Consider the following 55,173-nt stretch of genomic DNA (forward strand, 5'->3'; position numbering starts at 1 on the left):
GCACGCTGTTGAGTTCTCAAGGATCGGACGCTCCCCCAACTGACCTCACAGCCAGCCCAGAGGGCAACTTCACAACCATACCCCACCGACGAACCGTTCAGAACCAGAATCGGAGACCGACTCGGTTCTGTGGTGTGGTGGGGACCCTGTGGCAGGTCTTGGACCTGCGACGCTCGGAAGCGTCTGTTTCGGGTTGTTCTCCGCTTGAGGGAGGCGGGACCTTCCGGCCCTCTCGCTCTTCCCTGTGGGGCGAACAAGTAATAAGTTACGCGGCTCCCGGCATCCTGGCAAAGCGGCGCGACATCCCGGGCGTGTCGCGGCCACCGTTCCCCGTCAAACCGCGGGAAGCCGGGGCACGGCGGCCACGAGCTGCGCGGTGTACTCGTCGCGGGGCGACGTGAGCAGCCGGGCTGTCGGCCCCTCCTCGACGACGCGACCGGCACGGAGCACCGTCATCCGCTCGCACAGTGCCGACACGATCGTCAGGTCGTGCGAGACCAGCAGCATCCCGATCCCCTGCTCCGATGCGAGCCGCTGGAACAGCTCGATGACGTGCATGCGCACCGATGTGTCGAGAGCACTCACCGGCTCGTCCGCCAGAAGCAGTCGGGGACGCGGGGCGAGGGCGCGGGCGATCGCGATGCGCTGGCGCTGCCCGCCCGAGAACGCGTCCGGGTAGCGCGACGCGGCATCCACGTCGAGGTCGACGGCCGTGAGCAGCTCGGCGACCCGCGCGTCGATCCGGCGCCGGTCGCGGGTGACACCGAGGGACCGCAGCGGTTCGGCGATCGACTGCCCCACCGTCATCCGCGGGTCGAGCGACGAGAACGGATCCTGGTAGACCGGCTGCACCGCCCGGCGCAGCGAGCGCATCTGCGCACGGTCGCCTGCGCGCAGCGGCGCGCCCTCGAAGAGCGCGCGACCGGATGTCGGTGTCGCCAGGCCCAGCAGCAGGCGCAGAACCGACGTCTTCCCCGCGCCCGACTCCCCCACGAGCCCGACCGTCTCGCCGGGCGCGAGCGAGAGCGAGACATCGTGGAGCACGGCCGCTCCGCGACCGTAGGCGAAATCGACGTGCTCGAGCGCGAGCGTCGCGTGAGCGTCGGCCGTCATCGGGTTCCCTTCGCCGGCAGGAAGTCATCGAGCGCACGCGAGGCGGCGACCAGCTGCGCCGTGTACTCGTGCCGGGGCGACCGCAGCAGCTGCGCCGTGTCGCCGAGCTCGACCTGACGCCCGTCACGCATGACGAGGACGCGGTCGGCGATCTGCGAGACGACCGGCAGGTCGTGGCTGATGAACAGCAGGGTCATCCCCCGCTCGGTCACCTCGCGCTGAAGCAGATCGAGGATGCCGGCCTGCACGGTGACGTCGAGCGCGGTCGTCGGCTCATCGGCGATGAGGATGCTCGGTCCGGCCGCCAGCGCGAGGGCGATCGCGACGCGCTGCCGCTGGCCCCCGGAGATCTCGTGGATGAACGACCGCGCGATGCGCTCCGGGTCGGGCAACTGCACGTCTGCGAGCGCGTCGAGCACGCCGCGCCGGAGCGCGTCTCCGGCCAGCCCGCGGTGCTTCGCGAGCGGCCAGGCCAGCTGCCTGCCCACGCGCATGAGCGGATCGAGCGAGGCCAGCGGCTCTTGGAAGACCGCCGAGATCGTCCGTCCGCGCACCCGATCGAGTCGGCGCGACGGGGTTCCGACGACCTCGACCTCACCCTCGGCGGTCGCGATCGTCGCCGATCCGAACGGCGTCAGCGGGTACGCCAGCAGACCGAGCATCGCGAGGGCGGTCAGCGACTTGCCCGAGCCCGACTCTCCGATGATGCCCAGGCGTTCGCCGGGTTCGAGCGTCACGTCGACGCCGTGCACGAGCGTGCGGTCGTCACCGATCCGCACGCCGAGAGCGGCTGCGGTCAGCGCGGCGGTCATCCGATGCTCCTCGTGGTCGGATCGGCGATGTCACGCAGGCCGTCGGCCAGCAGGTTCGCACCGATGATGAAGGCGACCAGCAGGACGCCGGGGAGAATGGCCGCGGTCGGTGCGACGAGCACCGTGCTCTGCGCCTCCTCCAGCATCCGGCCCCACGAGGCGTTCGGCGGCGGCGAGCCGAGCCCGAGGTACGACAGCGACGCCTCCGCGCCGACCGCTCCGCCGAACTGCAGCGCGAGCGGCACGATGAGGGTCGGCCAGACGTTCCGCAGCACGTGTCGGAACACGATCCCGAGCCTGCCCGTGCCGGACGTCCGCGCAGCGGTGACGTAATCCATCGCGAGGACGCGCGTCGCGGCGATGCGGGTGAGTCGGGCGATCACCGCCGAGCCGGCGAGGCCGATCGCGAGGATCGCCGAGTCGACCGATGCCCCGCGCCAGGCGACGATCAGCATCGCCAGCAGCAGGGTCGGGAAGGCGATGGCGATGTCGAGCAAGCTCGTGAGGGCGTCATCAACCCATCGGCGGGCCACCGCCGCGAGGAGACCGAGCCCGATGCCGACGATCGCCGCGATCAGCACCGACCCGAACCCGACGGTGAGGGCCAGTCGCGCTCCGATCATGAGCTGCGTGAACAGGTCACGGCCGAGGCGGTCGGTTCCGGCCCAGTGCTCCGCGGACGGCGGTTGCAGCCGGCCGCCGCTGGTGTCGTCGAAGGTGAACGGGGTCCACACCAGCGAGATCAGGCCGATCACCGCGATGGCGCCGAACAGGATGCCGCCGACGGCGAGGTTCACCGAGCGTCGGCGGCGCGGCCGCGTGGGCCTCGTCATCGAGACGGTGCCGGTGTCGGGAAGGGTCGTCGCTGTCATGCCGCCGCCCTCGCTCTGCGGTTGCCCGAGATCGTGTCGCGCAGTCGCGGGTCGATGATGCGCTGCACGATGTCGGCCGCGAAACCGAGCAGCAGCACGAGGGCGGTCGAGAAGAGCAGCACCCCCTGGACGCTCGGGAAGTCCTGCTCCTTGATGCCGACCAGCAGCATGTCGCCGAGACCGGGGAGCGCGAAGACCCGCTCGATGATGACGGCGCCGACGAAGGTCGTCGACAGCTGGATCGCGAGGATCGAGATCAACGGCACGACGGCGTTGCGCACGCCGTGACGCCGGATCGCCGTGGCGAAGCTCTGCCCCGTGGCCCGAGCCGCGCGCAGATACTGCTGGCCGAGCACGTCGAGCGTCGCGCTGCGGACGTACCGCGCGAGATCGCTGCCCGCCACGAGCGCGATCGTGAGCACCGGGAGCGTGAGCGAGACGAGCGCGGCGCCGGGGTCCTCCCAGTCGCGGCGCGGGAAGCCGCCCGCCGGCAGCAATCGCCAGTTCAGCGCGAACACCGCGACGAGCAGGATGCCGACCCAGAAGACGGGGATCGCGCCGCCGAGCTGCGACACGGCCGAGAAGGCGGTCCCGTACCAGGTGCGCGCCTTCCAGGCCGCGATGAACCCCACCGGCACCGCGATCAGCACCGACAGCGTGAACGCGATGAGGGTCAGGGGCAGCGTGACGTTCAGCCGCCGCAGGATCTCGTCGCCGACGGGAAGGTTGTTCGTGAACGATCGCCCCAGGTCGAAGCTCGCGAGCTGGCCGAGATAGGCCACGAACTGCTCCGGGATCGGCCGGTCGACGCCGAGCCTCGCGGCAGCGGCCGCGATCTCGGCATCCGTCGCGCCCACCGAGATGAGAGCGAAAACCGGGTTGCCGAGAACGCGCAGCACGACGAACAGGATCACCACCGCCAGCGCGAACGCCAGCAGCAGCAATCCTGTCCGTCGAATCAGATACCGGGTGATGGAGATCAGGCCTTCGTGATGTCGGAGACGTAGAACAGCGAGTTCAGTCCATTCTTGGGCACGCCCGACACGCCCTCGGCCGCGATGCGCAGCTGCGGGTTGAGGTAGAGCCAGACGCTGGCTGCGTCGTCCGAGATCTGCTGGTTCGCCTTCTTGATCAGTTCGGTCTGCTCATCGACGGATGCCGCGGCCTCCGACTCGGCGAGCCACGTCTGCACGTCGGCGTTGTCATAGCCCCAGTAGAAGTCGGGGTTGCCGTAGAAGTTGATGTCGCGGTCGTTGACGTGGCCCTGCAGCGTCGCCTCGAAGTTCTTCTCGGTGTAGACCTTCTGGTACCACTCGTCGTCGGTGATGATGTTGATGTTCAGCGTGATGCCGACCTTCGCCAGCTCCGACTTGAGGAACTCCGCGACCGTCGAGTGGACGCCCGAGTCGGGGGTGTCGACCGTGAAGCTGAAGCCTCCGGACTGACCGGCCTCGGCGAGCAGCTTCTCCGACAGGGCCGGGTCGTAGGGGTTGTTGTCGGCGAGGTCGATGTACCAGGGCTCGGAGGGCGGCACCATCGATCCGATGAGCTCGCCGCGGCCGTCCCAGATCGCATCGAGCAGCTTCTCGCGGTCGATCGCGGAGTAGATCGCCTTGCGCACGCGCGCGTCGTTGAAGGGAGCGATCCGGTCGTTGAACGCCAGCAGCTCCTTCGTCGTCGAGGTGCCCTCGATGACCTGGAAGCCGGCGGCCTCGAACTCCGCGATGCTGTCGGGGTTCGACTGGCTCGTGACGAGGTCGACCGCACCGGTCGTCAGGGCGTTGTTCAAGGCCGTCGGGTCGGCGTAGTACTGGTAGACGACGCCGCCGTTCTTCGGCGCGTCACCCCAGTAGGCGTCGTTCACGTCGAGGGTGATGGAGTCGCCCTTGCGGTAGTCGCCGAGCTCGTAGGGTCCGGTGCCGTCGGCGGTGGCCGTCAGGTCGCCGGCATCCTCGTTGACGATCCAGACGTAGCCGAGGTTGTAGGTGAAGCTGATCGAGGGCTGCGAGAGGGTCACCTCGACGGTCTTGTCGTCGACCGCCGTGACGGTGTCGATGACGCTCAGCTGGCGCTTGCGCGCCGCGATCGACTCGTCGCCGACGAACCGCTCGAGGCTGTACTTCACGTCGTCGGCCGTCAGCTCCTTGCCGGAGTGGAAGGTGGCGTCCTCGAGGGTGAACGTGTAGACGAGCCCGTCTGCCGACACACTCGTCTCCGCGGCCAGCAACGGCTCGACCTGGGCGTCGTCGGTGATACGGAACAGGCCCTCGTAGACGTTGCCGGTGAAGACCTCGGTGACGCCCGACGAGCCGCCGAAGATCTGGTCGAGGTTGGTCGGCTCGTTCTGCGATCCGACGACGATCTCGGCGTCCGGGTCGCTCGCGCCGGCCGAACCGGCCGGGTCGGCGGAACCGGAGCATCCGGCCAGGACGAGAAGACCGGCCGTCGTTGCCGCAGTGGCGGCGACGATCCGGGAGAAGCCGCGTGAAGTCACGGGTGTTCCTTTGCTGTGTGGAGGGGGCGGCGGAGCGAGGTGCGGGCGCTCCGCCGTTTCGGGTGTTGCAGGAAGGAGATCAGAGCGAGAAGTCGCCGGCGAACCGGACCTTCTTCTCACCGGCGCGAACCGGGAAGGGCAGACGGTTCTGCAGCGGCGGCAGGGGGCAGTTCATCTGGTTCGAGAAGCCGCACGGCGGGACGACGGCCCGGTTGAAGTCGACCGTGACCGGCGTGCTGTCACCGGGGGCCAGGTCGCCGGTCGCGCCCGGGTGGTCGAGGAAGAGGAACCGGCCGGCACCGTAGGACTCGGCGCCGTTGGTCTGGTCGCCGAAGACGAGGTGCAGCTTCGGACCGCCGTAGTTGGTGTCGAAAGCGGCGAGTCGGTACTCGGTGCCGTCGATCTCGAAGACCAGGTCGCCCGAGACCGGGAGGCCGCGCGTCGCGCCGCCGTCCTTGATGTGCTCGAAGGGGACCACCCGGTCTCCATCGACGAGCTCGAAGCGGCCCTCGATCACCCAGGCCGGGTCGTACTCCCAGCGCTCGATGTCTTCGAACGCCTCGTTGGCGGGCGAGTCCTGCCGCCAGATGCGGTAGCCCTCCTGGGGAAGACCGGTCTCGATGTCGGTTCGCTGCAGACGGGTGAGCAGAGCGTCGACCGGATGCCCGGCGCGCGCGGTCTCGTCATCGACGGCGGGCTCGCCCGGAGCCGACCAGTGCGTGAGCACGAGGGCGAGGGATCCCTGCGGAGCCGCGACCGACTCCCGGCGGAAAGCCGCCCAGGCTCGGTAGTCGGACTCGGCCGAGGAGACGGATGCTGCTGCGGATGCGGATGTGCTCACCATGACAGGCAACCAAACGCGGGGCCGCCACGAGAAATTCCGTGTCCGCGTATTGCGTCGTCAGCGCGACGACGCCGACGAGTCTCGCGCGGGCCCGCCCGCCCACAACGCCCACGCGACGAGCACGGGCTGAAGGAAGAGGCGGCCGAAGCGCCGCGCATCGGTGTCGAGTCCGGGAGCCGGCGCACCGGTGCGCCACTGGTGGATATTGCCCGGGAGCACCGCGACGAAGAAGGCGGCGATCGCGGTGGCGATGCGACGGCGCTCGCGCGGCAGCGCGACGAGCCCGGCGCCGAGCATGACCTCGACCGCGCCGCTGGCGACGACGATCATGTCCTTGTCGGTGCGGAGCATCCGCGTCGCCCAGTCCGGGACCGCGATGCGATAGCCGCGCCGGAGGACGGTCAGATGTGCCGCTCCCGCCGCGATCAGCAGAGCGGCGAGGGCGAGGCGGGCAACGGTGCGCGGCATCCGATCACGTTACGCCCGTCCGGGCGGTCCGATCACCAGCAGGACGACGTACGCGGCGATGATGCCGACCGCGAGGATCACGGCGAGCACCGCGGGACGGCGGACGAACCACCGCAGGAAACGGTCGAGCGCCCGCCGATCGCGCGGGTCGTCGGTCGCCTCGGTGCGCCACTCCCCCTCGAGAAGGCCGCGCCGGCGCAGCACGATCTCGGTCGGCACGGTCGCGTAGGGGACCACGGCGGCGGCGACGGCGCAGACCGTCGGGACGAGCGACCACCGGTTGTTCCAGGCCACGAGCACCGCGGTCGCGCCGTAGCAGAGGAACACGAAGCCGTGGATGCCGCCGCCGATCGTCACGGCGACCGGCAGGTCCAGCGCTGCGCGCAGGATGAGGCCGAAGATCAGCAGCGTCCACGAGATGGCCTCGGCGATCGCGAGCGAACGGAATGCGGTCAACGGGGTTCGGAACACCCCCGAACCCTATCCAGCCGACTTAGACGATTCCTGCGCGGATGCCGTCCATCGAGGCCGCCAGGCCCGGCATGTTGTCGCTCAGCGTGGCATCGAGCTCGAGCAGCCGCTGGTGAGCCTGCTCCATGACCGCGATGCCCTTGGGCGTGATCCGCAGGTCGGATGCCGAGCCGGCGTGAGCCGTCGCATCGGCGACGAGCCCCTCGTCGACGAGGGTGCGCACCGCGGTGTGCGCGGACTGCACCGTGATGTGCGATCGGCGGGCGAGCTCGGAGAACGAGATGCCGGGCTCCGAGCCGATGTGCCCGAGCAGGCCGAACTTGCGGGTGGAGAGGCCGAGGTCGCGCAGCGCTGCAGAGAGCCGGCCTTCCCACGACGCCGAAACGGCGATGAGCGCGATGACCGGGCTGAAGCGCGGTTCGCGCGTGAGGGCAGGAGTTTCCGACACGGTCACGATTGTAGGAGGCGAGGGGTCGCTCGTGCGGGTGATCGCCGAGAGAAACGCTGTGTCGCGCGCCTAACGCGCCGAACGCCGTTCGTCAAGGACCGCGCGCCGACGCGAGCGGATGTTCATGATGAGTTCCACGGAAGAAGCGGGGAGGTCACCATGATCACGAACGAAGAGCAGAACGAGCAACACACCGACATCCGCGGCGAGAAGCCGTTCGGTCAATGGCTCGGGCTGATCAACGGCGGCCGCTGACGCCACGCGAACGCCCCCGGCATCCTCTCTCGCGAGGAGGATGCCGGGGGCTTCGTCATTCTCGGGAGCTCGACCTTTTACATAGCCAGACTATGCAGGTTGTATAGTGAAGCTATGCAGTTGCCCGACTCCCCCATCCGCCTGATGTCGGCGTCGAGCCGGTTCAACCGAGCTGTGGCCCGCCGGGTCGAGACGGCCGCCGCCGCGGGAACCTGGCGTGCGCTCGCCGCCCTCGACGAGCTCGGCCCCACCCGGGTCAGCGACCTCGCCGAGTGGCAGCGCGTGAGCCAGCCCACCATGACGACGCTGGTGCGTCGGATGGAATCGGAAGGGCTCGTCGAGCGCGCAGCCGACCCCGAGGACGGCCGGGCCTCACTCGTGTCGATCACCGACGAGGGGCGGCGCCAGTTCGAGGCGTTCCGCTCGCAGGCGCTCGAGGTGGCCGGGCCCGCCTGGTCGCGGCTCAGCGACGCCGACCGGGCGGCTCTCGCACGCGCGGCCGAGGTTCTCGCCGCGCTGCTCGAAGAGCCGGAACTGCGATGACTCCGACAGGCCCCCACGAAAGGACGGTGCGCGTGACGAGCGCGACGAACACAGAACGGTCCGCGACCGGCGATCAGACGAAGGCGACAGCCGAGACCGCGAAGGCGTCGATCTGGCGACAGCCCGTCGCGGTATGGGCGATCGCCTTCGCCTGCACGGTGTCGTTCATGGGCATCGGCCTGGTCGATCCGATCCTCCCCGCGATCAGCCGCGAGCTGGATGCGACGCCGTCCGAGACGATGCTCCTGTTCACCAGCTACCTCTTCATCACCGGCATCGTGATGCTCTTCGCCAGCTGGGTCTCGTCCAGACTCGGCGTCAAGAAGACCCTGCTGCTCGGGCTCGCCCTCATCGTGGTGTTCGCTGCGGCCGCGGGGCTCTCCGGCGCAGTCGTCGAGATCATCGGATTCCGCGCCGGCTGGGGAATCGGCAACGCGCTCTTCATCGCGACGGCGCTGGCCGCCATCGTCGGAGCCGCGAGCGGCGGAAGCCGCCAGGCGATCGTGCTGTACGAGGCATCCCTCGGCATCGGCCTCGCGGTCGGACCGCTCCTCGGCGGCGCGCTCGGCGAGCTGTCGTGGCGCGGCCCCTTCTTCGGGACCGCCGCGCTCATGGCCATCGCGCTGCTCGCGATCCTCGTCGTGTTCCGCTCCCCCGCGCCCGCGGCCGGCACCGCCGCCCCCGCGAAGGTGTCGCTTCTGGCGTCCTTCCGTGCGCTGCGCAACCCGGCCCTGCTGACCCTGTCGCTGACCGCGTTCTTCTACAACGTCGCGTTCTTCGTGCTGCTGGCGTACAGCCCGTACCCCATCGAGTCCGCCGCGGCGCAGGCCGGGATGACGTTCGGAGCCCACGAGCTGGGTCTCGTCTTCTTCGGCTGGGGACTCGCCGTCGCGCTCACCTCGGTGCTCGTGGCGCCGGTGCTGACCCGCCGGCTGGGCCTGCGCCCCGTGCTCTTCACGATGCTCGGGCTGCTGGCCGTCGCCGAAGCCGTGCTCGCGATCGGCATCGACAGCGCCACCGTGCTCATCGTCACCGTCATCGTCGCCGGCCTGTTCCTCGGCGTGCTCAACACGGCGTTGACCGAGGCCGTCATGGAGGCCACCGACCTGCCCCGGAACGTCGCGAGCGGCACTTACTCGGGCGTGCGCTTCATCGGTGGCGCGATCGCCCCCGCCGTGGCCGGCCCCCTCGCCGCCGCGATCACCCCGAGCGCCCCGTACTGGCTCGGTGTCGCCGCGCTCATCGTCGCGATCTCGATCCTCGCCGCCGCCGGCCGTACGCTGCGCCACCTCGGCCGCCCGCACGAGACCGCGATCGCCGAGGCCGCCGACATCGGCCAGGGCGACGCCTGACCGCTTCCGGAGGACATCTGCACGTCGGAGGGCGGACTCCTGGAATCCACCCTCCGACGTGCTTTTCTCCTCCGAAAGGGATGCGGTTCAGTCGCCGACGCGTTCGACGTGAGCTCCGAGTGACTCGAAGTAGGCACGGAGCTGTTCGAGCTGTGCCACCGTCAGCGCGGTGGGTGGCTGCTGCCGGACCTCGGCGAGCATGCGCACGAGCCCCTTTGACCCGCTGAGGACTCTCGTCGTCACGCCGCTGGAGCTCCGACTCACCGGTTTCGCGTGGACGGACGCATCGCCGTGCGAGTAGAGCACCGCGGTGGTGAAGAACGGGGCCTCGCCGCATCGCGCCCTGAGGTGTTCGGCCAGGCGTCTCGCCTGACGGCGGACCTGCACGGCCGGGGAATCAGCGCCGACGTGCCGCAGGACTTCCCACGCAGACTCTGAGAGAGGCCGGATCTGCAGCGCGAAAGGCGCCTCGAGCTTTTCCTCGTCGAGCATCGCCCGGAACGCCGGGATCACGCTACTCGGTCGGACATCGTCGAAGACCAGGCCCTGCCAGTACTTGTTCTCGATGAGGATCGCGGCCTGCCGCGTCAAGAGGACGTGGTCGATCTGGGCGAAGAAGGTGTTCCGAGTGTCGTCAGGCACGAAGACGACATTCGTGACGAGCACGCCCGACAGACCGACATCAGCGCAGGCCGCCGCGATCAGACGCTTCGAGACCGCGTCCGTTCCGAGGACACGCGCCATCTGCTCACGCGCTCGGCCCGATTCGCCCACGGCTCGATCACGCTCGTCGATCACGGCCTGCACCGCAGCTTCGTGTTCGTTCCGCAATTGGTTCACCGCCGCCGCATGAGACGCGGTGACCTCCGCCAGATGCTGCTCGCTCGCCGCGCGCTCGGCCGCGGTGCGCACGCGAGTCGACCGAGCGCGATACCTCCACACCAGAACGACGACGACCAGAGCGAGCGCGAGGAGCGCCGCGATGGATGCCAGAACCTCGACCATCCATCGAGCCAACCATCTGCCGCTGACACAGAGCAAAAATCGGGGCGATCTCCGAGGGGTGTGCGCGGACTACCCGTATGCGCTCGTCCCGTCGTAGGTGCTGTCGGCGACCGATAAGGGAGGGGCGGATGCCGCAGAATCCGCCCCTCCTTCCGTCACGGCGAGGGTCAGTCGCCCTTCACGTTGACCAGCTGACGCAGCGTGTGCCGCACCTCGACGAGGTCGGCGGCATCCTCCATGACGCGATCGATCGGCTTGTAGGCCTGCGGGATCTCGTCGATGAAGGCATCCGTGTCGCGGAACTCGATCCCCGCCATCGCCTCACGCAGCTGGTCGTGCGTGAAGGTCCGGCGCGCGGCCGACCGCGAGTACTCCCGACCCGCGCCGTGCGGCGACGAGTTGAGCGAGAGCGGGTTGCCGAGTCCCGAGACGACGTACGACGCCGTGCCCATGGATCCCGGGATGAGGCCGGGCCGGCCGGCATCCGCCTGGATCGCGCCCTTGCGCGACACCCACACCTGCTTGCCGAAGTGCTTCTCGCTCTCGGTGAAGTTGTGGTGGCAGTTGATGCGCTCGAGCTCGTCGACATCGGCGCCCATCGTCTCGGACAGCTGACGGGCGACGCGGTCCATCATCTCCTCGCGGTTCAGGAGCGCGAAGTGCTGCGCCCACCGGAGCTCGCGGATGTAGCGCCGGAACTCCTCCGTGCCCTCGACGAGGTACGCGAGGTCGGGGTCGGGCAGGTCGATCCACCACTGCTTCGCGAGCCGCTGCGCGACCCCGATGTGATGCGTCGCAATCTTGTTGCCCACTCCCCGCGAACCGGAGTGCAGGAACATCCACACCGCGTCGGTCTCGTCGACCGACACCTCGATGAAGTGGTTGCCCGAGCCGAGCGACCCGAGCTGGTTGCGCCAGTGCCCGGCGTAGCGGGCGGGGTCGAACTCGTTCTTCTCGGCGAGCTCCTCCAGCTCGCCGATGCGCGGCTCAGCCGTCGCGACGATCTTGCGGTTGTCGCGACCGGCCGACAGCGGAATCGCCCGCTCGATCTGCTCGCGTAGCGCCCCCAGGTCGCGGCCGAGTAGCTGCGACTTCGTGAACTGCGTGCGGACGGCGATCATGCCGCATCCGATGTCGACGCCGACGGCGGCCGGCATGATCGCCCCGAGCGTCGGGATGACCGACCCGACGGTCGCCCCCTTGCCGAGGTGCGCATCGGGCATGAGCGCCAGATGCGGGTGGATGAACGGCATGCCAGACGCGGTGCGAGCCTGATCGAGGGTCTTCTCGTCGATGATGCTCGCCCACGACAGCAGCCTGTTCGAGAGCTTCTCCATGGTTCCTTTCCTTGTGATGACGGTCCGGGAACGGGCGCATGGAGAGGAACACACGAACGCCCCGGACCTGTGCGGTGCGGGGCGTACTGACAGTGGCGGTGTCAGACGTCTCGCACCGGAGGGTACGACTCATTGCGGAGCTGGAACTGGTCCAGGTCCGCTGCGATCAGGCGCTCGGTGCGCATGGTCATGTCGTTCCTCCGGTGATGCCGTGCGGATGCGCGCGGCCCCGCAACACTACGGGCCCGGGCGGTGGGGCGTCAATGGCGGCGCCTGGTCGGCCATGTCGTGACCTGACTCCTCGGCCACCAGGAGCATGAGCTCTGTCGCGATGCGCTCGCGCAATCCCGCCGGCTCGGACCCGAGCGCCGTCTCCGGGTCGCTCCACCGCGTGGGCTCGTAGAGCCACACGGGACGTGTCACCATCGCTGCGGGTTCCCACTCGTACCGGGGCCAGATGTGCGCGTGCACGAACGCATCCGTGTTCCCCAGCACCTCGATGTTCACGCGTCGAAACTGCGGATCGCTGGACCTGCAGGCGCGTTCCACGGCCGTGGCCAGCAGGTCGGCATCCGCAAGGAACTGCACGCGCTCAGCGCGCGGCATCTCGGCGAGGGCCTTCACCGAGGGGTCCTTGCCCAGCAGCACGCAGCATCCCGGGAGGAACTGCACGTCGCCCATCACCGCGAACCCTGCGGCGAGCTCAACGAGGACGGTCGGGTTCTCCCCACGATGCGCCGCTCCGATGCGGTCTTCACGCCAGTCCACGAGCCAACGATACTCATGCGCCCGCGGGCCTCGCGGGCATGAGGAGCAGCTCGCGCTCCTCGGCGTTGAACGACGAAAGGCCCCCGGTTGATCACCCGGAGGGGCGATCGGTCGGGGGCCTCATCGTCACGCGAAACTCGCGTGCCTACGCGGGAATCAGAAGTCCCAGTCCTCGTCTTCGGTGGCCTCGGCCTTGCCGATGACGTACGACGAGCCCGACCCCGAGAAGAAGTCGTGGTTTTCGTCGGCGTTCGGCGACAGCGCCGAGAGGATCGCCGGGTTCACGTTGGTGACCGTGGCGGGGAACATCGCCTCGAAGCCGAGGTTCATCAGCGCCTTGTTGGCGTTGTAGTGCAGGAACTTCTTGACGTCCTCGGTCAGGCCGACGGCGTCGTAGAGGTCCTGCGTGTACTGCACCTCGTTGTCGTAGAGCTCGTAGAGCAGCGAGAACGTGTAGTCCTTGATCTCGTCGCGCTCAGCCTGCGTGAGCTGCTCGTAGCCCTTCTGGAACTTGTAGCCGATGTAGTAGCCGTGCACGGCCTCGTCACGGATGATGAGGCGGATGATGTCGGCGGTGTTCGTCAGCTTCGCCTTCGCCGACCAGTGCAGCGGCAGGTAGAACCCCGAGTAGAAGAGGAACGACTCGAGCAGGGTCGAGGCGACCTTGCGCTTGAGCGGCTCGTCGCCACGGTAGTAGTCCATGACGATCGAGGCCTTCTTCTGAAGGTTCGGATTCTCGACCGACCAGCGGAACGCGTCGTCGATCTCGGGCGTCGAGGCGAGCGTCGAGAAGATCGACGAGTAGCTCTTCGCGTGCACCGACTCCATGAACGCGATGTTCGTGTAGACGGCCTCCTCGTGGGGGGTGATCGCATCGGGGATGAGCGAGACGGCGCCGACGGTGCCCTGGATCGTGTCGAGGAGCGTCAGCCCCGTGAACACGCGCATCGTGAGCGTCTGCTCGTCAGGCGTCAGCGTGTTCCACGACTGGATGTCGTTCGACAGCGGCACCTTCTCGGGCAGCCAGAAGTTGTTCACCAGACGGTTCCAGACCTCGAGGTCCTTGTCGTCCTGGATGCGGTTCCAGTTGATCGCCTGCACGTGGTCGACGAGCTTGAGCGGTTCGGGAGTCATGTCGCTTCAGTTCCTGGTTCGGGTTCCGGCATCCGTCACAGCATGCAGCTGACGCACTCGGACATGTCGGTGCCCTCGAGCGCCATCTGCCGCAGGCGGATGTAGTAGATCGTCTTGATGCCCTTGCGCCAGGCGTAGATCTGGGCCTTGTTGATGTCGCGCGTGGTCGCGGTGTCCTTGAAGAACAGCGTGAGCGACAGACCCTGGTCGACGTGCTGGGTCGCGGCGGCGTAGGTGTCGATGACCTTCTCGTAGCCGATCTCGTACGCGTCCTCGTAGTACTCGAGGTTGTCGTTCGTCATGAACGGCGCCGGGTAGTAGACGCGGCCGAGCTTGCCTTCCTTGCGGATCTCGATCTTCGACGCGATCGGGTGGATCGACGACGTCGAGTTGTTGATGTACGAGATCGAGCCGGTCGGGGGCACCGCCTGCAGGTTCTGGTTGTAGATGCCGTGCTGCTGGATGGATGCCTTCAGCTCGCGCCAGTCGTCCTGCGTGGGGATGTGGATGCCGTCGAACAGACCCTTCACCTTGTCGGTCTGGGGCACCCACTCCTGCTCGATGTACTTGTCGAAGAACTCGCCCGACGCGTAGGTCGAGTCGGGGAAGCCCTCGAAGTACGTGCCGCGCTCGATCGCGATCTTGTTCGAGGCCCGCAGCGCGTGGAACAGCACCGTGTAGAAGTAGATGTTCGTGAAGTCCAGGCCCTCTTCGGAGCCGTAGTGGACGTGCTCGCGCGCCAGGTAGCCGTGCAGGTTCATCTGACCGAGACCGATCGCGTGCGAACGGTCGTTGCCGTCCTCGATCGAGCGGACCGAGGCGATGTGACTCTGGTCACTGACCGCGGTGAGGGCGCGGATGCTGGTCTCGACGGTCTGGGCGAGGTCCTTGCCGTCCATCGCGAGGGCGATGTTCATCGACCCGAGGTTGCAGGAGATGTCCTTGCCGATCTGGGCGTACGAGAGGTCTTCGTTGTACGTCGTCGGGGTGTTGACCTGGAGGATCTCCGAGCACAGGTTCGACATGTTGATCCGGCCCTTGATCGGGTTGGCCTTGTTCACCGTGTCCTCGAACATGATGTACGGGTAGCCCGACTCGAACTGGATCTCGGCGAGGGTCTGGAAGAACTCGCGCGCGTTGATCTTCGTCTTCTTGATGCGCGCGTCGTCGACCATCTCGCGGTACTTCTCGGTCACCGAGATGTCGCCGAACGGAACGCCGTAGACCTTCTCGACGTCGTAGGGCGAGAACAGGTACATGTCCTCGCCGTTCTTGGCGAGCTCGAAGGTGATGTCGGGGATGACGACACCCAGCGACAGCGTCTTGATGCGGATCTTCTCGTCGGCGTTCTCGCGCTTGGTGTCGAGGAACTTGAGGATGTCGGGGTGGTGCGCCGAGAGGTACACCGCACCGGCTCCCTGACGCGCGCCGAGCTGGTTGGCGTAGCTGAAGCTGTCTTCGAGCAGCTTCATGACGGGGATGATGCCCGACGACTGGTTCTCGATCTGCTTGATCGGAGCACCGGCCTCGCGGATGTTCGACAGCAGCAGGGCCACGCCGCCGCCGCGCTTCGAGAGCTGCAGGGCGGAGTTGATGCCGCGGGCGATCGACTCCATGTTGTCTTCGATGCGGAGCAGGAAGCACGACACGAGCTCGCCGCGCTGCGCCTTGCCGGTGTTGAGGAACGTCGGGGTGGCGGGCTGGAAACGACCCGAGATGATCTCGTCGACGAGCTGCATCGCGAGGTTCTCGTCGCCGTCGGCGAGGCCGAGGGCGGTCATCACGACGCGGTCCTCGAAGCGCTCGAGGTAGCGCTTGCCGTCGAAGGTCTTCAGCGTGTAGCTCGTGTAGTACTTGAACGCGCCGAGGAAGGTCTCGAAGCGGAACTTCTTGCCGTAGGCGAAGTCGTTGAGCTTCTGGATGAACTCGAGCGAGTACTTCTCGATGACCTTGGGCTCGTAGTACTCCTTCTCGACGAGGTAGTCGAGACGCTCCTTGAGGGAGTGGAAGAAGACCGTGTTCTGGTTGACGTGCTGGAGGAAGTACTCCCGCGCGGCGCGCTTGTCGGCGTCGAACTGGATCTTGCCGTCCGCACCGTAGAGGTTGAGCATCGCGTTGAGGGCATGGTAGTCGAGCCCGTCGAAGCGCGCGTCGACCTTGAAGCCGTTATCGGTCAAGGCTGTTTCCAGTGCTGATTCCACCATCGTTCCAATCCTGCGCTCACGCGCTCGACGTCTTCGGGCGTGCCGAACAGTTCCACCTTGTCCAAGTGCGGCACGGAGCACTTGCGGCTGATGATGTCGCCGGCGAGGCAGTACGACTCGCCGAAATTCGTGTTGCCGGTGGAGATGACTCCACGGAGCAGGGTGCGGTTGCGCACATCGTTCAGGAAGCGAACGACCTGCTTGGGCACCGCACCCTTCTCCTCACCGCGCCCCTGTCCCCCGCCGTAGGTGGGAGTGACGAGCACGAAGGGCTCGGTCATGACGAGGGGCGTCGGTGAGGAGTGAAGGGGGATGCGGAGCGCCGGCAGTCCGAGCTTGTCGATGAATCGCGCGGTGTTGCCGGAGACGCTCGAGAAGTACACGAGCAGAGGCGCCCGCGTCGCGACCGCCGTGCTCATGGCTCAGGCGAAGCGAGCGGCCAGCTCGTCGATCTTGTCGGGACGGAAGCCCGACCAGTGGTCCTCGTCGGTGATGACGACGGGGGCCTGCAGGTAGCCGAGCGACTTGACGCGCTCGAGTGCCGCCGGGTCCTCGGAGAGGTCGAGGACGTCGTATTCGATGCCCTTGGAGTCCAGCGCACGGTACGTCGCGTTGCACTGCACGCAGGAGGGCTTGGTGTAGACCGTGATCGCCATGTCGAGTGTGGTTTCCCTTCGCTTCTTACGCATCTCCGGCTGAGAACCTGCCGGAGCCTCAATACTACATATGGGTGCCGACATCGGGGGGCACCACAAGGGGTAGTAGTTACAAGTCTGTAGTTTTGCACCGCTCTCCCCAGGTACAACACATCTTCTCCACCGTTTCATCCACAGATCGCGAGATCGGTCGAAGCCCGGTTCGACGCGTGATTCCGCGCTTCCGCGAGGTGCTCGCGGAGTCTGTCCACAGGTCGGACGGTAGACCGGCCCACCGACATCCGTTTCGGACGGATCTGGTCGCTCCGGCGTGTCGCGGGCGTGTCGCGGCGACGCTCGCCCGGACGTCGCCGAGGAGCCCCGGGAATCGCTACCGTTGAGGGGTGGCGGGATACGGAGAACTGCTGCGCACACCGGGTGTCGCGCGCATCATCGCCGCACAGTTGACCGCGCGCTTTCCGAGCGGGATGACGAGCCTCGCCATCCTGCTCCACATCGAGCACGTGACCGGGTCCTACGGGTCCGCCGGTCTGGTCCTGGCGGCGACCTCAGTCGGACAGGCGATCGCGGGCCCGGTGACGAGCCGATGGATGGGTGTCTGGGGCATGCGGCGCGTGCTGACGCTGACGCTCGCCGTCTGCGCGGCGGCGATCGGCCTGCTGGCGGTGCTCGATGCTCCACTGTGGGTCTACATGGCGCTCGGCCTGATCGCGGGTCTGTCGACCCCGCCCGTGCAGTCGGCCGTGCGCACCATCTACCCGAAGATGGTCACCTCACGCCAGCTCACACCGCTCTTCTCGCTCGACGCGTCGCTGCAGGAGATCATCTGGATCATCGCGCCGGTGCTCATCACCTTCGTGGCGCTGCAGGCCGGCACCGTGCCGGGACTCCTGCTCATCGTCGTCATCCTCATCGGCGGGGGCGCGTGGTTCATCTCCTCCCCCGAGCTCGGACGCGTCCGCATCCCGCGCAGCCGGCGCAGCCTGGGCCGTGTGCTGCTGAAGCCGCCGGTCATGCTCGCGACCGCGACCGGCTTCCTCCTCATCGGCGCGTGCTCCGCGGTCGAAGCGGGCGTCGTCGCATCCTTCGGTCACGGCGGACTCGAGTCCGGCATCGTGCTCGCGGTGTTCGCCGTCGGCAGCCTGGCGGGCGGCCTGTCGTTCGGCCACATCCCGATCGGGCGCTGGGCCATGGCTCGCCGCTTCCTCATCGTCACCGTCGGACTGGCGGCGACCATCTTCTCGCTCAACGCCTGGTGGCTCGGCGGCTCGCTGCTCGTCGCGGGCATCGGCATCGCGCCGGCGCTGGCGGTCATGTTCGCCATCACCTCCGCGAGCGTGAAGTTCAGCGAGACAGCGGAGGCCTACGGCTGGATCGGCACCGGGCAGCTCATCGGCGCGGCCGCGGGTTCGGCCATCGCGGGATTCCTCATCGACGGTGTCGGTCCGCAGGGCGCATATGTGGCCGCGACCCTGTTCGCGCTCGCGGGCCTGATCGTCGCCGCGACCTGCGTGCAGTGGTTCCCCGATCTGAGGGGACGGGATTCGTCGCCGATCCCCGACACCGAGCCCGTCCACACGATCACGTGAGGCGGGCTGCGCGGAGCCGGTCGCTCAGTCGTTGACGCGCTGCAGCATCGCGAGCACTGCGGCGGCGTAGGCGTCTTCGGGCTGGGGATGCTCGAACGCCAGCTCCTCGCCGGCGAACTCGATCTCCACACGGTGGGTGTCGGCGAGCCGGCGCAGGCTGCGGAAGCCGCCGCGGAGCATCTCGCGCAGCTGGTCCTCGCGAGGAAGCCACAGCGCCTCGTCGAGCGCGACGGAGTCGAGCGCCCATTCGGTCGTGCCGTTGAACGCGAGGATCGTGCCGGTCGGATACCGCCGCGGTTCGATCGTCATCTCGCTGACGGTGAAGATGTCGGCCTCGAACTCCGGCTCGTTCAACTGGAAACGGTCTCCGGATGCCGGGTGCCAGACGAGCCCGGCCTCGCGCAGGGCGAGCGCGGCGTCGGTCGAGATCATGCCCCCATCCTGCCCCAGGACATCGGGTGCACGGCGGGCCCCGTCGGACACGCGACCTGCTGAGGAGGGTCGGGAGCAGAATGGATGCTGTGAGCGACTTCGACCCGGCCCGACACCTGCCCGACGACCTCCTCGACCGGATCCGCGGGCGTGCGGCGGGCGTCGATGCGGACAACGTCTTCCCCGAAGACGACCTCGCCGAGCTGCGGGACGCGGGCTACCTCGGCATCCTCGTTCCGGAAGAGCTCGGCGGCGCGGGCTTGTCGCTCGCGCAGGCATCCGTTCTGCAGCAGCGGCTCGCCGGCGCCGCGCCCGCGACAGCCCTCGCGATCAACATGCACCTCGTGTGGACCGGCGTCGCCAAGGTGCTGTCCGACCGCGGTGACGACGCTCTGCGCTTCGTGCAGGAGGGCGCCGCTGCGGGCGAGGTGTTCGCGTTCGGGATCAGCGAGGCGGGCAACGACCTCGTCCTGTTCGGCAGCGACACCGTGGCCGAGCCGCAGTCCGACGGCGGGTACGCCTTCACGGGCACGAAGATCTTCACCTCGCTCGCGCCGGTGTGGGACCACCTCGGGCTTCACGGCCTCGACACCACGAGCGAGGACGCGCCGAAGATGGTGTTCGCCTTCGTCGACCGGACCGATGCCGTGCGCACGCGCGATGATTGGGACACCGTCGGCATGCGCGGAACCCAGTCGCGCACCACGGAACTGCACGGCGCCCTCGCATCGCCCGACCGCGTCGTCCGCCGGCTCTCCCCCGGCCCGAACCCGGATCCGCTCGTGTTCGGGATCTTCTCGGTCTTCGAGCTGCTGCTCGCATCGGTGTACACCGGCATCGCCCGGCGTGCCCTCGACCTCGCCGTCGTGGCCGCGCAGTCGCGCACGTCGAAGAAGACGGGACTCGCGTACAGCCAGGATCCCGACATCCGATGGCGCATCGCCGACATGGCGCTGACGTACGACGGGATGCTGCCGCAGCTCGAGGCGATCGCGCGCGACATCGATGAGCGGGCCGATCACGGTGGCCTGTGGTTCGCGAAGCTCAGCGGCCTGAAGCACCGCGCCGTCACCGCGGCGAAGGCCGTCGTCGACGAGGCGATGCTCGTGGCGGGCGGGTCATCGTACTTCTCCCGCTCTGAGCTCGCCCGCCTCTACCGCGACGTCCTGGCGGGGATGTTCCACCCCTCCGACCCGGAGTCCGCCCACAGCACCGTCGCCGCCGCCTGGCTCGGCCCCCTGACCCCCTGACCCGCCGCCCGCGCCGGCGCCCGTGCCGGTCGACTCGCCAAGGAGTGCGGATGCCGGGGCCACCGGATCCGCACTTCCTGGCGACTCGACGGGAGGGAAGGATGCCGTCAGCGGGTTTCGAGGTCGTAGGCCTTGAGCAGCTCGGCGACGGCCTGCTCGCGGTCGGCGCCGCCGTTCTCGAACATGTGCGTCACGTGCGTGCGGAGGTGGTTCTCGATGAGGAGCTTGTCGAGCGACGCGAGGGCCTTCTGGATGGCCCGTGACTGGGCGATGATATCCATGCAGTAGTCCTCGTTCTCGATCATCCGGGCCAGCCCACGGACCTGTCCTTCGAGGATGCTCGTGCGGCGCAGGGCTCGCTTCTGGATGTCGTCGATCACGCGGTCAGGATACGCCGTGACCGGCCCCGCCCGGCGAACCGCCGTGGGAGGATGACCGGATGGCACGCACGCCGACCTCCCTGCTCTCCCCCGCCGACCAGGCTCGACGCCAGGGCCTGCGGCGGATGAAGGCCGTCGCCCTCGGTGCGCTGATCTTCATGGCGATCGTCTTCGCGATCTCGTTCCCCCTCCAGCAGACCGTCCCCGCATTCGGATATGTCCGCGCCGCGGCGGAGGGCGGCATGGTCGGAGCCCTCGCCGACTGGTTCGCGGTCACCGCGCTGTTCCGGCATCCGCTCGGCCTTCCCATCCCGCACACCGCGATCATCCCCCGGCGCAAGGACGAGATCGGCCGCACTCTCGGCGAGTTCGTCGAGACCAACTTCCTCGAAGCCGGGGTCATCCGCGGCAAGCTCGAGTCGATGGGCATCGCGACGCGGCTCGGCGCGTGGCTGCGGCGCCCCGAGAATGCCGAGCGCGTGTCGGCTGAGGCGTCGGCCGCGGCATCCGGCATCCTGACCGCGCTGAGCGACGACGAGGTGCAGGACCTCCTCGAAGACCTGGCGCGCGAGCACCTGCTGGCGCCCTCGTGGGGACCGTCGATCGGCGGGTGGCTCGAGCGCGTCGTCGGCGCCGGCGCCCACCACGGAGCGGTCGACCTCGCGATCGACAACATCGAGACCTGGCTCGTCGCCAACCGCTCGGTGTTCACCGGGCTCGTCTCCCGCCGCCTGCCGTCGTGGCTGCCGTCGGTGGCGACACGGCTCGTCGACGACACGGTCTACCGCGAGGCGCTGGCGTTCGTCGCAGCCGTGCGCAGCGATCCCGAGCACCCGGCACGGAAGGCGATCGACGGCTACCTCGCTCGTCTCGCCGGCGATCTGCAGGGCGAGACCGACACGGCGGCACGGCTCGAGGCGGCCAAGGCGGCGGTCTTCGACAGTCCCCGCGTCCGCGCCCTGGCCGCCGAGGCGTGGGGCACGGCGAAGGCCGGTCTCGTCCGTTCGCTCGGCGACGCCGAGAGCCCGCTCCGTCGCCGCATCGCCGCTGCGCTCACTGAGGTCGGCGAACGTCTGTCGACCGATCCGGCACTGCAGCAGCGCATCGACGCGCGGGTCATCGACGCCGCCGCGACGCTCGTGGCCCGCCATCGCGCCGACATCGCCTCGGTGATCACCGAGACGGTCGAGCGCTGGGATGCCCAGGAGACGACCGAGAAGATCGAGCTCATGGTCGGCCGCGACCTGCAGTACATCCGGCTCAACGGCACGATCGTGGGATCGCTCGCCGGACTCGTCATCTTCACGATCGCCCACGCGGTCTTCGGCGCGGGAGGATGATTCCATGACGACGCTCATCCTCGTGCGACATGCCAAGAGCGACTGGGGCTCCCCCGCCCTCGACGATCACGACCGTCCACTGAACGACCGCGGCATGCGCGACGCCCCCGCGATGGCCGAGCGTCTGGCAGGAACCGGTGTGACCGTCGAGCGCATCCTCGCATCGACGGCGCTTCGCGCCCGCACGACGGCCGCAGCCTTCGGCACCGCGCTCGGGCTCGAGCCGGACCTGCGCGACGAGCTCTACGGCGCCTCGGCGCGCGTGATCCTCGACGCGGCGAGCGGCAGCGGTGCTCGGTCGGTGCTCGTGGTCGCGCACGACCCGGGGATGACGGTGCTCGCCGAGCGCCTGTCGAGCGGGGGCATCGGAGGGATGCCGACGTGCGCGGTCGCCACCTTCACGTGGCGGACCGATGACTGGGATGTCGCGACCGCGACCGATCCCGACGAGTGGAGCTTCGACAGCCCGAAGGGCTGACCCCGGGCCACCGGCTCCGGCTCAGACGACGGCGACGACCGTGCCGCCGGTCAGACGCACCAGGTCGTCGAAGGTCAGCGGAAAAACGGTGTGCGGTGTGCCGCCGGCCGCCCAGATCTCGTCGTACTGCGCGAGGTCTTCGTCGATGAGGGTCGTGAGAGGCGCGGGGTGCCCCGTCGGCGCGACCCCGCCGATCGCCTGGCCCGTCGCGGCACGCACCTGTTCGACGCTCGCGCGCGTGATCGAGCTGCGGCCCGTGCGCTCGGCCAGGGCGGCGGTGTCGACGCGGTGCGCGCCGCTGGTCATGACCAGCAGCGGCTCACCGTCCGACCAGAAGACCAGGCTGTTGGCGATCGCACCCACCTCGACGCCGAGCGCGGCTGCGGCGAGGGCGGCCGTGGATGCGGCATCCGGCAGCACGACGATGTCGCCGGGGATGCCGGCGGCGCGCAGGGACTCGTGGACGATACGGCTTCGCGACGGCAGATCGGTGGTCACGCTGACACTCTAGAAGAGGCACAATGGCCTGGGTGCCGCAACGCCGCGGCACGGAGAGCATGAGCCCACAAGGCTCCGCCGAAAGAGGATCGCGATGACCCACGCCCTGCCCCTGCCCGATTTCACGCACGAGCGCGTGGAGGTGATCACGGGGCGGCGGAGCGGCCTCTTCATCGCCGCCGCGCTGCACTCCTCGGTGCTCGGCCCTGCCCTCGGCGGCGCCCGGGTCTGGACCTACCCGCACTGGAGCGACGCCCTCGGCGACGCCCTGCGCCTGTCGGCGGCGATGACGCTGAAGAACGCGGCAGCGGGTCTGGATGCCGGTGGCGGCAAGGCCGTGATCGGGCTGCCCCCGGGGACCGTGCTCGATGCCGAGCGGCGGCGCGCGGCGTTCCTCGACCTCGGTGACGCCGTCGAGTCCCTGGGCGGTCTGTACCGCACGGCGGAGGATGTCGGCTCGACCACCGACGACATGCTCACCGTCAGCGAGCGCACGGCGCACGTCGTGGGGCTCCCCGACCGCGTGGGCGGCTCGGGCGAGCCCGCGGGCCCCACGAGCATCGGCGTGCACGCGTCGCTGCTCGCGACGCTCGAGCGCGCGACCGGTTCTCGCGAGGTCACCGGACGCCGGGTCACGATCGCCGGGCTCGGACAGGTGGGCAGCCGGCTGGCCGTGCAGCTCGCCGCCGAGGGCGCGGAGCTCACCGTGACCGATGTGAACCCGGCCAAGCGCGAGCTCGCGACGAGCCTGGGCGCCACGTGGATCGAGCCGGCGGAGGCTCATCTCGCCTCGGCCGACGTGTTCGTGCCCGCCGGCATCGGCGGCGTGCTGACCTACGAGGTGATCGACGCCCTCGATGCGCGGGCGGTGTGCGGACCGGCGAACAACCCGCTGGCGCACCGCTCCGGCGCTGACCGTCTGGCCGCCCGCGGCATCCTGTACGCCCCCGACTTCGTCGTGAACGCGGGCGGCGTCATCTACCTCGACCTTGCCGCGAAGCAGCGCGACCGCAGCGAGATCGCGACGCGCGTCGAGGGCATCGGCGATGTCCTGCGGCGCGTCTTCGACGAGGCCGACGCGCGCGGTGTCACACCGCTCGCCGCCGCGGAGTCGCTGGCCGCCGAACGCCTCGCCGCCGGAGCCGCCCGCGACGCCCTGGTCTGACCCCGGACGGGTTCACGGGCCGCTTCCGCGCGAACGCGGATGCAAGGGATCGTGGCCGACACGCCGGCGGAACGACATCCGCACCGGCGCGCTGCGCCCGATCCCTTGCATCCCGGAACCATGGCTCCCGCCACCACGGCGCCGTGTCGGGGGCTCAGATCTGCAGGATGGCGCGGGCGATCAGGAAGTACAGGATCAGGCCGCTGGCGTCGACGAACGTCGTGATGAACGGGTTTGAGAAGACCGCGGGATCGACCCTGATCGCACGTGCGAGAAGCGGCATGACTCCCCCGACCGTCGCGGCCATCGTGCACACCGCGATCAGGGTCGCCCCGATGACGAGACCGATGCGCGGCTCGTACACGAGCGACGTCACCGCGAATCCGACGAGCCCCAGGATGCTGCCGAGGAAGAACCCCACACGCACCTCACGGCTCAGCACTCGAACCACGTCGCGAGGTCGCACGTCACCCAGCGCGAGCGCGCGCGTGACCGTCGTCGCCGCCTGGTTGCCGGTGTTGCCACCGGTTCCGATGAGCAGCGGGACGAACAGCGCGAGTACCGTGATCTGGGCGAGCGTCGCCTCGAACGCCGACAGCACCTGTACCGTCAGGGTCGCTCCGACCGCCAGCACCAGCAACCAGACGACCCGCGATCGCACGATCTGCAGGATCGGCGTCGAGAGGTAGGGCCGGCGCAGGGGTTCGGCGCCACCCTGGCGCGCGGCATCCTCGCTCTCCTCGTGCTCCAGGATGCGGGCGGCGTCGTCGACCGTCAGGATGCCGACGAGGCGCTCCTCGCTGTCGACGATGGGCAGCGCGAGCAGCCCTCGCTCGGTGCAGCGACGCGCGGCGGTCTCGGCGTCATCGTCCACGCCCGCCGTCTGCGCGGTCTGCATGATGTCGCGCACACCGGCGTCGGGATCGGCGGCGAGCAGATCGCGCAGGCTGACGACTCCGGCGACACGACGACCCGCGTCGACGACGGGCAGCGTGTACACCGTCTCGGCGTCGTGCAGTCGCGCGCGCACCCGATCGAGCGCTCCTGCGACCGTGCTGCCGATCGGAACCGACACGAACTCCGGGCTCATGCGGCGCCCGATGGATCCGCGACGGTAGCCGAGCACGGCGGCCGTCATCTCGCGCTCATGAGCGGGAAGCCCGCGCATCAGCCGGGATGCGAGCGAGGCCGGCAGCTCGTCGACGAGCCAGGCGCGGTCGTCGGGGTCGAGGTCACCGAAGATGTGCGCCACCTCGGCGTCGCGCAGGTCGCCGATGAGCTCGCCCTGCATGTTCGGCGAGAGCGCTTCGAACACCTGCAGCGCGTGGTCCTTCGGCAGCAGCCGGTAGGCGACGGCGCGGCGACGACCGTCGAGTCGCTCGAGCACCTCGGCGAGACGCTCGGGCTCGACATCGGCGAGAGCGGCCGCGGCGGACGGCAGATCACCCCGCGACAGGGGTGCGGCGATGCCGTCGACGACGATGGTCAGTTCGTTGATCTGCTCCGGAGTCATGGGAGCCCTCCTCATGTGGACGCGCGCACGTCCGTGGCATCGTCACGGAGACGACGGCACGGAGAACATCGCGAAGCCTGCTGGTGCGACGCACCGCGGCTCGTCCGCTCAGGAGTCGATTCGGTCGACGAGCGGGTCGGCAGCGGACGCGGCGCTGATGATTTCGCGATGGCAACTATCACCGCTCATTGAGCACCTCACCTCGCTTCCTTTTTCTCGCAGGTCGACGACGGGCAGAAGAGGATCTGCCGTCGATCAGGGGCCGGGCGGCGCCGAACGGATGCCGCAGGCCGATGCCCCGCCGACCATCGTATGCCCTTCGACCTGGGAGAAACCGCCGCACGCCGACGGCATCACGACGACAGGGCGCCGGGCCATGTGGCCGGGCGCCCTGTCGAGAGGGTCTGCTGATCAGCTGGCGGCAGCGAGGTTCTTCGCGACGTGCGCGTGCACGGCCTTCAGCCACGAGAGCAGGAACTCCGACGTCGACTCGTTCGTCACGGTGCCGTCGTCGTCGATCAGGCCCTCGGTGAGCTGCAGGTAGCCCTCGGGCTGCGAGAGCTCGGGCGACGCAAGGAACGAGAGGATCGAGCGCAGGTGCTGCTGCGCGACGGCGGTGCCCACCGCGCCGATGGAGATGCCGATGACAGCGGACGGCTTGCCGGCGAAGCTGTTGTCGCCCCACGGACGGCTCGCGGTGTCGAGAGCGTTCTTCAGGACGCCGGGCACCGAGCGGTTGTACTCGGGGGTGACGATGATGACGCCGTCGGCCTTCTCGACCGCAGCCTTGAACTCGGCAGCCTCGGCGGGGATCGACGCGTCGTTGTCAGCCGAGTAGAACGGCAGCGGTGCGATCGGGATCTCGGTCAGCTCGAGGTCGGCCTGCGGGGCGAGCTTGGTGAGCGCCTTCGCCAGACGACGGTTGATCGAGGTCGACGAGATGCTGCCGACGATGACGCCGACGTTGTACGTGGTCATGGATGAAACCTCCCGAGGGATCAATTCAGTTGCATGCATTCTACGCCCCCTCGCCGCCCAGCTCGCGCCGCACGCGACCCCCGCCGCACGCTCGCGGACTCGTCAGAGCGAGAACGGCACGACGAGCGCAGCCCAGGCAAGGAAGGGGCCGATCAGCACGATGACCCCGGAGTAGCGCAGAATCCGCTGGTAGAACGCGGGCGGGTCGACGTTCTGGGCGTTCGCGAGGACGAGCGCGCCGTTGGTCGAGAACGGTGAGACATCGACGACCTTCGCGGCGATCGCGACCGCAGAGATCGCCATCCCGCCGGCGACAGGGCTGTCCTGGATGAGCGGCAGGAGCATCGGGATCGAGATCGCGATGACCGCCGTCGACGAGGCGAACGCCGAGACGACACCGGCCATGACGCAGAGCACGAGCACACCGATGAGGGGCGAACCGAGGCTGCCGATCCCGTTCGCGACCCATTCGATCGCGCCGGCTTCTTCGACGATGCTGATGTAGGTGATCATGCCCGCGACGAGCAGGATGGTCGACCAGCTGATGCCCTCGACCGCCGCGGTGAGGTGCTTCTTCTCGATGAAGGCGATCAGGGTGCCGGCGACGAGCGCGAGGATGCCGATGTCGAGGTGGAACACCATGGCCCCGACCGCCAGCCCCAGCAGGGCGAGCAGCGTCAGAACCTGAGCCGGCGTCGTTCGCACGCGAGGGGTCTGGAGCGTCTGCGTGAGCGTGAGGACCGAGCCCTGCTCGGCGCCGCCGACGGAGATGTTCCCCGTTGCGGGCACGCGGGGTCCGGGCACCGCGCCGCCATCGCCGGTGCTGGTCTCCGCAGCGCCGGAGTACGCTCCCCCGCGAAGGCGGTTCTTCCACGAGAAGAACAGCTGCGTCAGGATCGCGATCAGCGTCGAGTAGACGAATGCCGTCACGAACAGCACCATGGGCGAGAAGCCGGGGATGTCGCCCACCATGCCGCTGACGAGCAGGCCGAGCACCGAGATCGGCGAGAGCGAACCCGCCAGCGCTCCGTAGACGACGGTCATTCCCACCGGCAGCGGGTCCAAGCCGTGCTTGGCCGCGAAGCTGAGCGCGACGGGGGCGACGAGGGCGACGGCGGCCGGCGGGAACGTGCCCATGGCCGTGAGGATCGCGGCGACCCCGAAGAGCACCCACGGCACCAGCGCCGTCCGGCCCCGCACGAGGCGGACACCACGGTCGACGATCAGGTCGACCGTGCCGTTGAGCTTCGCGACGGCGAAGAGGTAGGTGACGCCGACGATTGTGAGGAAGAGGTCGGCGGGGAAGCCGGCGAGCATCTGCTTCTCGTCGAGGCCGAGCACGAGCGTTCCGACGAGGAAGGTACCGATGAATCCGAGGATGCCGATGTTGATCGGCCGCACGGTGGCGATGATGACCATCGCGAACAACGCGAGTATCGAGATGAGTTCTGGTGACATCGTTGTCTCCCAACGGGGGTTGGCGGCGGCCGGATCCGCCTCGGCGAGGCCGGCCGCCTATCTGATCATCGGACGAGGAGGGCTCCCTCGACCAGTCCCGACGCGTGATCGGGCAGTTGCTCCAGCGGCAGGGTGACGGAAGCGTCCGCCAGCCGCCGCGCCGAGCGGGTGATGCCGACCGCGGGCAGGGCGCCGTGTCGGCCGATGCGGGTGCTGACGACACCCGACGGCGTGCGAAGCGAGGTGACGCCGAGGGCGCCTCGCGCGGCCATCCTCGACACGACGGTGCCAGGAGTCGCCGCCGCCAGCGTGAGCGCGACGCTGCCGGTGATCGCAATGGCCGGGTGGGCCTTGCCCATCGACATCATCGTGACCCCGAAGTCGTGATCGTCCGCGCTGCGGGGCGACACCAGGGCGACCTTGGGCACCGCTTTGAGCGCGGCGGCGGCGGTCGCCGCGAGCCCCATGCGGACGGCGCCTTCGCGACGGATGCGGTCGATGCGGGCCAGCAGCTCGGGTCGCGCATCGATGTCGGCGGGGGTCTCGAGCCCGGTCAGGCCCAGCGCCGACGCCTCGGCGACGACGACGGGCGCTCCCCCGTCGATCAGCGTCACCGGGACGCCGTCGATGTCCTCGATCGCCAGACCGGACGGCAACAGCCGGCCCGTCGTGCGGCCGGCCGGGTCGACGAACCAGAGCACGACCTCGAGGCCCGCGAACGGGACCCCGACGATGCGCGCGTCGCCCGACTCGTCGAACATGCCGCCGGGAGTGGGGACCTCCGCCACGATCAGCTGACCGGTGTTGGTGTTGAAGATGCGCACGGACGTTCGGTCACCGCGGGGCGTCAGCCACCCCGCGTGCAGAGCAAAGGGCGCGACAGCGGCCGAGCAGTTGCCGCAATTGCTCGACCAGTCGACCCGGCCGTCGGCGAGGCCGATCTGGGCGAAGGTGTAGTCGATGTCGGCGTCGTCTCGCCGGCTCGGCGCCAGGATGACGGCCTTGCTGGTGGTGGAGGTCCCGCCGCCGAGGCCGTCGATCTGGCGCTCGTCCGGGCTGCCGTACAGGCGCAGCAGGATGTCGTCGACGGGTGCGCCGACACGCTCCAGCTCGTCGCGGCTGAAGACCCAGCACTTGCTGGTGCCGCCCCGCATGAGTGTCGCCGGAATCTCCAACATGGCCGCCTCCCGAGGTGTCGGCATCCATGCTCGCTCCGAGCACCGTGCAGCGAAATCGCGGATCACTTCACACCCGTGAAGGAACGCTTCAGAAGCCTCAACGCCGAGATCCCGGCCATCTGCTATGCAGTCACGCCAAACGTGTCATATCGATGAGCTGCAATCGTGAAGTCCCGCTTCATCCGCTTTCAGCGTGCGAGCTCTCGCCTGTACGGTGAAGGCGGAAAGCGAGGCCCCCATGCTCGATGTGCGACGACTGGCTGTTCTGGTGACGATCCTCGACCACGGATCGCTGACCGCAGCGGCGAAGACGCTGGGGTACTCCCCCTCGGCGCTGTCGCAACAGCTGCAGCGCCTCGAGCAGGAGGTCGGTCAGCCGCTGGTGCGGCGCCAGCCACGCGGCGTCGTCGCGACCGAGGCGGGCGCGCTGCTCGCCGGGCACGCCCGGTACGTCTTGCGCCGGCTGCGGGCGGCGGAGTCCGAGCTGGGCGAACTCGCCGGTCTGCGGCGCGGACGCATCGCGGTCGGCACGTTCCCGACGATCGGCACCACGCTCATGCCGGTCGCGATCAGCCGCTTCCGGCGGGACTACCCCGATGTGCGCCTCGACGTACACAGCGCCCGGTTCGACGAACTCGTCGCCGCTCTGCAGGAGAACACGATCGGCCTGTCGCTGCTGTGGGACTACGAGTGGAACCGCATCGATGAGCCCGACCTCTCGATCACTCCCCTCTTCGAAGACCCCACGGTGCTGGTGGTCTCGCAGGACCACCGCCTCGGGCGCACGCGTCACGCGACGATGTCGATGCTCCGGCACGAGGAGTGGATCGTCCGAAAGCGCGACCACCCGGTCGCCGAGGTCCTGGAGCGCAGCTGCCGGGCCGCTGGATTCAGCCCGACCATCGCGTTCGAGGCCAACGACTACCAGGAAGCCCTCGCAATGGTGAGCGTCGGGCTCGGCGTGGCTCTGGCTCCGCGTACGGCTGTGCAGTCCGCACGGCCGGACGTCCGTATCGTCAGCCTCGGCCAGGACGCACCCTCGCGGCGCGTCGTCATCGCGCATCGCAGCGATCGCGTCCGCCCACCCGGGGAGCGCGCGATGCACCAGATCCTCGTCAACGTCGCCCAAGAGCAGCTCGTCGCCGGCTGATCTGCCGCATATGCAGAAACCGGCAACCTGATGGATGCCGGTTTCTCGTTTTGGTGGAATCGGCGGTCAAGCAGGGGGCACGCCCTGTCCAATCCGGTCCGGTTCCGGGTACTCGGCAGGCGCAGAAGCGGCTCGAAGCCGCCTCGATTGACGCTGGTCGATGGCTACCTCGCCGGTCAGACGGTGGAGGAGCTTGGCACCGAGTTCGGCATCGAACGCCGCACGGCAGGCGCGCACCTGCACCGGCGAGGCGTCCCGATGCGGCAACGCGGCATGTCGCTCGCACAGGAAGAGGAAGCGTTCGCGTTGGGGGACCGTGGCTGGTCGCTGGCTCGGATCGGCGCCTTGCTCGATGTGTCGGCCGGAACGGTCCGGAATCACCTGTCTCCCGGCAGACCTTGAAGCTGACCGCCAGTCCTCGCATCGATGGGTGACGATGCGCATCGCGTTTGCGAGGTCGTGCAATAGGCGTCCGGGGTGGGGCGCATCGAACGAAACAGAGTGCTGAAATTCAACATCTGCGACCCCTTCGTGTGTGGACGATGCAGATGAGCGTCTGAATGTACGCGAGACGGCCAAGCGTCTCGGCGTGCATGAGAACAACGTCCGTTCCTTCGCCAAGGAAGGCATCCTTCCTGACGCCCGGGTGCCGGGGACGAAGTTCTCCAGATTCCGCGCGAGGGACGTGGAGCGCCTGAGGGCCCAGCGAGGGGCGGTCGCGCTCAGCCTCGCAGCCGAGCGCCGCACGGTGAATCCGGAGCTCGTTACCGCTGGCCAGCTGGCTCAGTGGCCGGCGACGAGCGGTAGAGATTGCCAGGCATACTTCCCTGAGCTCATCAGGAGGCTGCCTTCCCTGAGCTCATCACCAGGCTGCTAGCAGAGACGCCCGGGGCTGGTCAGATCTCGATCCGCACAGGTGACGGAGTGCTGCCTGCCGGAAACGACGGCACCGCCACCCTTGAACAGCAGACCAAGCTCTTGCCAGCCGGGCGGATCAGGTTTGAGTTCGGCACCAACCAGGACATCAGGGCGAAGGCGAATATGGACTACGAAGCCCGGAAGAGATCCGCAGCCATAGACGAGACGTTCGTCTCTGCAACACCGCGCAGATGGCAGGCTCAGGACGCGTGGGTCGCCGAGCGGCAGACATGCCTGGTGGGTGCTTCACGACTGGCGCGGCTATCCGGGCAGGCAGGACGACGGCACGCTCGATGAAGCCGCCATGCAGAATTGCGTCGAACACGCCGCCTCCAGCTTTCTGACCTCGACCGGGGAAACATTAGCGATGAGCTGATCGGCCAAGCGTTCGCCCACGCCCCAAGCGACGACGACGGCATCTGGCCGCCCAAGCCAGTCCGCGATCTGATCGAGTCTATCGGCCGCCGCGACCTGGAAAACGGCATGATTAACGGCCACCTCAACAGTCGAGGCATCACTACCCGCGGAGTGTACGACGGCGGCGCACAGGAACGAGCACTTGCGGCACAATACAAGCAATGGAGCCTGGATACTCAGCCCATTGGCCCCGAACTGCCCGAATCCTTCGCGCAATCGCAACTCACACGAGCGAGACGCGGCCCGCGAGGACGAACGGGCGCAACTCGATCAGGATCTTGATTGACGTCAAACACGCCCGCGGAACTCTCGCTGTTCGAACAGTGTCCGTGAGCTGCCGCATCCGGGCCTGTTGCGGGCACTCGGCAGGTGCAGAATCGGCTCGACGTGCCCTCGGTCGACGCCCTGGTCAACGGCTACCTGAGCGGTCGGAGCGTGTACGAGCTGGCCGCCGAGTTCGGCATCGAACGCGGTTGCGCGTGACCATCTTGCCCCGTGCCCGCGGCGCTGCATCACACTTGCTACGGTGTCCTCACGAGCAGCCACCTAACCGGGACACAAGTCCCGGAGTTGCGGCGGGCTCCGTCTTGGGCGGTGACCCTGCCGGTGCTGAGACCGGCCGTGTGCGACGATGGCTGGATCGCCTCGACGCTGTTTGCGGACTCAATGCACCTTTTCGGTCAGAACCGAAGCGAAATCTTTCCGGATTCACTAGGATTTCGAAGCGTTCCATCATCGATGAGAACGCAGCTGGCGCGTGGCATGTGGCGGCAGAGTGGGTTTCGGTACGAGCGTACCGGCGTGCAACACCCCAGAGATGGCACTGGCACGCCTTTCCGATCCAATGTGAGGTCCCGACATGACTGACTTCTTTAGCTCATGGTGCGAGCCGCCGAAGGACGAGGCAATCGGCAAGCACCTCTCTCGTCTCTTGACTTCAGAGGACGACGAAGCCGGCATTGACGCCGTCGTGACGTTGCTTCCCCGGACGTATGCCAAGAGAGAGAACCTCAAGCGGATTGCGAAGCGCCACGGCAAGGAGGGCGTCGCGAAGCTCCTCAGCAACAAGGTGCCGAAGACGAAGAACGGTCGTTCTGGTGACATGGGCGAGATCCTCGGCACCGCGTACGTCCAGACCACGATGGGTTACACCACCGGGCCGAGCCGACTCATCGAGCGCGACCACCAAGAGTGGGCCTTGCGAGGCGACGACGTCCTGGGGGCGCGCCTGAGCGGCCAGAAGCTCGAACTGGTCAAGGTCGAGGCGAAGAGCCGAGCCAAAGCCGACAAGGCAACCGTCACACAGGCCCGGGAAGGTTTGCGCCGCAACGGTGACCTCGCGTCGCCACACTCGCTGACACAGTTCGCCGAACGGCTCCTCAAGAAGGACGAGGCACTGAGTGACGCTCTCAACGACGTGCTGCAGAAGAGCGGACTTCGCCCGGGTCAGCTCGCTCACGTCATGTTCATCTTCTCGGGCACCCACCCGGTCAGCCATGTTCGTGATGACCTCAAGGCATACAACGGCAACGTATCCCAAACGACAGTGACCGTCCGAGTAGGTGCCCACCAGGAATTCATCCGCAAGAGCTACGACTCGGTGGTGACCCATGCCCCGTGATGTTGCCGCCCTGGCCACCCAGCTCGCCGAGGCTACCGAGGCGGGATTCCGGGGGAGGCTCCTGGCGCGGGGACAAGCCCAGTCCATGATCCGGCGAGACGGTCAGCTCCCCGACGACTCCCAGAATTTCAGCGCATATCTCGACCAAGACCTCTTGGACTACGGCTACTCGCTCATGAGTACCGCGCTGCGCATCTTCGAGGCCGATCGAACAGAGGACGCCAGCACCGAAGCAGAAGTCGCGCGACAGGTGGCCACGAGTCGCGACGCCTTCCTGCAAGCGTCCTACGCGCTGGAAGCTGCCACACGAAATGCCGCCCGCGAGACCCCTGAGATCGCCTTTCATCGGCTGATCGCCGGCGCCGCGAGCCACATGGCAGGCTACGCTGCCCGCGCCTTCTCCCTGGTTGAAGCAAGCCGCGTTAGCGGCCGTTTGTCGCCGATGGAGTTGACGCTCGCCGACCTAGTCATGCGCGACCTTCGAGGAATCGAGGGGCGCACCCTGCGCGTGCGCTCTGCGCCCGAGGTCTCTGACGAAGCGCTCGCCGACGCGATGTCGCGGTACGACGAGACTGAGCCCGGTGACGAGGACTCTGACGGTCCGGTCGACGTCGAAACGAACACCTGGGATGGGGGGGCCGGTCCGGAAGATCTCAGCGACCTAGGACCAGTCACTCTTCTGCTGAGCGAGCACTACCTATCATCGGTCTCCACGGCCCTATTCGCCATCGCGTTCGGGCGTGATGCTCTTCTCGCGGACGCTATCGCCGACCTGCAACTCGGAGAAGACGCGTCTGATGACATTGCAGCGCCTGGCCCGTGGTGGGTCTTCCGGCTCACGCGCCACATTGTGGCGGACCTTGCCAAGACCAGCATCAGACGGAACTTGCCGAGCGACCCCCCGGGTGGTGGCGACACCGTCAGTGCGAACGAGCGGCCTGGCCGCGAGGGTCGCGACTCCAGCACCGAGGTCGCGAGCACGAGCCCGTCCCATCGAGCTAAGCGCCTGTGGCATCGGCTTCGACTAACTTATGTCGCTGCGTTGCTAGCCCGAGAACGGGCCGAGATCGACCTGTGGCCCTCGCAACTGCACGTCGTAGACCGAATCTTTGCCAACACGGACGACCTGGTGGTGGCACTTCCCACCAGCGCGGGCAAGACCCGCATCGCAGAGCTATGCATCCTGCGCTGCCTGGCTCAGAAGCGTCGCGCCGTGTATGTGACACCGCTACGAGCGCTGTCCGCTCAGACTGAACGCATCCTCGAGGAGACGTTCGCACCGCTAGGAGCGCAGGTGTCCTCGCTGTACGGAAGCATGGGGGCCAACGACCTCGACGGCGACGCATTACGATCAAGCGACATCGTGGTAGCGACACCCGAGAAGCTCGACTTCGCGCTTCGATCCGAGCCAACCGTCCTGGACGACGTCGGGCTCATCATCCTCGACGAGGGGCACATGATCGGCGCCGAAGAACGCGAGGTCCGCTACGAGGCGCAGATTCAGCGTCTGTTGCGCCGCGCCGACGCAGACACGCGCCGCATTGTCTGCCTCTCAGCGGTCTTTCCGGAGAATGAAGAGCTCGATGACTTCGTCGATTGGATCACCGACGACGCTCCGGAGGGATTGCACAAGGAGAACTGGCGCCCGACTCGGCAACAGTTCGGTCTGGTCGAGTGGCGAAAGGGTGGTTACGCCCGTCTCAGTGTGACGGTTGGCGATGACCAGCCGTACATTCCGAGATACCTCGAGGCGAAGCCTCCTGCCGGAAAGCGGAAGCTCGCGTTCCCCAAGAACCAGAACGAACTGACGCTTGCGACTGCTTGGCGCCTGGTCGAAGAAGGCCAGACCGTCCTGATCTTCTGCCCGCTAAGGGTCTCAGTCGGGACGCTCGCAACACTTATCGTCAAACTCCACCAGCAGGGACTGATCGACTCAGTCATGCCAGATGGCGTCGACATCGCGAACGCCGAGGCCGTCGGTACTGAGTGGTTCGGCGCCGACCACGACATCCTGAAGTGCCTGCGCCTCGGTGTGGCTATCCACCACGGTGCTCTGCCAGGACCTTTTCGCCGCGAGATCGAAGGCTTGCTGCACAACCGCATCCTGAAGATCACGGTCGCCTCACCCACGCTTGCGCAGGGTCTCAACCTGTCCGCGTCCGTGGTGCTTTTCTCCAGCCTCCACCGCAGCGGGAACGTGCTGAAGGGTTCAGAGTTCGCCAACGTCATCGGACGTGCCGGACGCGCGTTCGTCGACACCGAGGGACTCGTGCTATACCCGGTGTTCGAGCCGAGCGCGTACAAGCGCGACACGTGGTTGCAGTTAACTGACGGAGTCCGCTCTCGCGACTTGCAATCCGGGCTGATCCTCATAGGCAGAATGCTCCTGGAGCGTATGCGGGCGGCAGTTGGGGACTCCCGGCTGTCGCCATTCCTGGAGTATCTGACGGGGTCCGACTGGTCCTTCCCCACGGTGCCCGGCGAGGATTCGGCAGAACAGGAAGCCGCGTCGACGGCTTGGACCGCAGGCTTATCCATGCTGGACACCGCCATCCTTAGTGTGGTTGGTGATGAGGCCGCGGATCCCGCAGACGTCATCCAGGTTCTCGCCAATGCCATGCGGGATTCGTTGTGGGAACGGCAGCTCCGGCGGCTCGACGACGCGGACTCGCTTCTGATTCGTGCGGTCGTGGAGCAGCGCGCTCAACTTCTTTGGAACACCTCCAGCCCTGCGCAACGTCGCGGCTGGTACCTGGCCGGACTTGGCGCCGACGCGGGCAGTGAACTGGGGACTGCCGCAGCAGGTATCGTCTCCCTGACGAACGCTGCCGAGATCTCCATCGCAGAAGGTGAGACAGAGGATGCTGCCGACGGCCTCGTCAGCCTCGCGGCACGGGTGTTCAGCATCTCCACGTTCGCTCCAACGATCTCCGTCAACAACTGGCGAGCAGTGCTGGCCGGCTGGCTTGCGGGCGAACCGCTGAGCGAGATGGACGAGAAGCAGATGGATATCGCGCAGTTCATCGAAAACGACGTCATCTACCGGCTCGTGTGGGGCATCGAGGCAGCCCGTGTGTACGAGCTCGCACAGGGCAACCTCGCGGCTGAATTGATCAACGGATTCGCGACCGCTGCACTTGAGGCCGGGACGCTCAACCCTGCGGCCGCAGTCTTGCTGCGCTCGGGATTCGACCACCGTGCCGCCGCGATCAAGGCGGTAAACGACACGGGCGCCGATTTCACCGATGCAGTAGGGATGCGGGCGTGGTTGGACGACCTCGACCCCTGGTTGGCATCTGACTCTGCGTGGCCGACGGAGGCAAGTAGGGGTGCGTGGGAAGAATTCACCCGCCGACTGAGATCGCGTCGCCGCCGCCGTTGGGGGCAGCACGTTTTGTCGTTGGACGAGGTCGAGTGGTTCGAGGAGCCACCGAACGAAGGTGAGTGGCTACGCGTAAGCCACGACGGCTCAGAGACCGCGACCCTCTGGACGCCGGGGTTCGATCGGCTCGGAAAGGCCCACGTAGTCCTCAACAAGCACCGCGAGGGCCTGCTTCACGCCGTATGCGGAGATGGCGGAACGGTTCTACTTCGCTACCGCGGCCCCGACGACTGGCTCGTCAACTAGACCGACCATAACGGCATGTGGGCTCGGGGCGCTTTGCTTGGTCAGAACGGATCGGCTCCCGGGTTGAAGGATGCGAGTCATTGCAAAGCCGGCAAGAGCGGATGGAGCCTCTGATTCTGCTGATTACGAGGTAATCCGTCGGCCTGACGAACTAGCCAGCTCGTTCTGCACCTGCCTCGCCTCAGCGCTCATCGTGCCCGTCGCTTCCGAGATCAGCCCGGCGATAAGTCGCGGCGTATTGCGGGGGCGCTCGGAGCCGGCGGGCCGCTGTGTGGCCTTGGCGACGCGGTAGTGAAGGACGGCGGCGATGTCGTCGGCGTCGGTGAACCGGCGCGCGGAGACGAGGTGCGGCAGCAGCAGGTCGGCGTCGTGGTGGTTGGCCTCGGCCCGGCGCAGCTCAGCGGTCAGCGCACCAAACGCCGGGGAGCTGACCGCGGCCTCTACCTCGTCCTCGGTGAGCCCGGATGCTTGGACGAGACTCGCTCACCTGTCGTGCTGACCAGAGGCCGCGATCGTCTAGTACTCGGCGGCGAGCTGGGCGATCGACCTCCAGGCTTCTTGCTCGTCGGTGATGGTCTCCTGGGCGGAGAGCTCGGCGCCGACGTGCTGGAGCACCCCGCACAGCACGGATCGGGCGGTGGCTTCGGTGTTGTCGCCGGGGTGCGGCCCCTCGTGCGAGTCGTCGGGCTTGTCGACGGCGACATATGCCAGGTTCGCATCGCGGCCGCGGGTGAGGGCCGGTCGAGGTGTTCGACCACGTAGTCGGCTGGGAGCACGACCGCACCACCCCGCTTGCGGGTTGCGCGGCGGAGAGTGAGGGAGTCGTCGTCGACGACCTCGGTCACCGTCCATCGGTCGCCGTTGCGGACCCAGCCGCGGCCGGCGCGCAGGCGGCGGTCGTTGTGCCGGGTAATGACCGAGTCCCCGGTGGCGGCGAAGGTGCCGTCGTGCAACTCGACCTCGCGCAGCGCGTTCACCGTGCCGCCTCGAGGACCAGATCAGTCCGGGCGCGCTGGTTGAGCGCTTGGACGAGTTCGTTCGAGTCGGTGACCAGCACCGTCGCGCGGCCGGCGGGGCGGTCGGATCGCCACGCGGCGTAGGCGGAGTCGATCATCGCCTCAGTCTGGCCGCCGGTCACGCGGCCGTGCTTCATGTACGTGTCGATGAACTCCGTGTGCCCGTGCCAAAGGCCGAGGGAGGCGGTCTTCTCTCACGGGTTCGTGAAGCGGTGAATGTCGAACAGCTCGGGCGCATCGTCGCGGTCGTGGACGAGCAGCGAGAATGCCCCGGAGGCGGTCGGTGACCGGAGCTGGGCGCAGTCCCCGACCAGCAGCACCTTCGCCCTTCTACCTCGCCTGCGACGAGGGCCGTCTGCGGCTGTGCAACCAGGCGTGCTTCATCAAGACCACCCCCACCGAGAACCTAGACGTGACCTCGGAGTTCACCGGCGCCTACGAAACCATCCTCGACCCGACTAACCGCCTCAACGCCAAGTTCTGGCAGCGCACCAGCCAGCTCCGCCCCGACATTGACCTCAACAAGGAAGCAACCCTGCCCACCAATCACGGGGGCAGGGTTGGAACGTCGACCAAATGGTGGACCTGAGGGGATTCGAACCCCTGACCTCTTCATTGCGAACGAAGCGCGCTACCAACTGCGCCACAGGCCCGGAACTCCCCCACACTATCACGCTGTCGGGACTGCTCCGTGCGCGCACAATGGAGGGATGCACCACCCCGCGGCATCCGTCATTCGCAACGTCCGTGTCTCCGACGCCTCCGCCGTCGACATCCGCATCGCCGATGGCGTGATCACCTCCATCGAGCCGGCGACGCCGCAGGCGCCGCCCGCAGCCGCGGGCGACACTGGCCTCGAGATCGACGGCCGGGGAATGCTCGCGCTGCCCGGCCTCGTCAACGCTCATGCTCACGTCGACAAGTCGTGGTGGGGACTGCCGTGGCAGTCCTACGGCGGCGAGGGCGGCACCGACGGCCGCATTCGCCACGAGCGCGCCCGTCGCGACGAGCTGGGCATCCCGAGCGTCGCGACGACGGCGCACGTCCTCGAGCAGTTCGTCCGTCACGGCACGACGGCCATCCGCACGCACGTCGATGTCGACCTCGGCGTCGCCCAGCGTGGCATCGAGGCCGTGCGCGAAGCCGTGGCGGCATACGACGGCGCCCTCCAGGTTCAGATCGTGGCCTTCCCCCAGGACGGCGTGCTGCGCCGCCCCGGCGTCATCGACCTGCTCGACGAGGCGGCCGCCGCCGGCGCGGCGTTCATCGGCGGGCTGGATCCCGCGTCGATCGATCGCGACCCGGTCGGCCAGCTCGATGCGCTCTTCCGTGTCGCCGCCGACCGCGGCGTCGGTATCGACCTGCATCTGCACGACCCCGCCGAGCTCGGCGCCTTCCAGATCGAGCTCATCATCGAGCGCACCGAGCGTTTCAGTCTTGCGGGGCGCGTCAATCTCGCGCACGGATTCGCGCTCGCACAGGTGGGCGCGTCGCACCGACGCGACCTGCTCCAGGCGATGGCGGCGCTCGACATCACGATGACGACGGTCGCGCCCCTGCGCCTCCCCCAGCTGCCGCTTCACGAACTGGGTGCCGCGGGCGTGCGCTTCGGCTTCGGAACCGACGGCATCCGCGACCTGTGGAGCCCCTACGGCACCGGCGACCTGCTCGGCATCGCCTGGCAGTACGCCCGCGCCTCGAGCCTCGTCCGCGACGACGACCTGCGCCGTGTGGTCGACATCGCGACGGGTGGTTCGGCCCCCTTCGCGGGACTGCCGGCCGGCAGGATCGACGCGGGCTCTCGCGCCGACATCATCCTCGTCGACGCGGAGAACCCGATGGACGCGCTCGTGCGCACACCCGAGCGCGAGCTCGTCGTGGGGAACGGGCGCGTCCTGTTCCAGCGCTGAGCCGCAGGCGCGGCCCAGCAGCTCGATGATCAGCCGGCTGCGCGCTGAGCGAGGAGACGGCGGACGTGGTCCTCGATCTCCGCGTCATCGGCGAAAGCCGTGCGCGAGACATCTCCCGCTTTCGCGGCCCGGCTGGCGTCGAGGGATGCCGGCGCGCGGCGCGCGGCCTCGCGCTGGATCGCCTCACCGACGGCGGCCTGGCGCAGCGCTTCGCGCGCGTCGACCTCGTCGAGAACGGCCGCGGCACGCGAGCCGGCGGAGGCCGTGAGCGGGCGGGGCAGCTCGCGCGGCGTCCAGGTGGCACGCGCGTCCGCGAACTCGAACTCGGGCACGACAGCCGACGTCGCCTCGACGCGTGCGACGACGGCGGGAGCGGCGGCTGCCGAGCGCGCGGCGCGGCGAGCCACAGCGGCCATGCGGCTGAGGACAACGGTGGCGAGGAACAGAGTCGCGAGGCCCGCGATCAGGAGCGTGGCGGAACCGATCGACGCCAGCAGCCATGCACCGGTACCGGCAGCACCGAGGGCGAGGAGAGCGACGATCGTCGTCGCGAGGCGGAGACGACGACGGATACGGGCACGGTGCTCGGGCGACGTCATGCGCGCAGTGCGCGCGGCACGCACCTCACGGCGCGCTTCGATGAGCTGGCGGCGCTCGCTCTCGAGTCGCAGCTGCTCCTTCTCGTGCTGCACCTGGCGCGCGAGCTTCTGCTGCGCCAGCGCGGTGCGCGTCGAGAGCTCGACACGCACCTCTTCGGGCGCCTCAGCAGTCTCTGCGAGCACACGCAGCGCCTGGTTCAAGCGGACGGCGTTGCGTTCGGCGGCGTCGTAGCGGTAACGACTGTGCCAGGACGGCAGCAGATAGACCATCCACAACGCGACCGCGACGAGGACGATCACGCCGCCGCCGAGAACCTGCCCACCCATGGGGATAACCGTACGTGGCATCCCGCCCGCTGACACTTCAGACACAGGCGTGTCTGAAGTTCTTGTTCAACTTTAAGGTTCGAGCCCCGCCGCGCGGCGGTCGGCAAGCGGGACGGTCGCCGCGTCAGGCGGCACGGCGCCCTCGATCCAGCGCCCGAGGACACCTCGGGGCACCTCCTCCGCGACGAGCGCGAAGGCGAAGTGGTCGCGCCAGTCGCCGTCGATGTGGATGTAGCGACGGCGCAGTCCCTCGTAACGGAATCCGAGCTTCTCGACGACGCGCAGGCTCGCCCGGTTCTCGGGCCGAATGCAGATCTCCATGCGGTGCAGCCGCAGCTCCTCGAAGCAAAGATCCGTCGCGAGGGCGACGGCGGTCGGAGTGATGCTCTTGCCGGCGAACCGCTCGCTCACCCAGTACCCGATCGTCGCCGACGACAGCGAGCCGCGCGCGATGCCCCAGACGTTCAGCTGGCCGGCGATCTGCCCCTCGTGCTCCATGACGAAGGGCACCCCGCTGCCGTCGCGGTACTGCTGCAGCAGACGCCGAATGCCGAGCCTCATGTCGAACGACACGGGACCATCGGGACTCGTCGCCTCCCACCGCTGCAGCCACGAACGATTCGCCAGCAGCTCGGACTGCAGGGTGCGGGCGTCGCGCGGCCTGATCAGCCGTATCGCCACCGGTCCGTGGTGGCGGGGTGCGGTGGCATCCACGCGCGTTCCCGTTCTCGTGTCAGAGGGTCCCGACGAAGTCCTTCAGCCACGGCCGCAGCTCAGGACCGAGGTCATCGCGATCGGAGGCGAGCTGAACGATCGCCTTGATGTAGTCGAGCCGGTCGCCCGTGTCGTAACGGCGTCCGCGGAAGACGACGCCGAGCACGCCCTCGGTCGTCGCGAGCTCCTGCAGTGCGTCGGTCAGCTGGATCTCGCCGCCCTTGCCCGGCTCGGTGCGCTCGAGGATGTCGTACACGTTGGGCTTGAGGACGTAACGACCGATGATCGCGTAGTTGGAGGGCGCGTCCTCCTTCTTCGGCTTCTCGACGAGTCCGGTGACCTTGACGACATCCGGGTCGTCGGTCGGCTCGACCGCCGCGGCGCCGTAGAGGTGGATCTGGTCGGGGTCGACCTCCATGAGGGCGACGACCGTCAGACCCGAGCGCTCCTGCTCGGCGAGCATCTTCGGCAGCAGCGGGTCGCGCTCGTCGATCAGGTCGTCGCCGAGCATGACGGCGAACGTCGAGTCACCCACGTGGGCGCGGGAACGCAGCACCGCATGCCCCAGACCCTTCGGCTCGCCCTGGCGGACGAAGTGGATGTCGGCGAGGTCGGACGATTCCTGAACCTTGCGGAGCTTCACGTCATCGCCCTTGCGGGTGAGGTTGTGCTCGAGCTCGGGAACGGAATCGAAGTGATTCGACAGGTTGTTCTTGTTGCGCCCGATGATGATCAGAACGTCGTCGATGCCTGCCTGGGTCGCCTCTTCGACGACGTACTGGATCGCCGGCTTGTCGACGACGGGCAGCATCTCCTTCGGCATCGCCTTCGTGGCGGGAAGGAAGCGGGTGCCGAGGCCTGCGGCGGGGATGACCGCCTTGATGCGCTGCTGAGACATGGGACCACCATATCGATCAGGTGCCGCAGACGAGCCGTAACGCGCACAGCCTTTACAATCGGGGGCATGTCCGACGCGATCGACAACGCCAAGCGCGCGCTGCGGGCGGACCTCCGCGAACGCCGGTACGGGATGTCGGATGCCGCGCGCGAGTCGGCCGCCGACGGCATCCGCGAGCAACTCCGCGAGCTCGTGGCGAGAACCGGCGCCCGCTCGATCTCGTGCTACCTCTCGGCACCGACCGAGCCGGGCACCCGTGCGTTCATCGACGAAGCCGTCGCGGCCGGCGTCCGGGTGCTCCTTCCCATCAGCCGGAACGACGGTCTGCTCGACTGGGTCGTCGCCGAACCGGGCGCCGCCGTCGCGGACGGCCTCTTCGGGGTGCCCGAGCCGATCGGCGAAGTGCTCAGCCCCATCGCCGTCAGCGACGTCGATCTCCTCGTCATCCCGGCCGCGGCGGTCGACGCCGCGGGCATGCGGCTCGGCTGGGGTCGCGGATACTTCGACAAGACCCTCGGTTCGATGGAGAACCGCCCGCCGGTGTACGCCGTGCTCTTCGACTCCGAACTCGTCGACGAGGTGCCGCGCGATCTGCACGATCAGCCGGTCACCGGCGTCGTCACTCCCACCAGAACCGTCGTCCTCGCTCCCGAGGCGCACTGAACACCGAGGAACCATGCCCACCTACGCCTATGCCTGCAAGTCGTGCGGGCACCGCTTCGACGCGGTCCAGTCCTTCGCCGAGCCCGCTCTCACCGTCTGCCCCGAGTGCTCGGGCGAGCTCCGCAAGCAGTACGGGTCGATCGGCGTGACCTTCAACGGCGGCGGCTTCTACCGCACCGACTCCCGCGCGAGCGGGTCAGGATCGGGCGCGGCGTCGGGCACGTCAACCGGTAGCGGCGACTCGTCGTCTTCGGCATCATCGAAGTCCGAGGCGAAGTCCTCCCCCGCCGCGGCGGGTTCCTGACACCCGGCGCGACCGGAGAGAGAGGAGAGCCATGATCAAGGGCTTCCGCGATTTCATCATGCGCGGCAACGTCATCGACCTGGCCGTCGCCGTGGTCATCGGCGGTGCGTTCACCGCCGTCGTCAACGCGATCGTGTCGAGCATCATCAACCCCATCGTCGCGCTCGTATGGCAGGCGGACGAGAACGGCAACGCGGGCATCCCCGTCGAGGGCCTGCACGGCACCGTGATCTTCCCGATCGGCACCCTTCTGACGGCGATCATCAGCTTCTTCGCCGTCGCCCTCGTCGTCTACTTCGTGTTCGTCGTTCCGATGAACAAGTGGAAGGAGCGTCAGGCCGCCAAGGCCGGCGTCGTCGAAGAGACCGCGAAGCTCCCGACCGAGCAGGAGCTGCTCATCCAGATCCGCGACCTGCTGGAGAAGAACAACGCCGCGAGCTCCACGTCGCCCGCCCCCGCGACGGCTACCGACGCCCCGCTGCGCCGTTCGCAGAACACTCCCCCGGCGGCGCCGTCCGCCTGAGCGGGTCAGTAGTGCGGCGGAACGTCGTTCCGCATCCGCGCATCGTTCGGACCGGATGCCCCGGCCGCGCCCTCGGCGCCGGCCGGGGCATCCGTCGTCTCATCGGCCGCTGTCGGCTCGGCGGTGGTGCCCGGAGCCGCGGTCAATCGCGCGCGACGGCGACCGACGCGCTCCACCCGCTGCCGTTCAGTCGATGACATCGAGCGGCTCAGTGCTCGCATCCGCGGTCGGCGCCTCGGGCTCGACGCCCAGGATCGCGGCGACCCGCGCGGCCACACCGGCGGGGTCGCTGTAGAGGTCGAACGAGTGCACGCGGATGTAGTGCCATCCCAGCCGCCGCAGGATCTGCGGCCGCAGCCGGAGCGACTCGCGGAGCGACTGTCCGATGGTCTCGGGGTCGCCCTCGACCACGACGGCCTTGCCGTCGCGCTGGGCGACCAGCGGCAGCAGTCCGCGGTATGCGACATCGACCGCGACGCCGAGGCGGCGGAGGTTCTGCGCGAGAGCGAGCGTCAGGGGGTCGGCGAGGTCTTCGAGGCGGGCCTCGCGGGCGCGGGCTGCGATGCCCCCGAGGATCGACATGAGTGTGGCGGCGCCGTTCTCGAGGCGGCCGTCGTCGAACGCCGACGGCCGGATCGACGACACGATGACCATGGAGCGACGGGCGCGCGTCATGCCGACGGTGAGCAGCCGCTCGCCGTCGGGCCCGGAGAGCACGCCGAAGTCGCTCAGGACGCGCCCGTGGCGGGTGAGGCCGTATCCGAGCGAGAACACCACGCGATCGCGACTCTCGGCGACCGACTCCTCGAGCCCGAGGACGGCGAACGGCTCGGCGGTCTCGCGACCGACGAACTCGGCGACATCCGATCGTCCGGCGAAAGCGGCCTCGACGGCGGCGCGGATGCGGAGGGCGTGCTTGGTCGACGCGGTGACGACCATCAGCGACTCGTTCGGCCGGTTGACCGCGTGCTCGACGACGAGCGTCACCACGCGGGCGACCTCGGCATCGGGGCTCTCCACGGCACCGGAGTCGGGGTCGGGGGCACCGACCCCGCCCTCGACGTAGTCGACGCTGAGGCTGCCGCGTCCGAGGTACGAGCCGGCCCAGGGGAACGAGACGATCTCGCCGCCGTAGAAGGCCTCGTTGACGAGCTCCGCGAGGTCTTCGCCCCCTGCGCGGTAACTGCGCGTCAGGGTCTCGACCGGGACGATCTCGGCGAGCCGCTCGAAGACGCTGCGCTCTTCGGGGTCGACGACGGGCTCGTCGGAGGGATCGCGATCGGCGGCGATCTCGAACGGCGTCGGACGCTGCGTCACCGGGTCGCCGAACGCGACGACCTGACGCCCGCGGCGGAGCGCGGCAGCCGATTCGGCGACGCTGAGCGCGCCGGCATCCGCCAGGATCACGACGTCGAAGGCGGGACGGGCGGGCAGCGCCGCGACCTCATAGGGTGATGCGATCCACACCGGGGCGAGGGTCCGAAGCAGTTTGGGGGCGACGGCGAGCAGCTCGGCGGCCGATGCTGTGCCTTCGCGCAGCGCCGACTTCAGCGCCGCGGTCTCGTCGGCCTCGTCGACGATCGCGATCTTCCATCGCGTCGCGAGCTCGGCCGCGAGCTGCTGTCCCGCCGACGCCGCGTGAGCCTCGTCGACGAGGCGGAAGTCGCGTTCGAGCCGGTCGACGACGCTGGTGTTCGCGCCGAGCAGTGCACGGTCGCTGCGGAGCATCGTCTCGAGGGCGGACTGCCACCAGGCGAACTCGAACTCCGACGCGACGCGCTCCTCGGGAACGTGGCGCACGGAGAGCTCGGTCAGCAGACCCTCCAGACCCAGCGCGGCCAGCTCGCCGCGCAAGGTGGCGCGCTCGACGAGGTTGTCGAACACGTCGGAGTCGGCGGCGAGTCCGGCGAGGATCCGCACGAGCTCGGGGATCGGCGTCGCGAGCAGGTCGTGTCCGGGACCGAGTACCCGGGAGAGCTCGCCGAGATCGGCGTCGACGCGCTGCCACGAGGTCGCGACGGCGTCGAGGCCCGCGGGGATCTCGGGCACGACGCCCACCTCGGCGAGGCGCTGCCACTGCTCGCGCTGCTTCTGCACACGCACGAGGGCGTCGTGCATGTCGGTGACGTGCATCCCGGGACGCACGTACTCCTTCGCGAGGCGGCGCAGCCGGCGGCGGGTGGCGCCGTTCATCTCCGGTGTGTCGCGGCGCGTCGAGTGCGCCTCGATGAGATCGCCGAGCGGGCGCTCGAAGACGGTCAGGCTGAATCGGTCGAGCGAGGCGCGGATGCCCTGCAGCAGACGGATGTAGGCGCCGAGCTCGGCGAGCGTCGTGAACGGCCGCATCCGGGTCTGCCCGATGAGCTCGTACCCGCGCTCGAGGATCTCGGGGATCTCGGTGCGGTGCAGACGTCCCGCCAGAGCGTGCGCGGCTCGTGCCTGCTCGGTCGTCTCGAACGCCACGCCGTACCAGGGCGAGTCGTCGGGACCGAATCGGAACTCCCCCAGCCGCGCGGCGGTCGCGAGCGATGCGGCCGCTTCGGCGCGACGGGTCGAGAGGCGCTGGAGGGTTGCAGCATCGAAGCGCGTGGCAGCCGAAGGCTGCGGGGACTCGGCGGCGATCGTCGTCAGCTTCTGCAGCACTTCGAGCGGCGAGACGCCGAGCATCGGATGCCGCTGCGTCAGCGAGACGCGATAGTCGCGCAGCACCGTGCGCAGGCGCACCAGCGCGTCGTCGATCTCGCCCATCTTCGGGTGCTGCGCCTTCTCGTTCCGGGCGATCGCGCGGATGAGGTCACGGTGCACGCCACGCGGCGAGACGGCGAGCCCGGGCAGCCCGATGCCGGCGAGGCGGTGGCGGACACCCTCCAGAGTGGAACGGCGGGCGCTGACCACGAGGACGCGCTTTCCGCGCCGGACCAGCTCGCCGACGGCGTTGATGATCGTCTGCGTGCCCCCCGTGCCGGGGAGCGTGTGCACGACGAGCGACTGCCCGGCGACGATCCGGTCGAGGACGCCTTCCTGCTCCGCGTCGGCGTCGAGCAGCAGTCGGTCGGATGCCGGCGGGCGGTCGTCCGACGGGACGGCGTCGGGCACCGGGTACCGCGTCGCGACCAGCGCGCGGTCGTCCTCGTGACCCGCGAGCGCATTGAGCACCGGCACGTCGAGGTCGGCGGCGTCGCGTTCCGCGCGGGCGGCGACATCGGCGAACGTCGAGACGATCAGGCGCGGCTGCACGGTGAACGTGTCGACGTGGGCGGTCAGGGCGCGCAGGTGGTCGATGACCGGCTGCGGCTTGAAGACGCCGCCGTCGTACGCGAGCGCGGCGAGCCCGCGTCGGTCGAGGTCGATGCCGAAATGCGTGCGGGCGATCTCGACGAGTTCGGGGTTGACCGAGAAGGAGCCGTGGAGCTTGAGATCGAAGTCACCGTGATGACGGCGGATGGCGAGCGGTCGCAAAAGGACGGGCGCGTTGTAGGTGAGGCCCCCGGCACGCCACGAGGCGAACCCGACGCCGAGGTGGACCGTGTCGAGGCCGCGCGTCGTGCGGAGCTCGACGTCTTTCGCGGTGATGCGCCCGGCGGCGAGCCGTGCGGTGCGCAGCGCGACCTCGTCGCGGAAGAGGTTCGACAGGAGCGTCGACCGGCCGGTGATGAACTGGGGCAGGCTCCCCGGATGGGCCTTGGTGATGTCGATGCCGACATCGTCGGACGCGATGTAGTGCAGCAGCGTCGAGCGGCCGCCGAGCCGAGCCGCCTGCACGCGGATGCGTTCGCGCTCCGGGTCGGCCACGTGCGCGACGGCGACGTCCTCTTCGGCGACATCGAGCTGCGCCGGGGTCACCGATTCGACCCGAACCTCGTCGGCTGCGTCCGGACGGACGGCTCCTCGATCTCCTCGCCACACAGCACACACCCTAAGCGGCGCGACCGCATCCGACACTCAGGCGCCGCCGAGTTTCGCGCTATTGCCGACACGCCGGAAGATCGGCGGTTCCTCCCCGGCCTTCCCGACGGTGACCCCCTCCACCGGTTCGCTACCGCCACCCGTCGTACGCGAGGCCGCCCGGGATGATGGAGCCATGATCGACGCAGCTTTCGCGGTGCACCCCACGCCGATCGGCGACGCCCTCCTCGTGGTGACCGGGACCGGCCTGGCGCACCTCGACATCCTCGACCGCCCCGCCGACATCGCACTCGTCGATCTCGCTGTCGTGCTCGGAGCATTGCCGGTGCACGATCCCGGCGCGACCGCCGATGCGGCTGCAGAGCTCGACGCCTACTTCGCGGGCCGGTTGCAGCGCTTCCGGACCCCCGTCGACTGGCTGCTCGCTCCGGCCGGATTCGCGCGCGAGGCGCTGCGCGCCGTCTGCGACGTCCCGTACGGCGAGGTCGCGACGTACGGCGAGATCGCGATCGCCGCCGGCTCGCCGCGTGCGCACCGTGCCGTCGGCTCGGCGTGTGCGCGGACGCCGATCTCGATCGTCGTGCCCGCTCACCGCGTGGTCCGCAGCGACGGATCGACCGGCGAGTACGGCGGCCACCCCGAACGCAAACGCTTCCTGCTCGACCTCGAGAGCGATGCAGGCTCCGGCCGCGTGTAGGCCGCGCCGGAACGACGACGGCCCCGGGCAGCGCACGCCCGGGGCCGTCGTTCGATCGGCGGTGTCACTCCCCCTAGTGATCGACCGCCTTCTCGGCACCGTGCCCGGTGAGGGATCGCACATCCATCTCGGCGGCCTTGAGCGGGTCCTCCTGGCGGCGCTCGGTGACCGAGCCGAGCCAGCCGAGGAAGAAGCCCAGCGGGATCGAGACGATGCCCGGATTGTTCAGGGGCCAGATCGCCGTACCGACGTTCTTGAACACGCTCGTCTCGGTGCCCCAGAACACCGGCGACAGGACGATGAGGATGATGGCCGCGGCCAGGCCGCCGTACATGCTCCACACCGCGCCGCGCGTGGTGAACTTCCGCCAGAACAGCGAGTAGATGATCGTCGGCAGGTTCGCCGACGCAGCGACGGCGAACGCCAGGGCGACGAGGAAGGCGACGTTCTGTCCCTGCACACCGATACCGCCGACGATCGCGAGGATGCCGATCACGATCACCGTGCGACGGGCGACCTTGACCTCGCCGTCCGGCGGCACATCGCCCTTCTTGACGACGTTCGCGTAGATGTCGTGCGCGAACGAGGCCGCCGCCGTGATGGTGAGACCCGCCACGACCGCGAGGATCGTCGCGAACGCCACCGCCGAGATGAAGCCGAGCAGCAGGGGGCCGCCCAGCTCGAGGGCCAGCAGCGGGGCCGCGGAGTTGACGCCGCCGGGCGCCGATGCGATGCGCTCGGGGCCCACGAGCGCACCCGCGCCGTAGCCCAGGACGAGGGTGAGGAGATAGAACAGGCCGATGAGCCAGATCGCCCACACGACCGAGCGCCGGGCCTCCTTCGCGGTGGGCACCGTGTAGAAGCGCATGAGCACGTGCGGCAGGCCCGCGGTTCCGAGGACGAGCGCCACGGCGAGCGAGATGAAGTCCCACGGGTTGGCGCCGTACTGCAGGCCGGGCCCCAGGATCGCCTCGCCCTTCGGCGACGCGGCGACCGCGCTCTCGAGAAGCGTGTTGAGGTTGAACCCGTTGATCGCCAGCACCCAGATCGTCATGACGAGCGCGCCGCCGATGAGGAGGAACGCCTTGACGATCTGCACCCAGGTCGTGCCCTTCATGCCGCCGATCAGCACGTAGACGATCATCAGCACGCCGACGACGGCGACCACGATCGACTGGCCGACCTGCTCGGTGATGCCGAGCAGCAGCGAGACGAGCCCGCCGGCGCCCGCCATCTGCGCGAGCAGATAGAAGAAGCACACCGCGAGCGTCGTGATCGCGGCCGCCATGCGCACCGGCGTCTGCTTCAGCCGGAACGACAGCACGTCCGCCATCGTGAACTTGCCGGTGTTCCGCATCAGCTCGGCAACGAGCAGCAGGGCGACGAGCCACGCCACGAGGAATCCGATGGAGTACAGGAACCCGTCGTATCCGTTGATCGCGATCGCGCCGCAGATGCCGAGGAAGGATGCCGCCGACAGATAGTCGCCCGCGATCGCGAAGCCGTTCTGCGGACCGGTGAACGAGCGGCCCGCGGCGTAGTAGTCGGCGGCGGTCTTGTTGTTGCGGCTGGCGCGGATGACGATGAACAGCGTCACCGCGACGAACGCGCCGAAGATCGAGATGTTCAGCACCGGGTTGTTGTCGACGGTCTCGCCCGCCGCGACGACGGCAGCTCCGACGCTGTTCACCGCTTCCCAGAATCCGTTCACGACCCTGCCTCCTGCCGCTCGAGATCGTGCCGGATCGACGCCGAGATCGGGTCGAGCTTGTGATTGGCGTACCAGACGTAGCCCATGGTGATCGCGAACGTCGTCACGAACTGGCCGAGTCCGAACAGCAGACCCACGGTGATGTCACCCCAGACGCGCTGGGCCATGAAGTCGGTCGCGAACGACGACAGCAGCACGTAGACGAAGTACCAGACGAGGAAGACGATCGTGAGGGGCCACACGAAGCTGCGGTGTTTGCGCTTGAGCTCCTGGAACGGCGCCGACTCTTCGACGGCGACGTAATCCACCGCGCCGGGAGGCGGCGAGTGGGTGGGCGATGCGGACATGTGGCCTCCTTGCCTCATGGTGAGCAGCTCTCCGGCGGTCGTCGTCGTCGAGCGACCGCGATGGTAGGGTCGACGCTACGAAAGGCGGCAACGAGGCCGTCACCCCCGGAAGTAGGTAGTGCGTGACGGCACTGGCGGCACCCGAGAACGACGCGCAGCTGGTCTCTCGCGCGGTGGACGACCTCGCGCGCAGCACACGCTTTCCCGTCGTCTTCGGCGGCCTCGAGAGCCAGGGCTCGGTTCACGTCACCGCGATCGCCGGAGCGCGGTCCCATTCGATCGACGACCTGGTGGTGAGGATCGGCCGCGGGCTGGGCGGCGCCGCGATGGTCGAGAAGCGCCCGCGCCTCGCCCTCGATTACCGCACCGCGCGCACCATCACGCACGACTACGATCGGGCGATCCTCGGCGAGGGGATCTCCACGCTCTTCGCGGTCCCGATCGTGACCGATGGCCGAGCCCGCGGAGTGCTGTACTGCGGTTCGTGGTCGCAGGCTCCCGTCGGCGACCTCGTCGCACGGCCGGCGTTCCGCGCGGCCGACGCGATCAGTACCGAGCTGCGCATCCGCGACGAGGTGCAGCGACGGCTCGCCCTGGCTCCGACTCCCGAGGCGGCGACGGGACTGTCCGCCGCGGCCCGTGAAGACCTTCGCGAGAGCTTCGCCGAGCTGCGGAGCATCGCGGCGACCGTCGACGACGCCGACCTGCGGGCGCGTCTCGCCGCGGTCGAGCGCCGCCTGACGACGGTCGCGGGCGACGGAGCGACCTCGGCGAAGGATGCCGACGTGCAGCTCTCGCCGCGCGAGCTCGACGTGCTGGCGTGCTGCGCCCTCGGCTCGACGAACGCCGAGATCGGGGCGGCGCTCAGCCTGAAGGAGGGCACCGTGAAGTCGTACCTTCAGGCCGCGATGGCCAAGCTCGATGCCTCGACGCGGCACGCCGCCGTTGCCCGCGCTCGGCGCCTCGGTCTGCTGCCCTGACCGCCGCCGGGCTCACGCGGCGATGCGCAGGCGGCCGCGGTGCTCCTCGATGACCGCGGCGTACTCGGCGATCATCCGGTCACGACCCAGTCGGCTGCGAGCGGCGAGCGCGGCGGCGGTGAAACCCCCGCGTTCGTCGGCGGCACGGCGCCAGCCGGCGGCGACCGCGTCGGGGGCACGCGGGGTGACGATGCCGATCCCCGCGACGAGGCGGGCCGCGTCGCCGACATCCGTCGTCACCGGCACCGCGCCGCTCGCCGCGCCCTCCAGGAGGCAGAGCGGCGCCGCCTCGCCGAAGGCGCTCGTAAGCGCCACGACGTCCGCCGCCCGGTAGATCGCGGGCATGTCATCGCGGATGCCCAGGGCGTGCACGCGGTCGTCGCCCACGGCGGAGAGCATCTCGAGCAGGCGGGGGTTCTCGCGCGTCATCCCCGCGCCGCACATGACGTAGTGCGCATCCGGCACCATCCGTCGGTGCGCCGCGACCGACCGCAGGAAGAGGTCGGGGTCCTTCATCGCGTCGAACCGGGCCGCATAGGCGACGACGACCGCTTCCTCGGGGATGCCGAGCTCGCGGCGCACCGGGTCGCCGCCGCGGGTGATGGCCGGGCGGAAGCGCGAGAGGTCGATGCCGTTGTCCACGACGTGGCGTCGCGCGCTGCCGAGGAGCGGCGCGTACGCGGCATCCGTCGACCGCGCGCATGACACCGCCGCCGTGACGATTCCGCGCCGGACGCCCTCGCCGAGCCACGCGAGAGCGTCGCCGGAGTGCTCGGGATCGGAGCGATGGAGGCAGGTCACGACGGGCCGAGCGGGCATCATCATGGCATCGTCGAGCGCGAGCAGCAGTCCGAGCGGCTGCTCCTTGAGCGTGAGCACGACGTCCGCTGCGGCGATCGCCCGCGACGCCGCCCGGAGCTGGCGCGATGAGTACGCGTGCGGCGCATGCGGCACCGCCCCCGCCGTCTTTCCCAGCGAGGTGACCGCGATCCCCGCCGACCGCAGCGAGCGATAGCGCGGATCAGCGGCCATATGCTGCACCGTGGACTCGCGCCTGGCCCGCGACGCGATCGCGAGCACACCGTGGTGCTGTTCGCCCCGCTCGTGGAGGCCGGCGACGACGTCGCTGTGGAGGATCCGAGCCCCGCCGGCGAAGAAGCCCTCGGTGAGGGAGAGGACGCGAAGCGGAGCGCTCATTCAGGACCTTCGGGATCGACGCGGCGGGTGCGATCCATCGTGCGGCAACGCCCGCCCGCGGCGAGTGAACCGCGGACGAGCGTTGCGTGAACGAACGGCGCCGGAGGCCGGTCCCGAAAGCCGGGCTCAGAGGATGGGCTTGCCGCCCGTGACCGCCAGGCGTGCTCCCGAGATGTACGACGCCTCATCGGAGGCGAGCAGCACGTACGCCGGAGCGAGTTCGGCGGGCTGACCGGCCCGTCCGAGAGGCGTCTGCTCGCCGAAGCTCTCGACCGCATCCGACGGCAGCGTGGCCGGGATCAGCGGGGTCCAGATCGGTCCCGGGGCGACGCTGTTGGCGCGGATGCCGCGCTCGCCGAGCATCTGCGCGAGCGAGGCGGTGATGCTCGCGATGGCGGCCTTCGTCGCGGCGTACGGCAGCAGGTTGGGCGAGGGCTGGTCGGACTGCACGGAGCTCGAGCCGATGATCGACGACCCCGGCCCCATGTGCGGCAGCGCCGCCTTCACCAGGTGGAAGTACGCGTCGACGTTCGTCGCCCACGTGAAGTCCCACTCCTCATCGGGGATCTCCTCGAGGGTCTCGCGGTTCATCTGGAATGCGGCGTTGCTGACCAGGATGTCGATCCCGCCGAGCTCCTCGACGGTGCGACGGACGACCTCGCGGCAGTGCGCCGGGTCGGAGATGTCGCCCGGGATGAGAACGGCGCGACGGCCCGCTTCTTCGACAAAGCGCTTGGCCTCTTCGGCATCCTCGTGCTCGTCGAGGTAGCTGATGGCGACATCCGCTCCCTCGCGGGCGTAGGCGAGCGCCACCGCCTTGCCGATGCCGCTGTCACCTCCGGTGATGAGGGCGCGCTTGCCGGTGAGCTTTCCCGAGCCGCGGTAGGTGTCCTCGCCGTAGTCGGGCTTCGGCACCATCTCCTCGTCGGTACCCGGGACGTTCTGCTGCTGGGGTTCCATGGTGATCCCTCTCTGTCGTCGAACGGTGAACGGTTCGTCTACCCGATCCCGACTCGGCAGCGGATTCACGGGGCTTGACATGCGGTCGCCCGATCCGGCATCGCGCGACCGGCCGACGCGGGCATCAGTCGACGCCGCGGGACCGGGCGATCGACACGGCCGGCGCGATGCCGCCGTCCTCCCAGACGTCGCCGTGGCCGGGAAGGACGAGGCGAGCGCCGGTCTCGGCGAGCAGGCTCAGCGAGTCGAGCGCCTCGCGGCTGTGCGCGGTCGCGGCACGTGCCACGACGCGCGGGCCGACCCGTCCCGTGTAGGGATCGAGGGTGACGAGGGCGTCGCCGGTGAGCAGGATGCCGCGGGACTCGAGCAAGAAGGCGCAGTGCCCGTCGGTATGACCGGGCGTCGCGATCGGGAGGATGCCGCCCGCGAGCGGGATGGAGTGTCCGGGCACGATCGACGGATCGGTCCGCACGCCCTTCACCCCCAGCGCTCCCGCGCCCACCATCCGAGCGAGGATCGGCAGCGCCGCCGGATAACGGAACGGCTAGGGGAAACGCGGGGCTTCGTGCGCGTAGCGGTACGGATGCCGCGCCAGCTCCTCGTCGCCCGGGTGGACGTCGGCCACGAGGTGGTGTTCGTCAGCGAGGCGCTCGCACATCCCCACGTGATCGAAGTGCCCGTGGGTGAGCAGGAGCGCGTCGATGTCGGACGGATGAGCGCCCACGGCCGCGAGGGCCTGTTCGAGGAGCGGCCAGGTGCGCGGGAGCCCCGCATCGATCAGGACGAGCCCGTCGTCGGAGGCGATGAGGTAGGCGTTCACGCCGCCGCGGGCGAGCTGGAACACTCCCTCGGCGACCTCGGACACGCGCGGTCGGTGATCGGTCGTCATGATGCTCCCTCCGGTCCCGCACGATGATCCGCAGCCCCTCGGACGAGCGCGCGGGGCTTGACAGATCGATCGCCCGTCACCCGCCGCGCGGGCGCGATGGTTGCACCGACTCCGAGACGAGTCAAGGCCCGTGGCTTTCGCGCAAGGGCAGACATACGTTCGCGGCGCCGGCGCACTCGGCGCTCGGCCGATCCCCAGGAGGCGAGATGTTCTTTCATCGACAGGAACTGCAATTCGAGGCCCGTCCGGAGAAGCCCGACGCGATCTTCGCGCGACGGATGCAGGAGGTGCTCGGCGGCCAGTACGGCGAGATCACCGTGGCGATGCAGTACGGATTCCAAGCGTGGAACGCCCATATCCCGGGCAAGTACCGCGACCTGCTCTACGGCATCGGGGCCGAGGAGTTCGGCCACGTCGAGATGCTCGCGATCATGATCGCGCAGCTGCTCGAGAAGGCTCCGGCCGAGCAGTCCGAAGCCGCCGCGAAGTCCGACCCCGTGCTCGGCGCCGTCATCGGCGGCATGGACGTGCAGGCGGCGATCGTCGCCGGCGCCGGCGTGCGCCCGGTCGACTCGAACGGCAACCCGTGGCAGGGCTCGTACGTGACGGCGAGCGGCAACCTGCTCGCCGACTTCACCGCCAATGCCAACGCCGAGATGCAGGGGCGCCTGCAGGTCGCGCGGATCTACCACATGACCGACGACAAGGGCGTGCGAGACATGCTCTCGTTCCTCCTGGCGCGCGACACGATGCACCAGAACCA

Annotated in this window: 57 protein-coding genes and 1 tRNA gene (1 of these 58 only partly in view); 21 read left to right on the plus strand and 37 right to left on the minus strand. The window is 68.7% G+C overall.

The window, feature by feature from the left end:
• Positions 1 to 333 precede the first annotated feature (333 nt).
• The 9 genes from CI089_RS00005 to CI089_RS00045 all read right to left on the minus strand — a co-directional run bounded on the left by CI089_RS00005 (position 334) and on the right by CI089_RS00045 (position 7,522).
• Positions 334 to 1,113: an ABC transporter ATP-binding protein gene (locus CI089_RS00005; RefSeq protein WP_094259716.1), complete on the minus strand. Its 780-nt coding sequence runs from the start codon at positions 1,111 to 1,113 to the stop codon at positions 334 to 336.
• On the minus strand, positions 1,110 to 1,925 hold the full coding sequence (locus CI089_RS00010) for an ATP-binding cassette domain-containing protein (protein ID WP_094259717.1): 816 nt from the start codon (positions 1,923 to 1,925) through the stop codon (positions 1,110 to 1,112). The genes CI089_RS00005 and CI089_RS00010 overlap by 4 nt, the downstream gene beginning before the upstream one ends.
• Positions 1,922 to 2,797, minus strand: a complete 876-nt coding sequence (locus tag CI089_RS00015) for an ABC transporter permease (protein ID WP_094259718.1) — start codon at positions 2,795 to 2,797, stop codon at positions 1,922 to 1,924. The genes CI089_RS00010 and CI089_RS00015 overlap by 4 nt, the downstream gene beginning before the upstream one ends.
• On the minus strand, positions 2,794 to 3,780 hold the full coding sequence (locus tag CI089_RS00020) for an ABC transporter permease (protein WP_306426963.1): 987 nt from the start codon (positions 3,778 to 3,780) through the stop codon (positions 2,794 to 2,796). The genes CI089_RS00015 and CI089_RS00020 overlap by 4 nt, the downstream gene beginning before the upstream one ends.
• Positions 3,777 to 5,291, minus strand: a complete 1,515-nt coding sequence (locus CI089_RS00025; RefSeq protein WP_256977311.1) for an ABC transporter substrate-binding protein — start codon at positions 5,289 to 5,291, stop codon at positions 3,777 to 3,779. The genes CI089_RS00020 and CI089_RS00025 overlap by 4 nt, the downstream gene beginning before the upstream one ends.
• Before the next feature lie 79 nt (positions 5,292 to 5,370).
• Entirely contained in the window at positions 5,371 to 6,135 is a 765-nt protein-coding gene (locus CI089_RS00030; protein WP_094259720.1) for a DUF1684 domain-containing protein, read from the minus strand.
• A 57-nt stretch (positions 6,136 to 6,192) separates the two neighbouring features.
• On the minus strand, positions 6,193 to 6,603 hold the full coding sequence (locus CI089_RS00035) for a DoxX family protein (protein ID WP_094259721.1): 411 nt from the start codon (positions 6,601 to 6,603) through the stop codon (positions 6,193 to 6,195).
• 9 nt (positions 6,604 to 6,612) lie between these two features.
• Positions 6,613 to 7,074 carry a DUF3817 domain-containing protein gene (locus CI089_RS00040; RefSeq protein ID WP_094259722.1) on the minus strand — a complete coding sequence of 154 codons (462 nt, stop codon included), beginning with the start codon at positions 7,072 to 7,074 and terminating at the stop codon, positions 6,613 to 6,615.
• Between the two features lie 22 nt (positions 7,075 to 7,096).
• Complete coding sequence (locus CI089_RS00045) at positions 7,097 to 7,522, minus strand: MarR family winged helix-turn-helix transcriptional regulator (protein WP_094261162.1); 426 nt, start codon at positions 7,520 to 7,522, stop codon at positions 7,097 to 7,099.
• Between the two features lie 369 nt (positions 7,523 to 7,891).
• Here CI089_RS00045 and CI089_RS00050 point away from each other — a divergent pair, with 369 nt between their 5' ends.
• Together CI089_RS00050 and CI089_RS00055 are read left to right on the plus strand one after the other, a co-directional pair.
• Positions 7,892 to 8,320 (plus strand): MarR family winged helix-turn-helix transcriptional regulator, encoded by a 429-nt coding sequence (locus CI089_RS00050; protein ID WP_094259723.1) that lies wholly within the window; start codon positions 7,892 to 7,894, stop codon positions 8,318 to 8,320.
• Positions 8,321 to 8,352: 32 nt separating this feature from the next.
• Positions 8,353 to 9,672 (plus strand): MFS transporter, encoded by a 1,320-nt coding sequence (locus CI089_RS00055; RefSeq protein WP_373441580.1) that lies wholly within the window; start codon positions 8,353 to 8,355, stop codon positions 9,670 to 9,672.
• An 87-nt stretch (positions 9,673 to 9,759) separates the two neighbouring features.
• Here CI089_RS00055 and CI089_RS00060 read toward each other — a convergent pair whose 3' ends face one another.
• From CI089_RS00060 to nrdH, 7 genes are all read right to left on the minus strand, one after another.
• A complete protein-coding gene (locus CI089_RS00060) occupies positions 9,760 to 10,677 on the minus strand; it encodes a nuclease-related domain-containing protein (RefSeq protein ID WP_094259725.1) in 918 nt (305 codons plus the stop codon).
• A gap of 167 nt (positions 10,678 to 10,844) precedes the next feature.
• A complete protein-coding gene (locus CI089_RS00065; protein WP_094259726.1) occupies positions 10,845 to 12,014 on the minus strand; it encodes an RtcB family protein in 1,170 nt (389 codons plus the stop codon).
• Between the two features lie 237 nt (positions 12,015 to 12,251).
• Positions 12,252 to 12,782: an HIT family protein gene (locus CI089_RS00070; RefSeq protein WP_094259727.1), complete on the minus strand. Its 531-nt coding sequence runs from the start codon at positions 12,780 to 12,782 to the stop codon at positions 12,252 to 12,254.
• A gap of 156 nt (positions 12,783 to 12,938) precedes the next feature.
• Complete coding sequence (nrdF, locus tag CI089_RS00075; RefSeq protein ID WP_094259728.1) at positions 12,939 to 13,916, minus strand: class 1b ribonucleoside-diphosphate reductase subunit beta; 978 nt, start codon at positions 13,914 to 13,916, stop codon at positions 12,939 to 12,941.
• Between the two features lie 35 nt (positions 13,917 to 13,951).
• Positions 13,952 to 16,120 carry a class 1b ribonucleoside-diphosphate reductase subunit alpha gene (gene nrdE / locus CI089_RS00080; protein WP_094259729.1) on the minus strand — a complete coding sequence of 723 codons (2,169 nt, stop codon included), beginning with the start codon at positions 16,118 to 16,120 and terminating at the stop codon, positions 13,952 to 13,954.
• On the minus strand, positions 16,090 to 16,539 hold the full coding sequence (nrdI, locus tag CI089_RS00085) for a class Ib ribonucleoside-diphosphate reductase assembly flavoprotein NrdI (RefSeq protein WP_023954602.1): 450 nt from the start codon (positions 16,537 to 16,539) through the stop codon (positions 16,090 to 16,092). The genes nrdE and nrdI overlap by 31 nt, the downstream gene beginning before the upstream one ends.
• A 3-nt stretch (positions 16,540 to 16,542) precedes the next feature.
• Positions 16,543 to 16,776, minus strand: coding sequence for a glutaredoxin-like protein NrdH (gene nrdH / locus CI089_RS00090; RefSeq protein ID WP_023954603.1), 234 nt, complete (start codon positions 16,774 to 16,776; stop codon positions 16,543 to 16,545).
• A gap of 383 nt (positions 16,777 to 17,159) precedes the next feature.
• Between nrdH and CI089_RS00095 the strand changes: the two genes are divergently transcribed.
• Positions 17,160 to 18,365 (plus strand): MFS transporter, encoded by a 1,206-nt coding sequence (locus CI089_RS00095; protein ID WP_094259730.1) that lies wholly within the window; start codon positions 17,160 to 17,162, stop codon positions 18,363 to 18,365.
• 24 nt (positions 18,366 to 18,389) lie between these two features.
• Here the strand turns inward: CI089_RS00095 and CI089_RS00100 are convergent, their stop codons facing one another.
• Complete coding sequence (locus CI089_RS00100) at positions 18,390 to 18,797, minus strand: pilus assembly protein CpaE (RefSeq protein ID WP_094259731.1); 408 nt, start codon at positions 18,795 to 18,797, stop codon at positions 18,390 to 18,392.
• A gap of 80 nt (positions 18,798 to 18,877) precedes the next feature.
• Here CI089_RS00100 and CI089_RS00105 point away from each other — a divergent pair, with 80 nt between their 5' ends.
• Positions 18,878 to 20,047, plus strand: coding sequence for an acyl-CoA dehydrogenase family protein (locus tag CI089_RS00105; protein ID WP_094259732.1), 1,170 nt, complete (start codon positions 18,878 to 18,880; stop codon positions 20,045 to 20,047).
• 107 nt (positions 20,048 to 20,154) lie between these two features.
• Here the strand turns inward: CI089_RS00105 and CI089_RS00110 are convergent, their stop codons facing one another.
• Complete coding sequence (locus tag CI089_RS00110) at positions 20,155 to 20,427, minus strand: metal-sensitive transcriptional regulator (RefSeq protein WP_023954607.1); 273 nt, start codon at positions 20,425 to 20,427, stop codon at positions 20,155 to 20,157.
• A gap of 59 nt (positions 20,428 to 20,486) precedes the next feature.
• Between CI089_RS00110 and CI089_RS00115 the strand changes: the two genes are divergently transcribed.
• Positions 20,487 to 21,767, plus strand: coding sequence for a DUF445 domain-containing protein (locus tag CI089_RS00115; RefSeq protein WP_094259733.1), 1,281 nt, complete (start codon positions 20,487 to 20,489; stop codon positions 21,765 to 21,767).
• 4 nt (positions 21,768 to 21,771) lie between these two features.
• The gene (locus CI089_RS00120; RefSeq protein ID WP_094259734.1) at positions 21,772 to 22,245 is read left to right on the plus strand and encodes a SixA phosphatase family protein; all 474 of its coding nucleotides are present in this window, start codon (positions 21,772 to 21,774) and stop codon (positions 22,243 to 22,245) included.
• A 21-nt stretch (positions 22,246 to 22,266) separates the two neighbouring features.
• On the opposite strand, the gene CI089_RS00125 is transcribed toward CI089_RS00120, so the two are convergent.
• Complete coding sequence (locus tag CI089_RS00125; RefSeq protein ID WP_094259735.1) at positions 22,267 to 22,743, minus strand: YbaK/EbsC family protein; 477 nt, start codon at positions 22,741 to 22,743, stop codon at positions 22,267 to 22,269.
• 94 nt (positions 22,744 to 22,837) lie between these two features.
• On the opposite strand from CI089_RS00125, the gene CI089_RS00130 reads away from it, so the two are divergent.
• Positions 22,838 to 23,908, plus strand: a complete 1,071-nt coding sequence (locus CI089_RS00130; RefSeq protein ID WP_094259736.1) for a Glu/Leu/Phe/Val dehydrogenase family protein — start codon at positions 22,838 to 22,840, stop codon at positions 23,906 to 23,908.
• Positions 23,909 to 24,062: 154 nt separating this feature from the next.
• On the opposite strand, the gene mgtE is transcribed toward CI089_RS00130, so the two are convergent.
• The 4 genes from mgtE to CI089_RS00150 form a co-directional block, all read right to left on the minus strand.
• Entirely contained in the window at positions 24,063 to 25,421 is a 1,359-nt protein-coding gene (mgtE, locus tag CI089_RS00135; RefSeq protein WP_094259737.1) for a magnesium transporter, read from the minus strand.
• A 411-nt stretch (positions 25,422 to 25,832) separates the two neighbouring features.
• Complete coding sequence (locus tag CI089_RS00140; RefSeq protein WP_094259738.1) at positions 25,833 to 26,399, minus strand: NADPH-dependent FMN reductase; 567 nt, start codon at positions 26,397 to 26,399, stop codon at positions 25,833 to 25,835.
• 102 nt (positions 26,400 to 26,501) lie between these two features.
• The gene (locus CI089_RS00145) at positions 26,502 to 27,857 is read right to left on the minus strand and encodes an SLC13 family permease (protein WP_094259739.1); all 1,356 of its coding nucleotides are present in this window, start codon (positions 27,855 to 27,857) and stop codon (positions 26,502 to 26,504) included.
• Between the two features lie 65 nt (positions 27,858 to 27,922).
• Positions 27,923 to 29,035 carry a PrpF domain-containing protein gene (locus CI089_RS00150; RefSeq protein ID WP_094259740.1) on the minus strand — a complete coding sequence of 371 codons (1,113 nt, stop codon included), beginning with the start codon at positions 29,033 to 29,035 and terminating at the stop codon, positions 27,923 to 27,925.
• 238 nt (positions 29,036 to 29,273) lie between these two features.
• Here CI089_RS00150 and CI089_RS00155 point away from each other — a divergent pair, with 238 nt between their 5' ends.
• The 6 genes from CI089_RS00155 (at position 29,274) to CI089_RS00175 (ending at position 36,769) form a co-directional block, all read left to right on the plus strand.
• A complete protein-coding gene (locus tag CI089_RS00155; RefSeq protein ID WP_094259741.1) occupies positions 29,274 to 30,185 on the plus strand; it encodes a LysR family transcriptional regulator in 912 nt (303 codons plus the stop codon).
• 147 nt (positions 30,186 to 30,332) lie between these two features.
• The gene (locus tag CI089_RS00160) at positions 30,333 to 30,587 is read left to right on the plus strand and encodes a helix-turn-helix domain-containing protein (protein WP_094259742.1); all 255 of its coding nucleotides are present in this window, start codon (positions 30,333 to 30,335) and stop codon (positions 30,585 to 30,587) included.
• Between the two features lie 133 nt (positions 30,588 to 30,720).
• Positions 30,721 to 31,062, plus strand: a complete 342-nt coding sequence (locus CI089_RS16720) for a helix-turn-helix transcriptional regulator (RefSeq protein WP_094259743.1) — start codon at positions 30,721 to 30,723, stop codon at positions 31,060 to 31,062.
• Positions 31,063 to 31,344: 282 nt separating this feature from the next.
• Entirely contained in the window at positions 31,345 to 31,479 is a 135-nt protein-coding gene (locus CI089_RS16510; RefSeq protein ID WP_256977314.1) for a hypothetical protein, read from the plus strand.
• 900 nt (positions 31,480 to 32,379) lie between these two features.
• Positions 32,380 to 33,141: a Hachiman antiphage defense system protein HamA gene (locus CI089_RS00170; protein ID WP_094259744.1), complete on the plus strand. Its 762-nt coding sequence runs from the start codon at positions 32,380 to 32,382 to the stop codon at positions 33,139 to 33,141.
• The gene (locus tag CI089_RS00175; protein WP_094259745.1) at positions 33,131 to 36,769 is read left to right on the plus strand and encodes a DEAD/DEAH box helicase; all 3,639 of its coding nucleotides are present in this window, start codon (positions 33,131 to 33,133) and stop codon (positions 36,767 to 36,769) included. The genes CI089_RS00170 and CI089_RS00175 overlap by 11 nt, the downstream gene beginning before the upstream one ends.
• A gap of 973 nt (positions 36,770 to 37,742) precedes the next feature.
• On the opposite strand, the gene CI089_RS16775 is transcribed toward CI089_RS00175, so the two are convergent.
• Positions 37,743 to 37,883 (minus strand): hypothetical protein, encoded by a 141-nt coding sequence (locus CI089_RS16775; RefSeq protein ID WP_441338595.1) that lies wholly within the window; start codon positions 37,881 to 37,883, stop codon positions 37,743 to 37,745.
• Between the two features lie 96 nt (positions 37,884 to 37,979).
• Positions 37,980 to 38,105, minus strand: a complete 126-nt coding sequence (locus CI089_RS16780; protein ID WP_441338596.1) for an AAA family ATPase — start codon at positions 38,103 to 38,105, stop codon at positions 37,980 to 37,982.
• A 92-nt stretch (positions 38,106 to 38,197) separates the two neighbouring features.
• On the opposite strand from CI089_RS16780, the gene CI089_RS00185 reads away from it, so the two are divergent.
• The gene (locus CI089_RS00185) at positions 38,198 to 38,374 is read left to right on the plus strand and encodes a hypothetical protein (protein WP_179223177.1); all 177 of its coding nucleotides are present in this window, start codon (positions 38,198 to 38,200) and stop codon (positions 38,372 to 38,374) included.
• Here CI089_RS00185 and CI089_RS00190 read toward each other — a convergent pair.
• A tRNA-Ala gene (locus tag CI089_RS00190) sits at positions 38,363 to 38,438 on the minus strand. The genes CI089_RS00185 and CI089_RS00190 overlap by 12 nt on opposite strands.
• 57 nt (positions 38,439 to 38,495) lie before the next feature.
• On the opposite strand from CI089_RS00190, the gene CI089_RS00195 reads away from it, so the two are divergent.
• On the plus strand, positions 38,496 to 39,695 hold the full coding sequence (locus CI089_RS00195; RefSeq protein WP_094259746.1) for an amidohydrolase family protein: 1,200 nt from the start codon (positions 38,496 to 38,498) through the stop codon (positions 39,693 to 39,695).
• 29 nt (positions 39,696 to 39,724) lie between these two features.
• Here CI089_RS00195 and CI089_RS00200 read toward each other — a convergent pair whose 3' ends face one another.
• From CI089_RS00200 to galU, 3 genes are all read right to left on the minus strand, one after another.
• A complete protein-coding gene (locus CI089_RS00200) occupies positions 39,725 to 40,621 on the minus strand; it encodes a hypothetical protein (protein WP_094259747.1) in 897 nt (298 codons plus the stop codon).
• A 72-nt stretch (positions 40,622 to 40,693) separates the two neighbouring features.
• On the minus strand, positions 40,694 to 41,335 hold the full coding sequence (locus CI089_RS00205; protein ID WP_094259748.1) for a GNAT family N-acetyltransferase: 642 nt from the start codon (positions 41,333 to 41,335) through the stop codon (positions 40,694 to 40,696).
• Positions 41,336 to 41,354: 19 nt separating this feature from the next.
• The gene (galU, locus tag CI089_RS00210) at positions 41,355 to 42,233 is read right to left on the minus strand and encodes a UTP--glucose-1-phosphate uridylyltransferase GalU (protein ID WP_094259749.1); all 879 of its coding nucleotides are present in this window, start codon (positions 42,231 to 42,233) and stop codon (positions 41,355 to 41,357) included.
• A gap of 66 nt (positions 42,234 to 42,299) precedes the next feature.
• Between galU and CI089_RS00215 the strand changes: the two genes are divergently transcribed.
• From CI089_RS00215 to mscL, 3 genes are read left to right on the plus strand one after another with little or no spacing between them, the layout of a single operon-like run.
• A complete protein-coding gene (locus CI089_RS00215) occupies positions 42,300 to 42,896 on the plus strand; it encodes a 5-formyltetrahydrofolate cyclo-ligase (protein ID WP_023954641.1) in 597 nt (198 codons plus the stop codon).
• Positions 42,897 to 42,909: 13 nt separating this feature from the next.
• Positions 42,910 to 43,200: an FmdB family zinc ribbon protein gene (locus CI089_RS00220; RefSeq protein WP_094259750.1), complete on the plus strand. Its 291-nt coding sequence runs from the start codon at positions 42,910 to 42,912 to the stop codon at positions 43,198 to 43,200.
• A 31-nt stretch (positions 43,201 to 43,231) separates the two neighbouring features.
• Positions 43,232 to 43,723: a large conductance mechanosensitive channel protein MscL gene (gene mscL, locus CI089_RS00225; protein WP_094259751.1), complete on the plus strand. Its 492-nt coding sequence runs from the start codon at positions 43,232 to 43,234 to the stop codon at positions 43,721 to 43,723.
• Positions 43,724 to 43,728: 5 nt separating this feature from the next.
• Here mscL and CI089_RS00230 read toward each other — a convergent pair whose 3' ends face one another.
• The gene (locus tag CI089_RS00230; protein ID WP_094259752.1) at positions 43,729 to 43,923 is read right to left on the minus strand and encodes a hypothetical protein; all 195 of its coding nucleotides are present in this window, start codon (positions 43,921 to 43,923) and stop codon (positions 43,729 to 43,731) included.
• Positions 43,910 to 47,638, minus strand: a complete 3,729-nt coding sequence (locus CI089_RS00235) for an ATP-binding protein (protein WP_094259753.1) — start codon at positions 47,636 to 47,638, stop codon at positions 43,910 to 43,912. Before CI089_RS00235 ends, CI089_RS00230 begins: the two co-directional genes overlap by 14 nt.
• 166 nt (positions 47,639 to 47,804) lie before the next feature.
• Here CI089_RS00235 and CI089_RS00240 point away from each other — a divergent pair, with 166 nt between their 5' ends.
• Positions 47,805 to 48,326 carry a methylated-DNA--[protein]-cysteine S-methyltransferase gene (locus CI089_RS00240; RefSeq protein ID WP_094259754.1) on the plus strand — a complete coding sequence of 174 codons (522 nt, stop codon included), beginning with the start codon at positions 47,805 to 47,807 and terminating at the stop codon, positions 48,324 to 48,326.
• A 73-nt stretch (positions 48,327 to 48,399) separates the two neighbouring features.
• Here the strand turns inward: CI089_RS00240 and CI089_RS00245 are convergent, their stop codons facing one another.
• Entirely contained in the window at positions 48,400 to 50,016 is a 1,617-nt protein-coding gene (locus CI089_RS00245; RefSeq protein ID WP_094261163.1) for a solute symporter family protein, read from the minus strand.
• A gap of 17 nt (positions 50,017 to 50,033) precedes the next feature.
• Positions 50,034 to 50,384 carry a DUF485 domain-containing protein gene (locus tag CI089_RS00250; protein WP_023954652.1) on the minus strand — a complete coding sequence of 117 codons (351 nt, stop codon included), beginning with the start codon at positions 50,382 to 50,384 and terminating at the stop codon, positions 50,034 to 50,036.
• A gap of 122 nt (positions 50,385 to 50,506) precedes the next feature.
• Here CI089_RS00250 and CI089_RS00255 point away from each other — a divergent pair, with 122 nt between their 5' ends.
• Entirely contained in the window at positions 50,507 to 51,364 is an 858-nt protein-coding gene (locus CI089_RS00255) for a LuxR C-terminal-related transcriptional regulator (RefSeq protein WP_094259755.1), read from the plus strand.
• Positions 51,365 to 51,376: 12 nt separating this feature from the next.
• Here the strand turns inward: CI089_RS00255 and CI089_RS00260 are convergent, their stop codons facing one another.
• The 4 genes from CI089_RS00260 to CI089_RS16685 all read right to left on the minus strand — a co-directional run bounded on the left by CI089_RS00260 (position 51,377) and on the right by CI089_RS16685 (position 54,410).
• Entirely contained in the window at positions 51,377 to 52,561 is a 1,185-nt protein-coding gene (locus CI089_RS00260) for a glycosyltransferase (RefSeq protein ID WP_094259756.1), read from the minus strand.
• Positions 52,562 to 52,687: 126 nt separating this feature from the next.
• Positions 52,688 to 53,521 carry an SDR family oxidoreductase gene (locus CI089_RS00265; protein ID WP_256977317.1) on the minus strand — a complete coding sequence of 278 codons (834 nt, stop codon included), beginning with the start codon at positions 53,519 to 53,521 and terminating at the stop codon, positions 52,688 to 52,690.
• Between the two features lie 124 nt (positions 53,522 to 53,645).
• Positions 53,646 to 54,026 (minus strand): MBL fold metallo-hydrolase, encoded by a 381-nt coding sequence (locus CI089_RS16680; RefSeq protein WP_306426952.1) that lies wholly within the window; start codon positions 54,024 to 54,026, stop codon positions 53,646 to 53,648.
• 39 nt (positions 54,027 to 54,065) lie between these two features.
• Positions 54,066 to 54,410, minus strand: coding sequence for an MBL fold metallo-hydrolase (locus CI089_RS16685; protein WP_306426953.1), 345 nt, complete (start codon positions 54,408 to 54,410; stop codon positions 54,066 to 54,068).
• A gap of 206 nt (positions 54,411 to 54,616) precedes the next feature.
• Here CI089_RS16685 and CI089_RS00275 point away from each other — a divergent pair, with 206 nt between their 5' ends.
• Positions 54,617 to 55,173 carry the 5' portion of a manganese catalase family protein gene (locus CI089_RS00275; RefSeq protein ID WP_023954662.1) on the plus strand. 316 nt of this gene lie beyond the right edge of the window, so the window shows 557 of its 873 coding nt (coding positions 1-557); its start codon is at positions 54,617 to 54,619; its stop codon lies off the right edge, out of view.

It is taken from the genome of Microbacterium sp. Yaish 1, from assembly GCF_002245215.1.
Lineage (GTDB): Bacteria > Actinomycetota > Actinomycetes > Actinomycetales > Microbacteriaceae > Microbacterium.

What these genes read in the sequence shown, in the direction of transcription:
- CI089_RS00005 (WP_094259716.1), bottom strand. Translation starts at nt 1,113, where the DNA reads ATGACGGCCGACGCTCACGCGACGCTCGCGCTCGAGCACGTCGATTTC.
- CI089_RS00010 (WP_094259717.1), bottom strand. Translation starts at nt 1,925, where the DNA reads ATGACCGCCGCGCTGACCGCAGCCGCTCTCGGCGTGCGGATCGGTGAC.
- CI089_RS00015 (WP_094259718.1), bottom strand. Translation starts at nt 2,797, where the DNA reads ATGACAGCGACGACCCTTCCCGACACCGGCACCGTCTCGATGACGAGG.
- CI089_RS00030 (WP_094259720.1), bottom strand. Translation starts at nt 6,135, where the DNA reads ATGGTGAGCACATCCGCATCCGCAGCAGCATCCGTCTCCTCGGCCGAG.
- CI089_RS00035 (WP_094259721.1), bottom strand. Translation starts at nt 6,603, where the DNA reads ATGCCGCGCACCGTTGCCCGCCTCGCCCTCGCCGCTCTGCTGATCGCG.
- CI089_RS00050 (WP_094259723.1), top strand. Translation starts at nt 7,892, where the DNA reads ATGCAGTTGCCCGACTCCCCCATCCGCCTGATGTCGGCGTCGAGCCGG.
- CI089_RS00060 (WP_094259725.1), bottom strand. Translation starts at nt 10,677, where the DNA reads ATGGTCGAGGTTCTGGCATCCATCGCGGCGCTCCTCGCGCTCGCTCTG.
- CI089_RS00065 (WP_094259726.1), bottom strand. Translation starts at nt 12,014, where the DNA reads ATGGAGAAGCTCTCGAACAGGCTGCTGTCGTGGGCGAGCATCATCGAC.
- nrdF (WP_094259728.1), bottom strand. Translation starts at nt 13,916, where the DNA reads ATGACTCCCGAACCGCTCAAGCTCGTCGACCACGTGCAGGCGATCAAC.
- nrdE (WP_094259729.1), bottom strand. Translation starts at nt 16,120, where the DNA reads ATGGTGGAATCAGCACTGGAAACAGCCTTGACCGATAACGGCTTCAAG.
- nrdI (WP_023954602.1), bottom strand. Translation starts at nt 16,539, where the DNA reads ATGAGCACGGCGGTCGCGACGCGGGCGCCTCTGCTCGTGTACTTCTCG.
- nrdH (WP_023954603.1), bottom strand. Translation starts at nt 16,776, where the DNA reads ATGGCGATCACGGTCTACACCAAGCCCTCCTGCGTGCAGTGCAACGCG.
- CI089_RS00100 (WP_094259731.1), bottom strand. Translation starts at nt 18,797, where the DNA reads ATGATCTCGACCGACGCCGCGCTCGCCCTGCGCGAGGCCGGGCTCGTC.
- CI089_RS00105 (WP_094259732.1), top strand. Translation starts at nt 18,878, where the DNA reads ATGGATGCTGTGAGCGACTTCGACCCGGCCCGACACCTGCCCGACGAC.
- CI089_RS00115 (WP_094259733.1), top strand. Translation starts at nt 20,487, where the DNA reads ATGGCACGCACGCCGACCTCCCTGCTCTCCCCCGCCGACCAGGCTCGA.
- CI089_RS00120 (WP_094259734.1), top strand. Translation starts at nt 21,772, where the DNA reads ATGACGACGCTCATCCTCGTGCGACATGCCAAGAGCGACTGGGGCTCC.
- CI089_RS00130 (WP_094259736.1), top strand. Translation starts at nt 22,838, where the DNA reads ATGACCCACGCCCTGCCCCTGCCCGATTTCACGCACGAGCGCGTGGAG.
- mgtE (WP_094259737.1), bottom strand. Translation starts at nt 25,421, where the DNA reads ATGACTCCGGAGCAGATCAACGAACTGACCATCGTCGTCGACGGCATC.
- CI089_RS00140 (WP_094259738.1), bottom strand. Translation starts at nt 26,399, where the DNA reads ATGACCACGTACAACGTCGGCGTCATCGTCGGCAGCATCTCGTCGACC.
- CI089_RS00145 (WP_094259739.1), bottom strand. Translation starts at nt 27,857, where the DNA reads ATGTCACCAGAACTCATCTCGATACTCGCGTTGTTCGCGATGGTCATC.
- CI089_RS00150 (WP_094259740.1), bottom strand. Translation starts at nt 29,035, where the DNA reads ATGTTGGAGATTCCGGCGACACTCATGCGGGGCGGCACCAGCAAGTGC.
- CI089_RS00155 (WP_094259741.1), top strand. Translation starts at nt 29,274, where the DNA reads ATGCTCGATGTGCGACGACTGGCTGTTCTGGTGACGATCCTCGACCAC.
- CI089_RS00170 (WP_094259744.1), top strand. Translation starts at nt 32,380, where the DNA reads ATGACTGACTTCTTTAGCTCATGGTGCGAGCCGCCGAAGGACGAGGCA.
- CI089_RS00175 (WP_094259745.1), top strand. Translation starts at nt 33,131, where the DNA reads ATGCCCCGTGATGTTGCCGCCCTGGCCACCCAGCTCGCCGAGGCTACC.
- CI089_RS16775 (WP_441338595.1), bottom strand. Translation starts at nt 37,883, where the DNA reads ATGATCGACTCCGCCTACGCCGCGTGGCGATCCGACCGCCCCGCCGGC.
- CI089_RS00195 (WP_094259746.1), top strand. Translation starts at nt 38,496, where the DNA reads ATGCACCACCCCGCGGCATCCGTCATTCGCAACGTCCGTGTCTCCGAC.
- CI089_RS00200 (WP_094259747.1), bottom strand. Translation starts at nt 40,621, where the DNA reads ATGGGTGGGCAGGTTCTCGGCGGCGGCGTGATCGTCCTCGTCGCGGTC.
- galU (WP_094259749.1), bottom strand. Translation starts at nt 42,233, where the DNA reads ATGTCTCAGCAGCGCATCAAGGCGGTCATCCCCGCCGCAGGCCTCGGC.
- CI089_RS00215 (WP_023954641.1), top strand. Translation starts at nt 42,300, where the DNA reads ATGTCCGACGCGATCGACAACGCCAAGCGCGCGCTGCGGGCGGACCTC.
- CI089_RS00220 (WP_094259750.1), top strand. Translation starts at nt 42,910, where the DNA reads ATGCCCACCTACGCCTATGCCTGCAAGTCGTGCGGGCACCGCTTCGAC.
- mscL (WP_094259751.1), top strand. Translation starts at nt 43,232, where the DNA reads ATGATCAAGGGCTTCCGCGATTTCATCATGCGCGGCAACGTCATCGAC.
- CI089_RS00230 (WP_094259752.1), bottom strand. Translation starts at nt 43,923, where the DNA reads ATGTCATCGACTGAACGGCAGCGGGTGGAGCGCGTCGGTCGCCGTCGC.
- CI089_RS00240 (WP_094259754.1), top strand. Translation starts at nt 47,805, where the DNA reads ATGATCGACGCAGCTTTCGCGGTGCACCCCACGCCGATCGGCGACGCC.
- CI089_RS00250 (WP_023954652.1), bottom strand. Translation starts at nt 50,384, where the DNA reads ATGTCCGCATCGCCCACCCACTCGCCGCCTCCCGGCGCGGTGGATTAC.
- CI089_RS00260 (WP_094259756.1), bottom strand. Translation starts at nt 52,561, where the DNA reads ATGAGCGCTCCGCTTCGCGTCCTCTCCCTCACCGAGGGCTTCTTCGCC.
- CI089_RS00265 (WP_256977317.1), bottom strand. Translation starts at nt 53,521, where the DNA reads ATGGAACCCCAGCAGCAGAACGTCCCGGGTACCGACGAGGAGATGGTG.
- CI089_RS16680 (WP_306426952.1), bottom strand. Translation starts at nt 54,026, where the DNA reads ATGGTGGGCGCGGGAGCGCTGGGGGTGAAGGGCGTGCGGACCGATCCG.
- CI089_RS16685 (WP_306426953.1), bottom strand. Translation starts at nt 54,410, where the DNA reads ATGACGACCGATCACCGACCGCGCGTGTCCGAGGTCGCCGAGGGAGTG.